Origin of the sequence: Kitasatospora sp. NPDC059795, from assembly GCF_042732175.1 — a bacterium.
Taxonomy (GTDB): domain Bacteria; phylum Actinomycetota; class Actinomycetes; order Streptomycetales; family Streptomycetaceae; genus Kitasatospora.
This window is the reverse complement of record NZ_JBHWID010000011.1, coordinates 176,319-231,575: the sequence shown is the minus strand read 5'-3', so window position 1 is coordinate 231,575 and position 55,257 is coordinate 176,319. Positions and strand designations below refer to the sequence as shown.

The following is a 55,257-nucleotide window of genomic DNA, read 5'->3' as shown; positions in this document are numbered from 1 at the left end:
GCCACCGCCGAGATCTCCTGGGTGGTGGGCACCTCCTGGCAGCGCCGCGGCATCGCCACCGAGGCGGCCCGCGGCCTCGTCGACTGGCTCCGGCAGCTCCCGGTGCACGCGGTCGTCGCCCACATCGACCCCGACCACCGGGCGTCCGCAGCCGTCGCCACCGCCGCCGGCCTCACCGCCACCGACCAGTGGCACGACGGGGAGATCCGGTGGCACCTGACCACCGGCTGACCCTGCCCCTCGACGACGACCGCTTCGTCCGTGCCCACTGCCGCGACTTCCTCCACGCGCTCACCACGAGTCGGCGCAGCGAGGTACTTCAGGCCGTCGACATCCGCGTCCGGGAACGGCTGCCGGCACCCGAGCGGGAGCTCCTCGGGTACGACGCCGCGCGCTGAAGGCCAGTCAACTCCGACCCGATCGAACGCAGTTGCGGCAGACCCCCCGTGACGGTGATGTCGGAAAGCTGCCAGCCCCCGTCCACCGGTCCTGCTGAACTGGCCGGACTTCACCAAGCCCGGCACAGGACGGACTTCATGACCTCGACCACCACCGCCTCGCACCCCGGCGCGGCCGACCGCCGCCCGGCCCGATCTCCCGCGCGGCAGTGGCTGCCGGTGTGGGCGGTCATGCTGGGGATCTTCTCGATCGTCACGACCGAGATCCTGCCGATCGGCCTGCTCACCACGATCGGCGCCGACTTCGCCGTCTCCGACGGGATGGCGGGGCTGATGATGACGATGCCCGGGATCCTCGCGGCGGTCTCGGCGCCGCTGGTCACCCCGGCCACCGCGCGCTTCGACCGCCGGGCGATGCTGTGCGCGTTCATGGCGCTGCTGGCGCTGGCGAACGGCCTGGCGGCGGTGGCGCCGGTCTTCTGGCTGGTACTGGTGTCGCGCGCGATGGTGGGTGTGACGATCGGCGGCTTCTGGTCGATCGGGGCCGGTCTCGCCGGGCGGCTGGTGCCTGCGCACGCGGTCGGACGGGCCGTCTCGGTGATCTTCTCCGCCGTCCCGCTGGGGTCCGTGCTCGGGGTTCCCGTCGGAACGTTCATCGGCAGTGCGGCGGGTTGGCGGACGGCGTTCGCCGTCATGGGCGCGCTGGCGCTCGGCGTGTTCGTCCTCCTCCTGCTGGCCGTGCCGCCGCTGCCGCCGACCGAGGTCACCCGGCTGAGCGTGCTGGGCGGACTGTGCGGCCGGCTGAACGTCCGCTTCGCCCTGCTGCTGACCTTCCTCGTCGTACTGGCCCACTTCGGGGCCTACACCTACGTGACCCCGTTCCTCGAACAGGTGACGCGGGTGGGCCCGAGGGCGATCACCGCGTTCCTGCTGCTCTACGGAGTGGCGGGCGTCCTCGGCAACTTCCTCGGCAGCGCGCTGATCGCCCGCCGCCCGCGGGCCGGTTTCGGTGCGGCGGCCGCCCTGCTCGGCGCTGCCGCGCTCCTCCTGCCGGTCCTGGGCCACTCGCCGGCCGGGGCGCTGGCGCTGCTGTTCGTCTGGGGCGTCGCCTACGGCGCCGTCCCGGTCTCTTCCCAGACCTGGTTCGCCAAGGCGGCGCCGGACGCGCCCGAGGCGGCGTCGGTGCTGTTCACGGCCTCGTTCCAGGCGACGATCTCGCTCGGCGCGCTGGTCGGCGGAGGCGTCGTGGACCTCACCTCGCCCGCCGCGGTCATGACCTTCGGCGGCGTCACGGCCGGACTCGCCGTCCTGGCCGTGTGCGCCCACTTCGTCCGCGGTCTCAGCTGGCCGCCCGCGCCCTGAGGGCGGGTCAGCGGTCCCAGGAGCGCGGCCGCTCCATGGCCTCCCACTCCGGGCGGAGCAGGGAGAGCACCGCGAGGTCGAGCCGTCGCCCCCGGTGGATGCACGCGGAGCGCTTGACGCCCTCGTGCGTGAAGCCGGCCCCGGCGAGCGCGGCGAGCGCCGGGGCGTTGGTGGTGTGCGGTTCCGCGTCCAGGCGGTACAGCGGGAGTTCGCCGAACGCGAAGTCGACCGCGGCGTCGACGGCGGCCCGCGCGTAGCCGCGGCCGCGGTGCTCGGGGTCCACGAGGAACCGGATGCGGGCGGTGCCGTCGGCCATGCTCTGATCGCCCAGGAACACCGCACCCACCGGGGTGCCGTCCTCCCGCAGGACGAGGAAGTTGTCCTGGTTGGTGTCCTCGATGTCGCGCTCGATCCGCTCGCGCATCGCCGACAGCGGCGTCGGCCAGTTCCCCCACTCGTAGGCCACCGACGGCTCGTTCCACCAGGCGTGCAGCAACTCGGCGTCGTCCACGTCGATCGGCGCGAGGGTGATGGCGGGCAGGGCATTCGTCCTGGTCATGCGCAGATGGTAGGCCACCCCCTCCCGTTGATCACCCGGTTTTCCGCCCGCCGTCACGGCAGCACGAAGCGCCACATGTCGCGCGGTTCGCCGGCGACCTCCTGGTACGCGGGCACCAGCGTCTCGCGCCGGTAGCCGGCCTTCTCGGCGGTGCGCAGCGAGCCGGCGTTCCACGGCTCCACGAACAACTCGACGCGCGGAAGCGCCAGTTCGCCGAGCGCCCACGCCGTGACGGCGTTCAGCCCGGCGAGCGCGACGCCCCGGCCCCGCGCGCCGGCCGCCACCCAGTAGCCGGCGGTGGCGAAGCCGCGCAGCGGCAGTTCGCCGACCCACAGCCCGACGTTGCCGACGGCCCGCCCGTCGGGCGCCTCGATGACGAACGGGTAGCCCGTCCCGATCTCGGTGCGCATCCACTGCCGCCGCACGAACGCGTCCGCCTCCGCGTCCGAGTAGGGCGCGGGCACGGTGGTGATCAGCGGGATGTACGGGTCGACGGAGGCCTCCCGCAGCAGTTCCCGGTCCGTCAACTCCCAGCGGCGCAGCCGGAATCCGTTCTCCGCCGTGATCTCCGGCATCACCCTGGGCAGCATCTCCACCGGCCCATCCTGTCCCACCCGCCGCACCGGCAGCCAATCGGTTTCGCGACCGTCCGACGGCCCGGAGGCTCCGGGCGTGTCGCTACGGTCGGGCGGACAGGTCCGGGTACGGCCGGAACTGGAGCTGGAGCGGCGGAGCCATGTCGCCGAACGACTCGAAGAACGCGCTCGGCCGTCGCACCTCTCCCGCCGCGCAGGCCCGAACGCCCGAGTGCGACGCGGTGAGCCAGGGGCGCGTGTCCCCGCCGAGGTCGCCGATGGCGCGCGCCGCCGAGGCCCTCGCCCTCGTCCCGGACGTGCCGACCCAGCGGGCGGAGTACCGACGCCGCTGGGGCCGCTGACCCACACCCGCCGAACCGACCTGTCAGCTTTTCGCATGACAGATCGTCAGATCGGCGTAGGGTGCGAAGGAACCACCACGCACCACGCCTCAGGGGGCATCACCATGACCGATTCGCCGCTGCTCGACGTCCTGGCCCGCTTCCGCCGGGCCATGCTCGCCATGGACGCCGACGCGCTCGCCGATCTCTACGCGCCGGACGCCGTCCATGAGTTCCCGTTCCGCTCCCCGAGCTTTCCGGCGCGCTACGAGGGGCAGGACGCGATCCGGGCGGGTTACGGGGCCGCGTGGTCGGCGACTCCCGCCCGGCCGACGGAGATCGAGGAGACCGGCCTGCACCACTCGACCGACCCGGAGGTGCTCGTCGTCGAGCAGACCGTGCGCGGCGAAATCGCGGGCAGGGACGGCGAGTTCGCCATCCCGGGGCTGCTGGTGCTCCGGGTCCGCGACGGCCTGATCGTCCACGCCCGCGACTACATGGACGCCCTCGCCGTGTCCGGCGGGCTCCACGACCGCACCGAGTGAGCCCTGCGGGCGGCCGCGACGCATGAGCACGCCCGGGCCCGCAGCGCACGGGCACGCCCGGGCCCGCGGCGCAGCGACGTCGCCGGCCCGGCTCTCCGCGCAGCGGTCAGCGCAGCGCGGCGGACCCCGAACCCGTGCGAACGGCCCGCAAGGCCCGTTCGACCGTCTCCTCCTGCTCCCCGACGGGGGCCACGTACCCGACGACGCCCCGCGCGGCGTCCTCGCCCAGCGCCCGGGTGATGACCCAGGTGGCGAGGTACTGGGAGGCCAGGCAGCCGCCCGCCGTGGCGATGTTCCCCTCGGCGTGGAAGGGCGCGTCCAGCACGGTCACGCCGCGCGCCTCGACGAAGGGCCGGCTGGTGAGGTCGGTGCAGGCGGGCATGGAGTCGAGCAGCCCGAGCCGGGCGAGGACCAGCGAGCCCGAGCACTGTGCGCCGATCAACTGCCGTGCGGGGTCGAGCGGCAGCCGCGAGATCAGCCGGTCGTCGGCGACGACGTCCCGCGTCTTCACCCCGCTGCCGATCAGTACGACGTCCGCCTCGGTGACGAACTCCATCGGGCGCTGCCCGGTCACCTCCACGCCGTTCATGGAGGTGACCATCGGCGTCGGCGTGGTGAGGAACGCCTCCAGGCCGTCCTTGCGGCAGCGGTTGATCATCGCGGACGCGATGAAGCTGTCGAGTTCGTTGAACCCGTCGAAGGTGACCACGGCTACCTGCATCACAGACTCCTCCAGAGGACGCGCGAGGCCCCAGTCTCCCCGAAGGTCTCTCCGAAGCGCCGCCCAGGGAGGAGCGTCAGCCGACCGGCAGCCTGCGCAGGTTGCGGTCGAAGACGGTGAGCAGCAGGAACACTGCGGCGGCGGCCAGCATCACCAGCGCCAGCCGGTGCATCCCGGCCGTGCCGGCGTGCGTGCCGTACGCGGCGGCGGTCGCGGCGGCGGCGACCATCGAGCCGAGGTAGGCGAAGGTGCGCAGCAGTCCGGCGGAGGAGCCGGTGCGGGCGGGGTCGGCCTGCTGGAAGACGGCGTTCTGCAGGGCGAGTCCGTTGGCGCCCTGCGGGATGCCGAAGACGACGGCGAGCAGCAGCAGCGCCCACAGCGGGCTGTGCACGCCGAGGAGCAGCATCAGCGCGCAGGCGGCGACCTGGCCGATGCCGCCGATCAGCAGGGTGGCGCGGATGCCGCCGCGGCGGCCGGCGAGGACGGAGACCCCGATGCCGACCAGGAAGGTGGGGGCCTGGACGAGTCCGGCCTGCAGGGGTGTCAGGCCGAAGCCTTCCTCGGTCCACTGGGCGAAGCCGTACAGGAAGGCGTACGCGCCGATGTACGCGGCGAGCGCGCGGGCGTAGGTGAGCAGCAGCGGGGCGTTGCCGCCGAGCACCTTGAGGTCGATGAACGGTTCGGCGGCGCGGCGTTCCCGGACGGTGAAGGCGGCCGCGGCGGCGACGGCGGTCACCGGCAGGTACCAGCGGCCGGGGTGCGGGTTCATCAGGAACAGCAGCAGCGTCAGCAGCAGGACGGCGAACAGTGCCATGCCGGGCAGGTCGATGCGCTGCACCAGTGCGCCGCGGCGTCGCGCGGGGTCGGCGGGTTCCGTGCGGGGCAGGCGGAGCGCGCCGAGGACGACGGCGAGGACGGACAGCGGGACGTTCAGGGCGAAGGTGGCGCGCCAGCCGCCGAGGCTGGTGAGCAGGCCGCCGAGCAGTGGGCCGATCACGGCGACGGTCTGGTTGGCGACGGCGAGCAGGGTGAGGATGCCGGCGGGGCTGTCCTGTCCGGTGCGGCGGGACTCGGCGCGCAGCAGGGCCATCGCGGCGGGGTAGCCGGCGCAGGTGCCGAAGCCGAGGACGACCCGGGAGGCGATCAGTACCCCGAGGTTGGGGGCGAGGGCGCCGACGACGCCGGCCACGCCGACCAGGGTGGTCGCGGACAGGAACAGCCGGCGCGGCCCGAACAGGTCGATCAGTCGGCCGACCACGGGCTGTCCGAGCGCGGTGGCCAGGTACAGCGCGGACACCAGCCAGGCGGTCTGCGCGGGCGAGGCCCCGAGCGCGGCGCCGATCGGGACGAGCGCGACGGCGATGATCGTGGAGTTGATCGGGTTGAGGACGGATCCCAGCACCATCGGCGGGACGAGTCGCCGGTCGAGGGCCGGCGCCTGGACGGCGGCTTCGCCCCGCTCGGCGGTGCTGCGGCTGGTCATGGGCGGTCCCCCGGGGGTCGGTTCGGGCGTGCGCGTGCGGCGGCTTCCGCCGAAATCAGCACCCTCGGGCCCGGAGGAATCGGCACCCTCGGGTCCGGAAGAGCCTGCGTCGGGTCCGGAAGAGCCTGCGCCCTCAGTCGTGCCCGAGCCGCTCCAGGACGGCCATCGCCGCGATCACGGTCTGCCGTTCCGCCTCGGTGCACTTGGCCTGGAGTTCGGCGGCCAGCCATTCGCCGCGCGCCCGCCGCCCGTCCTCGGCGCGGCGGCGGCCCTCGTCGGTGAGGACGATCAGCATCCGGCGGCCGTCGTCGGGGTCGCGGCGGCGTTCGACCAGGCCCTGTGCGGTGAGGGCGGCGATGGTGGTGGCCATCGACTGGTGGCGCATGCCTTCGGCGACGGCGAGGTCGCTGGTGGTCAGGCCCTGGCCGTCGCTGTCCAGCAGCCGTCCCATCGCGGACGCCTGGGTGAGCGTCAGGTCGCCCGTTCCGGCGGCGGCCCGGATGCGACGGCGCAGTCGGCCGATCACCGATCGCACCTGCTGCGAGGCCTGCACGGCGGACGGCGTGGCCTCCCGGTCTTCACTCATGGGGTCAGCCTAGGTTCCCGGCGCCCGAATGTACAGTTTGCCTGTACATTCGGGCGCCGGGAACACCGGATTCCGTTTCACGCCCGCCGGGGACTCACGGGGCACACTTCGGCGCCCGGAAGCCGCCCATCTCCGCTTCGAGCAGCTCGGCCAGCCGCAGCGGGGTGCGGTCCTCGAACATCGGGCCGATCAACTGCACGCCCACCGGCAGGCCCTCGGGCGACGGCCCGGTCGGCACGGCGGTGGCGGGCAGGCCGGGCATGGTCGCCAGGCCGGCCCAGACCAGCTGGTCGAAGTACGGGTACCCGGTGCCGTCGATGTCGAGCACCCGCCGCAGCGGGTCGGGGTGGTGGTCGTGCGGGAACGCGGGCGTCGGTGTGATCGGGCACACCACGACGTCGTAGTCGGCGAACAGCTGCCGCCAGCCCTGCCGGTGGAGTTCGCGACGGGCGTTCACCGCCATCCAGTCGCCGTGGCCGATCACCATGCCGCGCAGCCGCGCCGCGTCCAGGCTCCGGTCGTCCGGGCTCAGCCGGGCGGCGCGGGCCCGCAGCTGTTCGAGCGGCGTCTCGATCGGGAAGTGCGCGGTGGAGCCGGAGAACAGCAGCTGCAGGTAGATCCCCGCGGCGTCGGCGAGGTCGGGCAGCAGCGGACTGTGCCGGTCGACCCGGGCGCCTGCGCGGTCGAGGGTGTCGGCCACCCGGTTCAGGCCCGCGCGGACGGCGGTGCCGGTCGGGATGAACGGGTGGTCCTCGACGACCAGGACCCGGAAGTCGGCCGTTCGCTCGTGGCGGGCGGGCGGCAGCGTCACCCGGTACGCCACGCCCCGGGTCAGCGGGTCCGGTTCGGCCATGATGTCGAGCAGCAGCGACAGGTCGCGGGCGGTGCGCGCCATCGGGCCGACGACGGCGAGGTCGTGCTCGGTCGGCAGGGCCGGCCCGGGCGGCGGGACCATGCCGCGGCTCGGCGTCAGTCCGAGGCTCGGCTTGTGCGCGTAGATCCCGCAGAAGTGCGCGGGGGTGCGCAGCGAGCCGCCGAGGTCGGAGCCGATGGACAGCGCGCCGAAGCCGGTCGCCAGCGCCGCCGCCGAGCCGCCGGAGGACCCGCCGGAGGTGCGGCCGCGGTCCCACGGGTTGTTGGTGGTGCCGTGGATCTCGTTGAAGGTCTGGATGTCCTGCAGCCCCAGGGGCACGTTGGTCTTGCCGAGCACCACCGCGCCCGCGCCCTTGAGCCGCGCCACCTGGAGCGCGTCCTCGGCCGGCCGGAAGTCCCGGTACGGGGGCATGCCCCAGCTCGTCGGCAGCCCGGCGACGTCGAAGCACTCCTTGACCGTCACCGGGACGCCGAGCAGCGGCCGGTCCTCGCCGCGGGCGCGGGCCTCGTCGGCGCTGCGTGCGGCGGCCCGCGCCCGGTCGAAGTCCGGCAGGCAGATCGCGTTGATCGGCTTGTCGTCCCGCTCGATGGCGGCGATCGCCGCGTCGGTCAGTTCCGCCGACGTCACCTCACCCGCACGCAGAGCGGCGAGGAGCTGTTCGGCCGATTGAAAGTTCCACTCCATGAATCCGACCGTACTGACCCCTCGACGAGGGCACGAAAAACTGATTCGCACAACGAGGAAAGAGCCCGAGTATCCGCCAATTCGGCACCCGGAGGCGGAAGTTCACTCCGCCCCGGGGTGCCTTCAGGCCAGTTCCAGTCCGTAGTCCGCCAGCCAGCCGCGCACCTGGGAGCGTTCGGCGTGGGCCAGCGAGCCGCCGGTGAAGCGCGGGTCGTCGGTGACCTCGGCCAGGCAGCCCGCCGGGGGCACGAAGGTTTCTGCGTCCTCCGTGGTCTCGAACTCGGCCTCCGCCAGCACCAGTCCGAGCAGCCGGCCGTCGAAGACGTCGATGCCCAGCGGCGGGACGCTCAACCGGGTCTTGGTCAACTCCCGCCCGGGCAGCGCGTCCAGCAGCAGCGAGTACTCCTCGCCGGACAGGTACATGTTGGTGATCAGGCCCTGCACGGCGCCGGTGGTGCCGGGCGGCGCCGGGGTCTTCTGGGTCAGTTTGTGGGCGCACTCCCCGGTGTCGATCCGTTCGACGTGGCGCAGCCGCAGCCGGGTGCCGTCCACGTACCGGTCGGTGATCAGCCGGGCGCAGGTGACCGCGCCGGGCGCAGGGACCCGGGCGAGCAGGAAACGCCGCTCCCGCTCGACCCGCGCGTACCTGCTCCCGCCTGCCGAGCCCGCCCCCGAGCCCGCCCCCGAGCCCGCTCCCGTACCGGGCGCCGTGGCGTGCGATGCGCCGCCGTGCCGCCCGTCGATGTCCTGCGCCCCCATGCCGTGTCTCCCCGTTGCGCGTCGTGCCGCCGCGCCCGCGTCGCCGGTGGCGGCACGATGCGCGGTCTCCCCGTCGGCCGCCCGGTCCCGGGCCCCCGTCCCGCCGGGGGCGGCCGGGCCCAGCGTAATGCGCGAACCGTCCCGGGGCGGGCAGATGTTCCCCATCTACGCCGCTCGGACTACTGGTTGAGGGTCGGGAACAGGTCCAGGAACGGCTGCGTGGTGACCGACATGCCGCGCCCGAACGGGTCGTCGAAGTCCCAGATCAGGAACAGCAGGAAGCCGATCAGCGCGCTGAACGTGCCGGCCAGCACCAACTCCCGCCCGGAGCGCCGGATCTGGAGCGCGAACAGCATCCCGATGGTGACCACCGCGCCGATGATCAGCCCGAACCAGACCACCCCGGGCATGGTCGGACCGGTGTTGCCGCCACGGGAGTTGCGGGCCTCGTCGGCGGTGGCGATCCGGTCCATCATCGCCTGGTACGCCTGCGCCTCGATGTCGTTCTGCGGCGTGCGGGCCGCGACGTCGGTGCGCAGCTTGGCGAGCAGATCGGTGCCCTCGGGGGAGAGTTCCCCGTGGGTGCGCATGTGGTGCCATTCGGTGTCCACCACGAACGAGACGTAGGTGTCGACGTCCTTGGCCACCGTCGCCCGGTAGTCGGCGGGGAACACCTCGGCGCGGGCACTGACCTCGTGCAGGGCCTGCGCCTCGCGCTGCACGTCGTCCTGCGCGGACGACCGGGACTCCCAGACGCCGGCGATCGCCAGGCCCAGCACGATCGCGTACACGACGCCGATCATCATGGTGATGTACTCGATGACGTCGGGCGTCTCCGAGGTGTCCTCGTGGAGATCGGCCTTGCGGTGCCTCAGCAGCACGACCGCGACGACGACCAGGCACGCCCCGGCCATCACGATGGCGAGCGCCACCCATTCGGACATGACAGGTCCTCTCCTGTTGTTCGGATCAACAACTCGGCTGAATGAAACGAGACTTGACGATGCGTCAGGACCGGCCGCGCCGCCCGGCGGCGGCCCGGGACTTCCCGCTCGGACGCAGCGCGGCCGCGGCGATGACGGCGGGGACGGTGACCACCAGCATCCGGGTGGTGGTCGAACTGCCGTGGCGCTTGGGCGCCGTGGCGTGCAGCAGCGGGGGCGGCAGGTGGACGGACGCCTGCGGCGCGGGCCGACTCGGTGCGGGGCTCGGTGCGGGCGTCGGCGGCGCGGGGGTGGGCGGCGCGGGCGCGATCGGCGCGGCGCTGCGGGTGGGTGCGGGCTGCGGCTTCGGCGTGGGTGCCGGAGCGGGGGTCGGCGTCGGACTCGGGGTCGGCGTCGACTCGACTGTCGGGCTCGGCTTGGGAGTTGGCGAGGGCTTGGGGGTGGGCTTCGGAGTCGGGGTCGGCGTCGGACTCGGGTGGCAGTGGTGCCCGTCACCGTGCCCGCCGTGATCGCCGTGCCCGTCATGGTCGCCGTGGTCATCGCCCCCGCTGTGGCCGCCCCCGTGGCCCCCCTTGTCCCCCTGCGGTGCGAGCGCCCCCGGCCCTATCGACTGCGGGCGCAGCGGGAGTTGGACCTCCGCCCCGGCCTCGGCGTCCACCTCCACGTGGGCCCCGGCGGCGTCGACGGAGGTGTGCACGTGGACGCAGATCTCCAGCCACCGCCCGTCCTCCCCCTCCCCCGCCGTGGTGTCCGTCCGGGCGGTGGTCTGGGCGGCCCCGGTGAGCACCGCGCACACCACGACGACCCCGGCGAGTGCCCCGGCCGCCCGGACGGCGCGGCCTCGGCCGCGAGCAGGGCTGCGGGTGGGGCTGTGGGCTGGGCTTCGGGCTGGGCTTCGGGCTGGGCTTCGGGCTGGGCTTCGGGTGGGTAAGGTCTCCGCCGCATTCCCGCTGTTCGCGGGCGGCCGGTCGTTCCGCTGCATGGGCGTGGTCCAACCTTCCTGTGGCTGTGGACTGTGGCTGTGGACGAGCGAACTGGCTCCGCGTCGTGCCGGAGCGCAGTCGAGGGTGCATCGGAGGACCGGTGCCGTTCCGCCGCAGAAACGGAACAGCATGATCAATCCGACGCACCCTCAACTCGGTGGACCGCCGTTTGGTTACGGCCTCCGGCGGTCCACCGTGATCTTCTTCGTAACAGCTCCCGGCCCCTGGCCTCAGCGGACGGCGATCTCCACGTTCTCGAGCACGCCGAGCGCGTCCGGCACCATGATGGCCGCGGAGTAGTACGCGGTGACCAGGTAGTTGATGACGGCCTTCTCGTCGATGCCCATGAAGCGCACCGACAGGCTGGGCTGGAACTCGTCGGGGATGCCGGTCTGGTGGAGGCCGACGACACCCTGGTTGTCCTCGCCGGTGCGCAGGACCAGGATCGAGCTGGTGTTCTCCGGGGTGATCGGGATCTTGTTGCAGGGCAGGATCGGGACGCCGCGCCAGGCCGGCACCTTGTGGCCCTGGATGTCGACCGTGTCGGGGTACAGGCCGCGCGAGTTGAACTCGCGGCCGAGCGCGGCGATGGTCTTGGGGTGGGCGAGGAAGAACTCGGAGTCGCGGCGGCGGCTGAGCAGCTCGTCCAGGTCGTCGGGGGTGGCGGGGCCGGAGTGGGTCTGGATCCGCTGGTTGAAGGCGCAGTTGGAGAGCAGGCCGAACTCGCGGTTGTTGATCAGCTCGTGCTCCTGGCGCTCGCGGAGCGCCTCGACGGTGAGCTTGAGCTGCTGCTCGATCTGGTTCATCGGGTGGTTGTACAGGTCCGCCACCCGGGAGTGGACGCGCAGCACGGTCTGTGCGATGGACAGCTCGTACTCGCGCGGCTTGAGCTCGTAGTCGACGAACGCGGTGGGCAGCTGGAACTCGCCCTCGTGGCCCGCGGACATCGCGATCTCGGCCTCGCCGAGCTCGTTCTGGCGCTGCAGCGGCAGGCTGGCGAAGTCCCGGATGTGGGCCTGGAGGCTCTCGGACTGGGCGAGCACCGCCTGGAAGTCGGCCCGGCTGAGGGTGAGCAGGGTGCCGGCGGTCTTGGCGGTGGCGGTGTAGTCCCAGCTGGCGTCGGCGTCCAGCAGGGCGTTCTCCCCGAAGCGGTCGCCGTCGCCGAGGACGCCGATCACCGCGTCGTCGCCGTACTTGCCGCTGGAGATCTGGTTGATCTTGCCGTGCGCGATCAGGTGGATCTTGTCGGACGGGGTGCCGCGCTCGGCCAGGGTCTCCCCGGCCCGGAACTCGCGCTGCACGCACCGGTCGGCGATCGCGGACAGCACGTCGTCGTCCTCGAAGCCGCGCAGCAGGGCGAGTTCACCGAGCTCCCGGGGGATGACGCGGACGTCGCCGCCGGTCTGGATGAACTCGATCCGGCCGTCGCCGACCGTGTAGGTCAGGCGCCGGTTGACCCGGTAGGTACCGCCGGAGGTCTGCACCCAGGGCAGCATCCGCAGCAGCCAGCGGGAGGTGATCTCCTGCATCTGCGGCGCGGACTTGGTGGTGGTCGCCAGGTTGCGTGCGGCGGCGGTGGTGAGGCTGGTCTGCTGGCGCTGCGCCTGCTGAGTCTCCGGGCTGCTGTCCACGGACATTGGGCCGGGCTCTCCTTCGTCTCGCCACGGACCTGACGTCTCGTCAGATCCATGGGTGTATTGGGGTCTTGGAAAAGAGTCAAGGGGGATGGCCGAGGGGATCGGAGGGACTTCGGGTCACCGGCGTCACCGTGCCGCCCACCGCCTCCCGAACAGTAGATCTTCGCCACTCCCCGCACCGCCCCCGCAGCCCACGGTGCACCCGATCAGGTGAACATTGCCCCCAGAAGGATTGGGATCGACTCCGCCCTGTTTGCCATCCGACTGACCTCGCGGCAACTCAGGTTGACCGCGAACCACCCGCCCCTCACGTCACATCCGCCACCCGGCGGCCGGATTGACGCTCCGTCAACCCATCTCGGACTGCGCCCGCAGCAGGACCTCGCCCGCCTCGGTGCGGAAGTACAGCACCGACCGTCCGGTGCGGCGGCGCTGCACCAGCCGGGCGTCGAACAGCACCTTCAGGTGCCGGCCCACCGAGCCCAGGCCCTGCCCGGTCAGCGCCACCAGCTGGGTGGTGGTCTTCGGGGCGCCGAGCAGCGCCAGCACGTCCGCCCGGGCCGGGCCGAGCAGCCGGCCCAGCGCCTCGGGGGCGCGCGCCCGGCCGGCCTCGGCCAGCACGCCGGAGCACGGGTACACCACCGCGTACCGGCCGGCCCGGACGGCCGAGGTGTCCCAGCAGACCCAGCTCTGCCGGGGCGTCACGGGGACGAACATCAGCTGCGCACCGGCGAGTTGCCTCGGCGGGTGGTCGTGCGCGGTGATCTGCAGGCGACTCCCGCCCAGCCAGCGCATCCCGGGCCGCAGGTCGGCCAGCGCCGCGGCCCACCCGCCCCGGCCCAGCTGCGCCGTGCGGGCGACGATGTCGGCCTCGACGGTGCGCCGGCGCTGCGGCCAGGACGGGAGCACCGCCGTCGTCCAGGTCCACTCCAGCAGGTCGGCCGTCCGGGCGGGCAGGTCGTCGCGGCGCAGCACGTCCGGCAGCGGCCCGCCGCGGGCCTCCGCCAGGTCCTCCCGCGCCGTCCGGGCCGGCGTGCCGCGGACCTGCGCCAGCTCCTCGGCGAACTCGGCCTCCGCGACCGGTGCGGCCGGCGCGGACCTGGGCGTGGGCGTGGGTGTGACGAAGGTGGCGTTCCACGACCCGCCGATCGCGGTGCGCACCAGTGGGGCGGTCACCGGGTCCGCCGCCAACTGCCACCGGTACGCGGGCAGATGGACGTCGAGCCAGCGGCGTTCGGCCGGGTTCCCGCCGACGCCCCGGTGCAGCAGTTTCAGTGCGGCAAGGGTCTCCGCCAGCGGGGAGACGACGAACCGGCTGCCGACGAGCGTGTCGGCGCCGACCTGCCACCCACGCCTTCGGGTTGCACGGCTCCGGCATGCTCGCCATGCAGGGCGTCGGCGCCGCCCTCGGCGGCGCCCTGGCCGAACGGACCTCCCCCGCGACCGCGATCGCCGCGCTGGCCGCCGCCTCCCTCGCCGTTACGCTGCTCCTCGCCCCCGGGCTGCGCGCCCGAGGCGAAGCACCGGCCTGAAACCTCTGCTCTCCCTGCAATTCATGTGCCTTCCGGCCCCTAATTCCTCGCTCTTCCGTCCCGCCCGGGCTGACGGGCCGTCAATTTCGCCGACCCGGGCCGACGGAAAACCCTTCGGCGAGTGCCGGGAAATCCTCGCCCTTCACGCCCGAACTGCCCTCCGGGGTCCGCCTGCCTGCGTCGGCCCTATTGACCGGCCGGATGGTCCGCCGCATACTCCCCCTGTCGCCGGAGGCCGGTGGAACGGATTATCGCTACCTGGAGGATCGGAATTGGCTGGGCCGTGGGAGGGACTTCCGCGCGAATTGTCGGCCGAACTCGGGGCGGAGCAGCAATCCTTGGCCGCCGAGATCATCCGCGAGATCAGATGCTCCCTCCCGGAATTCGCCCGCCCCATCTCCGGCCAATTCGGCACCGGAATCCAGCAGGGCCTGGAGACCGCGCTCGCCGAGTTCGTCGACCGGCTCGCCGGCCTGCCCGCACCCACCCCGCGACAGCTGCGGAACTACCGGGCGCTCGGCCGCGCCGAGTTCGCCGAGGGCCGCAGCCTGGACGCCCTGCAGGCGGCGTTCCGACTCGGTGCCCGGATCATCTGGCGCCGCTACGCCCGGGTGGCCCGCCGCCTCGGCCTCGGCCCCGAACGGCTGGTCACGCTCGCCGAGGCGGTGTTCACGCACATCGACGAGGTCACGGCCGCCGCCGTCCGCGGCTACCTCGACGCCCGCACCGACCGGGCGGGCACCCTCGCCCGGGCCCGGCACCGGCTGCTCGCCCTCCTGCTGTCGGACGCACCGCACACCGGACCGACTGCCCCCGGACCGGCCGGCACTGGGCCGACCCGCACCGGATCGACTGCCCCCGGACCGGCCGGCACCGGACCGGACGCCGCCGACCTCACCGACGCCGCGCAGGCCGCCGAGTGGCCGCTGCCCGCCCTGCTCGCCGCCGTCTCGCTCGACCCGCGCACGCCCGCACCCCTGCCGACGGCCCGTCAACCACTGGCCCGCATCGCCTCGTTCGGCTCCCGCCCACCGGGCGACGGCCGACTGCCCGACCACGTCCTGGCCGACCTGGAGAGCCCACAGCCCCACCTCCTGCTGCCCAATCCGGCAGCCACGCTCACCGACCCGCGGGTCGCCGCCGCCCTCCAGGGGCGCGGCGCGGTGATCGGCCCGGCCGTCCCGCCGGCGCTCGCCGCGCAGTCGCTGCGCTGGGCACGCCTGCTCCGCGCCTCCCTCCCGAATGCCCCGGACCAGCCGGTCGACTGCCGCGACCACCTCACCGATCTGCTGCTGCTCACCGATCCGGCCCTGGTCCGGCTGATCGCCGAACGTCGCCTCGCCCCGCTCGCGCCGCTCACCCCCAAACAGCGCGACCGCCTGGCCGCCACCCTCCTCGCCTGGCTCCAGACCGGTCGCGGCACCGCGCCCCAGGTCGCCGCTCGCCTGGGCATCCACCCCCAGACCGCCCGCCAGCGCCTGCACCGCGTCCACCGCCTCTTCGGCCCGTCGCTGGCCTCCCCCAACACCCGCCTGGAACTGGAAGTGGCCCTCCGCGCCACCACCTCGCCCTGACGGCCGGCCGCTCTCCGGGTGTCTGTCGGCCGGTCGTCCGTTCTCATGCCCACCACCGCAGTTCCGTGGATCACTCCGAACACCCCGATCTGGCAAGGCCGTTCGCAGGCGGATACCATCCGTCCCGGAACGGATCTTGCTGCACGGGGGAGGCATGAGCATGCTGGACGGACTGGACGAGTTCTGCGAGCGGGCGCTGACGGAGCACGCGTGCCCGTCGCTGAGCGTGGCCGTGGTGCAGGGCGACGAGGTGGTGTTCGCGCGGGCCTACGGGCTGGCCGACGTCGCGGAGAACCGCGCTGCGACCCCGGAGACCGTCTACGGTCTCGCCTCGATCACCAAGGCGTTCACCGCGACGGCCGTCTGCCTCGCGGCCGACCGCAAGCTGCTCGACCTGGACGCGCCCGTACCCGGCGGCGACCCGTGGCCGCCCACGCCGCGTCAGCTGATGCAGCACCGGGGCGGGTTCCCGTCGTACTACGACTTCCAGTACGACGCCGATTCCTCGATCGACTTCTCCGCCTACCGCCGCCAACTCCAGGCTCCTGGCGGCGAGTTCGAGTACTCGAACCACGGCTACCGGGAACTCGGACTGCTCCTCGAACAGGCCACCGGGCAGCCGCTGCGCACCTTCCTGCACGAGCAGGTCGCCCGGCCGCTCGGCCTGACCTCCTTCGACCTCGGCCCGACCTACGCCGGCCCCGCGCCCGCCGCGAGCCGCTACACCCCGGACGGCCGCGTCTACCCGACCTGCTACGACAGCCACCCGTCCGCCGGGGCGGGTTGGGCCAGCGCAACGGACATCGCGCTGTTCGCGCGCCGCTCGGCGGGCCTGCTGCACCCGGCCACGGCGGCGGCCGTCCTCGACGGCCCGGCCATCAACGACCGTCTCGGGTACGGCTTCGGCCGGGTCGTCCAGCGCGGCGACGGCTCGTCGATCGTCAGCCACGGCGGCGGCATGGGCGGCGTCGGCACCATGATGATCGACCTGCCCGAGCGCGAACTCTCCCTCGCCGTCCTCGCCAACTGCACCGACAAGTCGGCCCGCAACGCCGTGGTCCTCCACCTGATGGACACCCTGGCCCCCGAGTTCGACCCCGGCCACCTCGCGCCGGACAGCGACCCGACCCGCGCGTTCGCCCTCGCCCCCGGCAGCTGGGCGGGCCTGATCGAGTCCCCGGACGGCGGGATCCCGCTCCGCCTGGACGTCCTCGCCGACCGTCGGGTCGTCGTCCACCTCGCCGATCTCCCGCCGGCCACCGTCCCGGCGACCGCCTCCCGCCGCTGGGACGTCCGCCTCGCCGCCGACCTCCAACTCCCCACCGCCGACGCCCGGTTGAACAGCCCCTCGTTCGGCCTGGAGCTCCACGCCGACGGGGACGCGCTGACCGGCCGGGCCGGCGCCTTCAAGGACGGCGACCGCGAGGGCCTGCTCGGCCCGTACCTCCTCCACCCCTGCCGGCTGCTCCGCGGCTAAGGTCTCGATCATGGCCGTCACCGCTGTCGTCTTCGACTTCTTCGGAACTCTCACCCCGAGTACGCCGGCCGGTGTCTGGGACGACCACGCCGCGCGGAGCGCCGCCCCGCTCGGCCTGCCGACCGGCGTCTGGCGCGCGGCCCTGGACTCCTCGTTCCCGGAGCGGGCGACCGGCAGCCTGGGCGACCTGGCGGCCACCTTCCGCACGCTCGCCCGCCGCAACGGCCTCGACCCCGGTGACGAGGCCCTCACGGCGGCCTGCGCCGCACGGCTGGCGGCGCAGCGCGAACTGTTCGCGCTGCGTGCCGACGCCGTCCCGACCCTGACCGAGCTGCGCGCCCGCGGACTGCGCCTGGGGGTGCTCAGCGACTGCACCGCCGAGCTCGCCGAGAGCTGGTCGCAGCTTCCGCTGGCCGAGCTGGTCGACGCCCGGGTGCTCTCCTGTGAGGAAGGCCGGCGCAAGCCCGATCCGGAGCTCTTCCAGCTGATCGCCCGTCGCCTCGGCGTCGCCCCGCAGGACTGCCTCTACGTCGGCGACGGCGGCGGCCACGAACTCACCGGCGCCACCGCCTGCGGCATGCGGGCCTTCATGCTCAGGGCCGCCGACTGGGCCGACAACGACGCCCACTCCCGCGAGGACGACTGGTCCGGCCCGTCCCTCCCGTCGCTGTCCGACGTCCTGTCCCTGCTCGCCCGACTCCCCTGATCGCGACGGCTCCCCTGATCACCGCGACGGCCACACCACCGCCTGCGCCACGATGACCCGCTCGCCGTTGAACGTGACGGCGGGCCCCTCGTGCAGCTCGTATCCCAGCGCGAGCGCCTCGCTGACCCGGTGGCAGAAGCTCGCGTCGTCGGGCCCGGTCAGGACGCGGTAGCGGGGCAGTCCGTCCGGCGGCGTATTCGAAAGTGTGCTCATTCCCTCAGCATCTCAGGCAGGTGGACGAAGTCTCAGGCAGGTGGACGAAGCCGAGGGGCGCTCCGCCGCGTCCGTGCACTCCGCCCGTGCACCGTCCGCCGCTGCCGCGGGCCGGGGGCCCGCCGCTAGCGTGGAGGCAGGTCCAAGGCCCCATCCCCCACGGAGGGTCCGCGCGCATGAAGCTCCGTCTCGCGGCCGCGCTCGGTACGGCGGCGGCACTCCTCTCGTTGGTCGCCGGGTCCGGCACGGCCGGCGCCTCGGTGACCATGGACGACATCGTCATCGGCAGCAGCAGGTTCATCGACCACCGCCTCACCAGCATCTACGGCAGCTACGAGCTGAGTTCGACCACGCTCGGCGCCAACACGTCCAACACCCACTGGCGGATCGCCTCCGCCGCCCCGACACCGGCTGGGCGATGACGCAGGGCGCGATCGGCACCCAGTTCTTCAACTTCGCCGTCCGCTCCTGCCTGGACGACGGCAACAACAGCCCGTACCTGTTCCACGAGGAGGGCTGCAATCGAACCAACCCGCATCAGAGCTGGTTCCTCGTTCGGTAGCGCCCGCGCGGCGCGGCCCTGCAAGAAGCGGCCTACCCGGCCGCCGCGTCCTCGCCGTGGACGACCGCGTCCTCGCCGTTGAAGAAGGCGGCCTCGCCATTGAAGAAGGCGGCCACGCCTCGCGCTCCGGCGGGCGAGTGCATCAGCGTCATCACCCGGTCGGACTCGGCGGCGACCTCGGCGGTGCGGGCGAACATCTCGGTCTCGTAGGCGCGCAACGCCCGCTCGTGGTCGGCGGGTTCGGCGGTCAGCGCGTCGGCGAGTTCGAGGGCGTCCCGCATCGCCGCGTTGGCGCCGCTGCCGACGGGCGGCATCAGGTGGGCGGCGTCGCCGAGCAGGGTGAGGCCGGGGCGGTGCGGCCAGCGCAGGCCGACGGGCAGGGCGGTGAGCGCGCGGGGCATCAACTCGCCTTCGCAGGCGGCGATCAGCGCACGGCAGGTGGGAGTCCAGTCGGCGAAGAGTTCCAGCAGCGCGGCGCGGGCCTCGGCGGGGCGGTCGAACGGGATGCCGCAGGTGGTCGGCCAGTCGGCGGGGCCGTGGAAGGAGAGGCCGACCAGGACCCGGCCGTCGGAGCAGCGCTGTGCGGCGACCGAGCGGTCGTCGCCGATCGCCCAGTAGCTGCCCCGGCCGACGGCGGCGGCCAGGTCGGGGTGGGTGCGGTCGATGGCGGGGATGTCGCCCTGGACGGTGTTGACGCCGAGGTGGCGCGGTTCGGCGGGGGTGAGCAGCGGGCGCAGCCGGGAGCGGGCGCCGTCCGCGCCGATCAGGATGCGGTGGTGGGCGGTGCTGCCGTCGGTGAAGTGCAGCTGCCAGCCGCCGCCGGGGGCGGGGGTGGCGGTGCGCAGGGTGTGCGCCCAGCGGACGGTGCCGGGCGGCAGGGAGCCGAGCAGCAGGTCGCGCAGGTGGGCGCGGTCGATCTCGGGTCGGGGCGGCGGGGCGTCGCCGGGCGCCGGGTCGGGGGTGTATTCGCGGTGGTGGACGGTGCCGGCCGCGTCGAGCAGGATCATGTCCTGGCCCTCGGGGCGGGCGTGCCGGTCGAAGGCTTCGTCCAACCTGGCGGCGCGCAGGGCGCGTTGGCCGGTGTCGAGGTGCAGGTCGAGGGTGCCGCCCTGGGTCCTGGCGTCCGGCCCGTTGTCGCGCTCGTAGACCGTGGCGTGGATGCCCCGCAGAGTGAGCAGCCTGGCCAGGGTCAGGCCGCCCGGGCCGCCTCCAACGATGCCGACGCCGCTGCCGCTCGTTGTGGACATGCGTGTCCCCCCGTCTGGTTGATACACCGTATCGATCGATACACTGTATCGACCGCCGCACACGCCCACCACCCGGCAGGAGACCTCACCATGACGAACCGTCAGCCCAAGGCCGAGGCCGAGCCCGCCGCCACCCTGATCTGGGCCCGCCCGGAACCCCCGGCCCGGCGGGCCCCGCAGCCGCAGCCGCTGAGCCGCGCGCTGATCGTCGGCGCGGCCCTCGAACTCGCGGATGCGGACGGCCTGGAGGGCGTCTCGATCCGCCGGGTGGCGGCGGTGCTGGAGGTCGGCCCGATGCGGCTGTACGGGTACGTGGACACCAAGGACGAGCTGCTCGACCTGATGGCGGACGCGGTCTACGCCGAGATCACCCCACCCGCCCCACCCGCCGACCACCTGCCGCAGGACTGGCGGGCGGGCCTGCGCCTGATCGCCGGGCTGACCAGGCGGGCCGCGCTGCGCCACGAGTGGTTCCCCGAACTCCTGGGCGGCCGCCCGCACTTGGGGCCGCACGCACTGGCCGCGCTGGAGGCCAGGCTGTCGGTGCTGAACTCCGCCCCGGGCCTCGCCGGGCGCCCCGCCGCACTGCGCCAGGCCGCCGCCGCCTTCCACGCCTACCTGGTGGGGGCGCTGCGCACGGAGCTGGCGCAGCGCCAGGCCGACCGGACGGAGGGCCGCTCGGAAGAGCAGTGGCGCGACGCGGTCTCCCCGTACCTGCGCCGGGTCCTGGAGTCGGGCCGCCACCCGCTGCTGGCGGAGGTGATCGGAAAGGCCGAACACCCCACGCCTGGCGAGGAGTTCGAGGCCGGCCTGGAGATCGTGCTGAACGGCATCGCCGCACAGGTGTCCTGATCGGCCGCCCGCGTCGCGCACCCGGCCGAACATCTCCGGCCAGGCCGACGGTCCCCCGGCCATTCCGGAGCCGTTCCCCCGAACCGGCTTGCCGGGCCACCGCCGTCACCGCGACGCTGATGACTGCTGCCCCGCCGACCCGCCCCGCCGACCCTCGCCGGCCGGGGCGGGCACGGCGTCCCTGCGAACGCACCACGCCGACAGGGCCCGGCGCGACCGACCACCCGACGCTCGCCGACCCGCCATAAGACAGTCCGCAACCGTCTCAGCCCTCGGCCGTCTCAGTCCTCGAAGGCCACCAGCCGCTCCAGCACCGGCAGCGCCTCCAGCAGCACGGCGCGCTCGTGTGCGTCGAGTTCGGCGGTGCGGCGGGCCAGCACCTCGGAGCGGCGTTGGCGGATCTCGGCGAGCAACTCGATGCCCTCGGGCGAGAGTTCGACCAGCGCGGAGCGGCGGTCGTCCGGATCGGGGAGGCGGGTGAGGAGTCCGGAGGCGACCAGCGGGGCGACGGTGCGGGTCATCGACGGGGCGGCGACCCGTTCGCGGGCGGCGAGTTCGCCGAGCCGGATCGGACCGTGCGCCTCGATCCGGGCCAGCGCGGAGAGCTGCGCGAAGGTGAAGTCCTGCCGGCCGGACGCCTGGGCGAGCTGCCGGTGCAGCCGGGCGACGACGAGTCGCAGCCGCACCACCTCGGCCGGTTCGAGCCCACCCCCCACCGCCGAAGCGCCACCCCCCACCGCCGAAGCGCTGTGCTCCCCCGAAGCGCCGTACTCCGCCGAACTGTTCATGCCGCCTCCCGCGCCGCCGCCGTGTCCTCGGCGACCGTACCCTCCTCCTCGGGCCGCCCGCCCCGGCCGCGCAGCAGCGAGGCGACGGCGGCGACCAGCGACATCGCGATGGCCAGCGCGAACACCACCATCAGCCCGTCGTGGAAGGGTCCGGAGATCAGGTGCGGGAAGAACTCCCGTCCGGTCAGGGTCTGCGCGTTGGACGCGGGCAGCGTGGACAGTACGTGCGGGCCGAGCAGTTCGTGGATCGGGTTGTAGCCGAGGAACGCCGCGAACAGCGTACCGACGGGCGGAAGTCCGGCGACCGCGTCGGCGTCCGCCGGGGAGACCCCCTGCGCGGTGAGTCCGCTGCTGAGCGTGCCGGGCAGGGAGCCGGCCAGCCCGGCCACCATCAGCGAGAAGAACACGCCGATGGACAGCACCATGCCGGCGTTCTGGAAGGTGGCCCGCATGCCGGAGGCGGCGCCCCGGTCGGCGGCGGGGACGCTGGACATCACCAGCGCGGTGTTGGGCGCGGCGAACAGGCCGCCGCCGAGGCCGTTCAGGAACACCAGCAGCGCGAACCAGAGGTACCCGAAGTCGGTGGGCAGGAGCAGCAGTCCGGCGAACGAGGCGGCCATCACCACCAGCCCGCCGGCCGCGAACAGCCGGGCCCCGAACCGGTCGGAGAGGTACCCGGCGATCGGTCCGGCGGCGAGGAAGCCGACGGTCAGCGGGACGAGGTAGATGCCGGCCCACAGCGGGGTGTCGGCGTAGTCGTAGCCGTGCAGCGGCAGCCAGATGCCCTGCAGCCAGACGATCAGCATGAACTGCAGGCCGCCCCGGGCGATCGAGCCGAGCAGGGTGGCCAGGTTGCCGCCCGCGAACACCGGGTCACGGAACAGCCGCAGCGGGAACATCGGTTCGGCGACCCTGGTCTCGATCACGCAGAACAGGATCAGCACGGCGGAGCCGCCGATCAGCCCGCTCAGCACCCAGGGGTTGGTCCAGCCCATGGTGTGGCCGCCGTAGGGCTGGATGCCGTAGGTGATGGCGGCGAGCAGCGCGGTGAGGCCGACGGCGAAGGTGATGTTGCCCCACCAGTCGATCCGGCCGGGCCGGCGGACGCCGGTCTCGTGCAGCGAGCGGTAGGCCCAGACGGTGCCGATGATGCCGATCGGGACGTTGACCCAGAAGATCGAGCGCCAGTTCCACTCGGCGAGCAGGCCGCCGAGCACCAGTCCGACGAACGAACCGGCGATCGCCGCCACCATGTTGACGCCGAGTGCCATGCCGCGCTGCCGGGCGGGGAACGCGTCGGTGATGATCGCCGCCGAGTTGGCCATCAGCATCGCGCCGCCGACGGCCTGGACCACCCGCCAGCCGATCAGCCAGAGCGCTCCGCCGCCGCCGGCCATCGGGTCGAGCGAGAGGATCACCGAGGTGACGGTGAAGATCAGGAAGCCCGCGTTGTAGATCCGCACCCGACCCCAGATGTCGCCGAGCCGCCCGAGCGTCACCACCAGGACGGCGGTGACCAGCATGTAGCCCATCAGCATCCACAGCAGGTAGCTGACGTTTCCGGGTTGCAGCGGGTTCAGGTGGATGCCGTTGAAGATCGCGGGCAGTGAGATCAGCACGATCGACGAGTTGATGGTGGCGATCAGCATGCCGAGCGTGGTGTTCGACAGTGCGACCCACTTGTAGCGCGGATGCTCCACCCCGATCCGCCCCGGCCCGCCCGTTCCCTTGCTCACGTCGGCCATCTCCCGCCCCACCCCGTAGGAAGCCGTGATGATAGTTAGCTGATGTGAACTAAATTACTCCGGACGAACGCCACCGGCCACCGTTTCCCGACAACCGGCCCCGACAGCCGGACAACCGCTCCCGACAAGCCCGACAAGCGGCCCCGACAGACGAACTCCCGGCACGGGCCCGTGCCGGGAGTCGGAGCACAGCCGACCGAGGGCCGCTACTGCCGCTCGTCGTCCTGCTGGTCGTCCGCGTTCTGCTCGCCCTGCTGCTGGTCGCCGGCCTTCTGCTGGTCGTCGCCCTGTTGGAGCTTCTGGCCCAGGCGCTGCTTGGCCTGCTCCTCGGCCTGCTGCGCCTTGTCCCGGAACTTGTCGCCCATACCCATGACTACTCCCTGTGTTCGGGTGGCTTCGGGTTGGTGCCAGCGTGTCACGGACTCCCCTCCCCCGCAGGTCGGCGACGGGCGGGCTCAGCCGTGCAGTCGGACGGGCAGTGCGGCCGGACCGTCGGAGATGAACGACTCCACCCGGGGCAGTTCCTCGGCGGGCGCCGTGAGGGTGAGTCGCGGGAAGCGGTCGAAGAGCGCGGCCAGCGCGATCCGGGCTTCCAGGCGGGCGAGTTCGGCGCCGAGGCAGAAGTGCGTGCCGTACCCGAAGGAGAGGTGTTCGCGGCGGCTGTCCCGGGTGTGCTCCCAGCGGTCGGCGTCGGCGCCGTGCAGGGCCTCCTCGCGGCCGGTGGCGGTGAAGTTGACGACCAGCAGGTCGCCGCGCGCGAAGGTGATGCCGCTGGCCTCGTCGTGCAGGTCCTCGACGGCGAAGCGCGGCAGGATGTTGGCGACCGGCGGCCGCAGGCGCAGCGTCTCCTCGACGGCGTCCGCCCAGCGTGCGGGGTCCTTGCGGAGGGCTTCGAGCTGTTCGGGGTGGGTGGTCAGCGCGATGATCGCACTGCCCAGCAGGTTGACCGTGGTCTCGTGGCCCGCGCCGATCAACAGCAGGAGGCTGTCGAGGAGTTCGCGCTCGGTGAGGCCGGTGCCGGTCTCCTCGTCGTGGGCCTGGATGAGCGCGGTGGTGACGTCCTCGCCGGGGGCCTGCCGCTTGGTCTCGACCAGGCGGGCGAGGTGGGCGTAGACGGCCTCGGCGTTGCGGACGGACTGCTCGGGGCTGACGCCGGTCTCGAAGAGGTGACCGATGGTGGCGCGGAACGCGTCGTGCAGGTCCTCGGGCACGCCGAGCAGGGTGTTGACCACCATCAGCGGCAGCACCCAGGTGAACTCGGTGCGCAGGTCGACGACTTCGTCCTGCGGGTGGGCGGCGAGCCGGTCGAGCAGTTCGCCGGTGATCCGCTCGATCTCGGGGGCCAGCGCCCGGATGCGGCGCGCGGTGAAGCCGGGGCTGATCAGGCGGCGCAGCCGGCCGTGCTCGGACCCGTAGGCGGTGAAGGCGTTGCGGGGGTCGACCCACATCCGCAGCGGCCAGTCCTCGGCTATCTCGCCGGCGAGGTAGGCGGTCCAGTGCTGGTGGGCGTCCTTGGAGACGCGGGGGTCGGTGAGCAGGCGCTTGATCAGGGCGGGGTCGGTGACGGACCAGGCGGGGACGCCGCCGGGCAGTTCGACGGGGGTTGCGGGCCCGAGGGCGCGCAGCGCAGCGGCTTCGCCGGGCAGGTCACTTCCGGCGGTGTCGAGACGGAACGGGCAGCGCTGAGTGTCCATCAGAAGATGTCTCCGGAGGGTCGGTTGCGGTGTCCTGGATCGGTCGCGCGATCTGCTCGGACTGTACCTGCCATCTTTCTTTCCCGGCCCGGTTTCGGGTCACCCGTGCGACTGCCCGTCAGTTCACTTGGGCACGCGAGGAGTTGTCAGTCCGTCCCGCTAGGGTGTCCGACGTGTCGATGATCATGGATCGTGATGGGGTCGCGGAGCAGCTGGAGCCGTTCCGGCGGGAGTTGACGGCGTACTGCTACCGCATGCTGGGCTCGGCCTTCGAGGCGGAGGACGCGGTGCAGGAGACGATGGTCCGCGCCTGGTCGAAGTTCGACGGCTTCGAGGGGCGCGCGGCGCTGCGGACGTGGCTGTACCGGATCGCCACCAACGTGTGCCTGGACATGGGCCCGGCGGCGCAGCGGCGGGCCCGGCCGATGGATCTGACGTCCCCGTGTTCGGCGGGGTCGCCGGATCTGACGCAGCTGGAGGAGAACATCTGGGTCGGGCCGGTGCCGGACGAGCGGGTGCTGTCGGGCGATCCGGCGGAGGTGGCGGTGGGGCGGGAGTCGATCCGGCTGGCGTTCGTCTCCGCGTTGCAGAAGCTGCCGGCCCGGCAGCGGGCGGTGCTGATCCTGCGCGAGGTGCTGGCCTGGTCGGCGGCGGAGACGGCGGAGTTGCTGGGGACGTCGGTGGCGTCGGTGAACAGCGCGCTGCAGCGGGCCCGGGCGACGCTGGCGGACGGCGCCGCGCCCTCGGGTGACGCCTTCAAGCCGCTGGACGAGGCGCAGCGCACGCTGCTGGCCCGCTACGTGCAGGCCTTCGAGGCGTTCGACATCGAGGGCCTGAAGCGGCTGCTGCACGAGGACGCGGTGCTGAACATGCCGCCGTTCCGGATGTGGCTGCGGGGCCTCGCCGAGCTGGAGACGTGGTGGCTGGGCCCGGGCCGGGGGTGCGTCAACTCGCGGCTGCTGCCGGTGGAGGCGAGCGGTTCGCCGGCCTTCGCGCAGTACCGCGCGGCGGAGGACGGCAACGGCTGGACGCCGTGGGGCATCACGGTGCTGGAGGTGGTGGACGGCCGGATCGCCACGATGACCAACCACATGGACGTGGAGCGGCTGTTCCCGCTGTGGGGTCTGCCGGCCCGGCTGACGGAGGATCCCCGGCTCTGACATCGCGTCAGCCCTCGGGGAGGGCGTCGGTCAGCCCGGTGAGGTCGAGCAGCAGCCTCAGCCGGGGGCCGGCCCCGCGCAGTACCACCCGGTGGCCCGTCCGCCGTGCGAGCGCCGCCAGCCTGCCGAGGCGGTGGAGGTCGCCGGGGGCGGGCCGCAGCACGTTCCCGACCAGCAGGACGATGGTGGCGGGCGGGTGGTGGGCGGTCAGCAGTGCGGTGAAGTGCGCCTCCAGGGACGGGCGGGCGGCGTGCTGCGGCGGGACGTCGAACTCGACGGTGTCATCGGTGTGCATGCCGGTGATGACCGTCCGGCGGCCGCGGACTCATCGGCCGGAGCCCGATCGGTCCCGGAGAAAAGTTTTTCAGATCTCTTCGCCGGGACCGATGAGTTCGGCGCGGGGGCTCCGTCTGACCGGTTGTGAGCGAGCGACGCTCACTGGAGAACCGAGCTAGGAGCACCACCCATGAGGAAGATCACCGCCGGTCTGTTCATCTCCGCCGACGGCGTCGTCGAGTCCCCGGAGCAGTGGCATTTCCCGTACTTCGACCAGGAGTTGGGCGCGGCGGTCGGCACGCTGCTGGGCGCGTCGGACACGGTGCTGATGGGCCGCACCACCTACGACGTGTTCGCGGGCTCCTGGCCGGCGGTCGAGCTGGCGGGCGGCGAGGAGGCCGGGATGGCGAAGGCCATCGGCGACACCCGCAAGATCGTGGTCTCGCACCAGGACCTCTCCTTCACCTGGCGCAACTCCGAGCAGCTGAAGGGCGACCTGGTCGAGGGCGTCCGGGCGCTGAAGCAGGAGGAGGGCGGCCCGATCGGCATGTCCGGTTCGGTCTCGGTGGTGCGTCAGCTGCTGGCGGCGGGCCTGCTGGACGAGCTCAACCTGTTCGTCCACCCGGTGGCCCGCGGCCGCGGCATGCGCCTGTTCGACGAGACCGCCGACCCGATCGAGCTCACGCTGCTCTCCTGCCGGCCCTTCGCCGGCGGCACCGTCCACCTGGTGTACGGCCCGGCCGCGGTGTAGCGGAGCGCGGGCGGCTCCCGCTCCCCCGGGCTCGTGAGGTCGGACTGGTCGGCCTCGCGAGCCCGGTCAACACTTCGTCAACTGTCGGCAATTGCCATGCAATTTCGCCATCCATGGTCAAATTCCGGCCGAGCGCATCATTTCCTCCGCGAATCACGCCGCAGCCCTTCGAACGTGTGGCAGGTTAAGCCATGGCGCATGTGAAATATCACATGTCGCACCTCGCTATCACGTGCCTCAGCTGGGCACCACCACATGGAGGAGAACACCCGATGAACCACCGTTCGGTGAAGAGCCTGACCCTGCTCGCCGCGGGCATGGCCACCGTCGGCGCCCTGACAGTCGCTCCCGCCCAGGCCGCCACTGCCACTGCCACCACCACCACCTCGACCACGGAGACCTGCAGCCCGTGGTCGCTGCAGTCCGGGCTGTCGACCCAGGTCTGCGCCTCGATCACCGGTGACAGCGTCCAGTTCCTCGGCCGTGTCGGCCTGGCCGGCCCGCCCTCCCCGGACTTCCCGCCGCAGCCCCAGACGCTCGCCACCACGCTCTCCGGCCAGGTCGTCGGCGGCGCCTCGCTCGGCTCCTCCTCGCAGTACGTGAACTTCCTCGCGAGCACCGTCACCGTCAACGGCCCGTCCGCCACCGTCGCGTGCGGTTCGACCGTCAGCGGCACCTTCGCCGTCACCAAGTTCGGCTGGGGCCCGACCCCGGTCACCGTCACCGCCACGGTCCCCTGCTGACCCGAACGCGTGAACCGGGCCCGGGAGTCGCCACTCCCGGGCCCGGCCCGCGTTCTGCTCCGGAGATCCGGAGATCCGGTGCTCCGGCGCTCCGTCAGACCCGTTCGACCGGGCCGGCCTCGACCGTCGGCCGGGTCTCGGCCGCGGGCAGGCTCGCGCCCTCCAGGTCGACGTCCGGGACGATCCGGTCGAGCCGGCGCGGCAGCCACCAGGCACGCCGGCCGAGCAGCGCCATCACGGCGGGCACCAGGGTCATCCGCACCACGAAGGCGTCGATGAACACGCCGACGGCGAGCGCGAATCCGATCGACTTGATGATCGGGTCGTGGTTGAACACGAAGCCGCCGAACACCGCGACCATGATCAGCGCGGCGGCGGTGACGACCCGTCCGCTGCGCGCGACGCCGTGCGTGACGGCCCCGGCGGCGTCGCCGGTGTGCTGGTGGTGCTCGCGCATCCGGCTGACCAGGAACACCTCGTAGTCCATCGCGAGGCCGAACAGCACGCCGATCAGCAGCACCGGCAGGAAGCTGGTGACCGGCCCGGCGGACGGGATGTCGAGCAGACCGTTCAGGTGGCCGTCCTGGAACACCCACACAGTGATGCCGAGCGCGGCGGCCACCGACAGCAGGAACCCGAGCACCGCCTTGAGCGGCACCAGCACCGAGCGGAACGCGACGGTCAGCAGAGCGAGCGCCAGCACCACGATCAGGGCCACGAACACCGGCAGCGCGTCGGCGAGTTTGCCGGACACGTCGATCGCGGCGGCGGTCGCCCCGGCGATGTACAGCGTGCCGCCCTCGGCGGTGACATCCCCCTTGTGGGTGCGCAGCCGGTCGACCAGGTCGCTGGTGGCCTTGTCGTCCGGCCCGGTACGGGGGACGACGGGCACGGCGACGGTGCTGCCGTCCGCGTTCGCCACCGGGCGGCCGACGGCGGCGACGCCCGGGTCGGCGGAGAGCGTGGCGTGCAGCTCGGCGAGCGCGGGCTCGCGGCGCTCGGCCGGGATGCCGGTGGCGTCGACCACGGCGACCAGGGTGGCGTTGAAGCCGGGGCCGAAGCCCTCGCTGAGCAGGTCGTAGCTCTTGTGCAGGGTACTGGCGGCGGGCTGCGAGGCGTTGCCGGGCAGGCCGAGCCGCAGGTCGCGGGCGGGCAGCGCGAGGGCGAGCAGCCCGACCACGCCGGCCAGCAGCACCAGCAGCGGCTTGCGCGTGACGGCCCGCGCCCAGGCCGCCGACCACGACGGCTTCCCGCCGGTCGCGGCCTTCGCGGCTTCCCCTGCCTTCCCGGCCTTCCCTGCCTTCCCGGCCTTCCCGGCCTTCGCGACCCTCGGCCGGGGCCGCAGGCGTTCGCCGAGCACCCCGAGCAGCGCGGGCACCAGGGTGACGGCGACCAGGACGGCGAGCAGCACGGTGGCGGCGGCGGCCAGGCCCATCACGGTCAGGAACGGGATGCCGGTGACGGCGAGCGCGGCCAGCGCGATGATCACGGTGGCGCCGGCGAACACCACGGCGCTGCCCGCGGTGGCGGTGGCGCGGGCCGCCGACTCCTCGACCTCGCTGCCGGGTTCGGCGAGTTGCTCGCGGTGCCGGGCGATGATGAACAGCGCGTAGTCGATGCCGACGGCGAGCCCGATCATCAGCGCCAGCACGGTCGCGGTGCCGGTCATCTCGACGACGTTGGCGAGCAGTTGGGCGCCCAGCACCCCGATGCCGACGCCGACCAGCGCGGTCAGCAGCGGCAGTCCGGCGGCGACCAGCGAGCCCAGCGCGACGGCCAGCACGACGAACGCGACGACCACGCCGATCGCCTCGGCAGGGCCGCCGACCTCGATGTCCGGCGCCATCACGGTGCCGCCGAACTCGGCCTGTAGGCCCGCCTCGCGCAGCGGCGCGGCCACGCCGTCCAGCGCGTCCTTGGCGCTCTGCGGGACGTCCTGCGCGGGCCGGTCGAACTGCACGTCGGTGAAGGCGATCCGCAGGTCCGGCGAGACCGTCCGGCTCTCGAACGGGTCGGCGACGTGCGCCACGCCGGGTATCGCGGCGGCCCGGTGCAGGCTCTCCTGCACGGCCGCCCGGGCTTCCGCGGTGTCCAGGCTCTGCCCGGCGGGCGCCGCGACCACCAGGCGCGCGGTACCGGCGGCGGACTCCGGCAGTTGACGCTCCAGCAGGTCCTGGGCCTGCTGGGACTCGATGCCGGGGACGGTGAACTCGTTGCTGGTGGGCCCGGCCAGGGTGATGCCGAGCGCGCCGATCGTCGCCAGCAGCAGCAGCCACAGCCCGATCACCCGGCCCCGGCGGCGCACCGCCCATCGTCCCCATCCGTACAGGACCGACGCCATCGCGCCCCCTCGTGCTCGAAACCAGTGGATTTTTGCACTCTAAGGCAACTTTGCAGTCAGCTGCAAAATTACCGCCACTGGTAAGAACTGCTAGGATGCGCCGCATGACCGAGGGTGCGAGGGAACGCGGCAAGGCCCGCCGCCGGGAGGCGATCCTGCGAGCGGCGTACCAGCTGTTCGCGGAGCGCGGCTTCGAGGCGACCACCATCGCCGACATCGCCGACCGGGCCGAGGTGTCCGCCCGGACCGTCACCCTCTACTTCCCGACCAAGCTCGACCTGGCGACCTCCCATCTCGCCGAGTTCACCGACCGCCTCTCCCAGGCCCTGAACGACCGGGCGCCGGGCACCAGCACCCTGGAGGCGCTGGAGCGCTGGCTGCGCGCCGACCTGGCGGAGACCACCTGCCCGAGCGAGCTCGACACGCTCTGGGAGGCGATGCTCGACCGCAACCCGCAGCTGCGCGCCGTCGCCAACAGCCGCCTGGCGGAAGCGATCCAGGAGGGCGCCCGGATCTTCGCGGCCGAACGCGGCGACGCCCCCGACGACTTCGCGCCCCGGATGGTCGCCGCCGCGGCCGCCGCCGTGGTCAGCGAGCTCTACCTGCGCCCCACCGAGACCCACCTGGAGGCCGCCATGGCCTTCCTGGCCGCCGGCATCACCACCCTGCCCCCCGGCCAGCGCCCCTGACCCACTCCCCGGTCGGCGCCCCTGCCCGCGGCCCGGAGCACGCCCGGTGAGATCGGCCCGGCCGTCCTGGCCGGGGCATCGAGTCCACGTCCCGACCGAACGGGCCTGCGGCCCACCTGCACGCCTGGCTCCTCCCAGCCAGGCACCAAGCGATCCGCCCCCCACGCCCATCGGACCGACCGGCTCCCCGCCGGCCGCCCGCCCCCGCTCAGGCGAAGAGCCCGCCGTCCACAGCCGGCATGCTGCCCGTGATGAACGCGGCGGCCCGCATCGCCACCCTGCCCCCGGCCAGCGCCCCTGCCCACGGCCCCGGCCCGGAGCGCGCCCAGCGAGATCGGCCCGATCACCGCGCCGCGCCCGCGAACGCCCGACCGAACGGGCCGGCGGCACACCCTCGCGCCGGGCTCCTCCCAGCCGGCACGAGACGATCCGCCGACCGCCGGCTCCCCGCTCAGGCGAAGAAGCCGCCGTCCACGGCCAGCACGCTGCCCGTGATGAACGCCGCGGCCGGCGTCGCCAGGAACACCACGGTGGCCGCGAGTTCCTCGGGACGGCCGTAGCGGCCGAGCGCGTTCAGCGCGCGCTGGGCGTCGGCGTTCGGCCCGTCCTCCGGGTTCATCTCGGTGTTCACCGACCCGGACTGCACCACGTTGACGGTGATCGCGCGCGGCGCGAGCTCCAGCGCGGCGGCCCGGCTGAACGCGGCGACGGCCGCCTTGCCGGCCGCGTAGTCGGCGATGCCGGGCCGGGTCGGGCGGACGGCCAGGTAGGACCCGATGGTGACGATCCGTCCGCCGTCGGCCAGCACCGTCGCCGCGGCCCGGATGCCCGCCGTCACCCCGCCCACGTTGACGGCGTACTGCCGGGCCAGCGCCTCCGTGTCGGCCGCTTCGCCGATCGGCCCGGTGGCGATCACGCCCGCGTTGTTGACCAGGATGTCCAGCCGCCCGAAGTCCGCCGCGACGGCGGAGACCAGCTCGGCGACCTGCGCCGGGTCGGCCTGGTCGGCCTTGTACGCGACGGCCCGCCGCCCGAGCGCCTCGATCTCCCGGACCACGGCCTCCGCGCGCGGCGCCGAGCCGCTGAAGCTGATCGCCACGTCCGCGCCGGCCCCGGCCAGCGCCAGCGCGGTGGCCGCGCCGATGCCGCGCGAGCCGCCGGTGACCAGCGCGGTGCGGCCGGCCAGCACGTCGGGCGCGAAGGTGGCAGTGGTGAGCGTCATGATGGTTCCCCTCCGATATCTGTACCGCTCGGTACACACGCCGGGGACGCTACCATATCGATCGGTACAGAACCCTGACCGAATCCACCGAAGGCGAGGCGACATGACGGGCCGTCCGCGCACGTTCGACATCGAGGACCGTCTCGAACTCGCCATGCGGGTGTTCTGGCGGCACGGCTACGAGGGCACCGCGCTGTCCGACCTGACGGCCGCCATGGGCATCAACCGGCCCAGCCTGTACGCCGCGTACGGCAACAAGGAGGCGCTGTTCCGCCAGTGCCTGGACCACTACCACCGCGGGCCGGCCCGGCACGTCCGGGAGGCGCTGGACGAGCCCACCGGCCGGACCGTCGCCGAGCACCTGCTGCGCGGCACCGTCGCGGTGGTGACCCGCGAGGAGGGCCCGGGCTGCCTGCTGGTGAACGGCGCGCTGGCCACCGGAGAGGGCTCCGCCGCAGTCCGCGCCGACGCCGCCGCCCGCCGCACCGAGGCCCGCGCCGCCCTCCGAGCCCGCCTCCGACTCGCCGCCGAGGCAGGCGAGTTCACGCCCGGCACCGACCCGGCCGTACTCGCCGACTACCTGACCACCCTCACCCACGGCCTGGCCGTCCGCGCCGCCGACGGCACCCCGGCCGAAGAACTGCACCGCACGGTCGACTTCGCCCTCGCCACCTGGCCCGCCACCTGACTCGACGCCTGACCCGACGCCAACCCGGCCCCGCCCGACGTCGGCCCGCCGCCAACAGCAGCTCACGGAGCCAGACCCCCCGAAACGCCGAACCGCCCGGGGCCGCAGCAACTGCGGCTCCCGGGCGGTTCGTTCGTGACGCGGACCGTCAGGCGGTCTTCGCCTCCACCGAGGCGGCGGGCTTCGGCGCGGAGCCGGTGGCCTTCGGCTTGCGGAAGAAGAAGTACAGCGTCGGCACCAGGTACATCAGCCAGATCACGACCTGGACCACCGTCGGGTTCGGCTGGAAGTTGAACACGCCCTTCAGCAGGGTGCCGTACCAGCTGTCGACCGGAATGGTGGACGAGATGTCGAACGCCAGCTCGTTCAGACCGGGGATCCAGCCGGCCTCCTGGAGGTCGTGCACGCCGTAGGCGAGCACGCCCGCGGCGACCACGACCAGCATGCCGCCGGTCCAGGTGAAGAACTTCGCCAGGTTGATCTTGAGCGCGCCGCGGTAGAACAGCCAGCCCAGCACGGCCGAGGTGACCAGGCCGAGGATCGCGCCGACCAGCGGGTTCCAGCCGTCGCCGGTGGCCTGCACGGCCGTCCAGATGAACAGCGCGGTCTCCAGGCCCTCCCGGCCGACGGCCAGGAAGGAGGTGACGACCAGGGCGACGGTGCCCATCGCCAGCGCGGCGTCCAGCTTGCCGTGCAGTTCGCTCTTCAGGTGCCGGGCGGTGCGCTTCATCCAGAACACCATCCAGGTGACCAGACCGACCGCGAGGATCGACAGGCTGCCGCCGAGCGCCTCCTGCGCCTCGAAGGACAGCCGGTTGGAGCCGAATTGCAGCACGGCGCCGAAGGCCATGGACACCGCGACGGCACTGCCGACGCCGATCCACACCGGGCCGAGCCGGTCCTTGCGGCCGGTCTTGACCAGGTAGGCGATCAGAATGCAGACCACCAGGCTGGCTTCGAGGCCTTCTCGAAGGCCGATCAGGTAGTTGGCGAACACGGCGGTTCTCCTCGGTGGGGGCGTGAGGGTGATAGGGGCGGGGGTCAGCCGAACAGGGTCTGGCCCCACCACTCGCCGGACTTACGGACCCCGGGCGGGCAGGCGAAGTGGGCGGATCCGACGTGCGTGATGTACTCGTTCAGCTTGTCGTTGGCCGCGAGCTTGGTCTGCAGCGGCACGAACGCCTTGCGGGTGTCGCGCTGGTACGCCAGGAAGAACAGGCCGGCGTCCAGGCGGCCGAGGCCGTCGGTGCCGTCGGTGAACGAGTAGCCGCGACGCAGGATCATCAGCCCGTCGTTGCTGTCCGGGTGGGCGAGGCGCACGTGCGAGGTGACGGGCATCGCGGACAGGTCGGGCGCGTCGCGTTCCTTCTGCTTGCCGTAGGGGGCACCTTCGATCTTGGTGCGGCCGAAGGTGTCCTCCTGGTCCTGCAGCGAGGCGCGGTCCCAGGTCTCGATGGTCATCCGGATCCGCCGGGCCACCAGGTACGAGCCGCCGGTCATCCAGTCCTGGCCGTCGCCGGGCGCCACCCACACGTGCTTGCCGAGCGCGTCCGCGTCCGTCCCGGCGACGTTGTGGGTGCCGTCCTTGAAGCCCATCAGGTTGCGCGGGGTCTGGCTGTCGGGCGTGGTCGAGGAGGTCTTTCCGAAGCCCAGCTGCGACCAGCGGACGTTCACCACGCCCATGCCTATCCGGGCCAGGTTGCGGATCGCGTGCACCGCGACCTGCGGGTCGTCCGCGCAGGCCTGCACGCAGATGTCGCCGCCGCTGCGGTTGGCCTCCAGCCGGTCGCCCTTGAACTTCGGCAGGTCCACCAGCGCCTCGGGCCGCTTCGCCTTCAGGCCGAACCGGTCCTGGCCGTCCTTCTCGAACAGCGTCGGACCGAACCCGATGGTCAGCGTCAGCCGCGACGCCGGCAGGCCGAGCGCCTCGCCGGTGTCGTCCGGCGGCGACTGCGGGACCACGCCGACCGCCCCGCCGCCGACCTCGCGGCCGCCGGTGATCGAGGCGGCCGCCTTGGTCCACTCCTTGAGCATCGCGACCAGCTTGTCCCGGTCGTCGGTGATCACGTCGAACGCCGCGAAGTGCAGCCGGTCCTGAACGGGCGTCGAGATGCCCGACTGGTGCTCGCCCCAGAACGGCACGTCCTGGCTCTGCGGCGCGGCCGCCGGGCTGTCGCTGTCCATGGTCGCCGCGGCCACCGTGCCCACGCCGGCCGCGCCGATCGCCACACCGGCGCCGGCCCACCCGATGACGGCCCGTCGGCTGAGCCCGACCCGCTGCTGCGCCTCGGCGGGAGCCGTCTGCTGCTCGTTCTCGGCGTCCATGTTGCGTTCCCTCTCGGACGTGACCCTGCGCGGACCTGCACGGATCCGCGCGGACCGGACCTGCTGACAGTGGCTTAGCTTACGCTGCCCTTACTTCACCACGACGGCCGCGGCCAGCTTCGACAGCGGCTCGCTCAGCGCGTTCACCGCGTCGGAGAAGGTCTTGCGCTCGTCCTCGGTCACCTTGTCGTACGAGGTGTAGCTGCCGTCGGCCTGGCGGTACTTGCCCAGCAGGCCGGTGATCTTCTCGAACTCGGCGTCCAGGGCCTTCGACAGGGTCGGGTCGTTCTCGGAGGCGACCGGCTTCAGCAGCTCGTAGGCCTGGCGGGCGCCCTCCACGTTGGCGGCGAAGTCCGACAGGTCGGTGTGGCTGTAGCGGTCCTCCTCGCCGGTGATCTTGTTCTTGGAGACCTCGTCCAGCAGCTCCTTGGCGCCGTTGGCCATGCCGGTCGGGGTGATCTCCGCCTCGGGGACGCGCTTCTGCCAGTCCTTCAGGTCGGTGACCAGCTGGGCGGCGAGGGCCTTCTCCTCGTCGCCGATCTTGCCGTCCGCCCACAGCGCCTTCTCCAGGCGGTGCCAGCCGGTCCACTTCTGACCGTCCTCCAGCGCGTCCTCGCGGGCGTCGGTCTTCGGGTCGATGTCACCGAAGCTCTCCGCCACCGGCTCGGTCCGCTCCCAGCCCAGCCGGGACGTCGCGAACAGCGACTTCGCCTTCTCCACGTCGCCCGCGGTGATCGCCGCCGCGAACTGCTCCACCACGGGGATGGTCGCGTCCGCCTGCTCCTGCGCGTACTTGCGGTAGTCCGCGACCGCCTGCGTCAGCCGGTCGTCCGTCTTCGCCGGCGCACCCGAGGCCGCCGTCACCGTGATCTTCTGCCGGATGCCGTCACCGGTCATGCCCGGCTTGCACGCCACCTCGTAGGTGCCGGCCTTGATCTCGGCGTTAATGCTGACCTTGGTGCCCGGGCCGATGTTCTCCCGCTCGGTGACGATCTTGTCGCCCTCGGCGTACACGTACACCTCGGTCGTCTTGTTGCCCTTGTTCGCCACCGCCAGCTCGACGTGCCCGGCCGGGAACGAGGTCTTCGACAGCTCGCACTTGCTGTCGGTGGCCGTCACCTGCACCGGCCCGCTGCCGTCCGCCGACGCCTTCCCGTCGTCCTTCTTCGAACACCCCACCAACGCGGCACCCGCCACAGCGAGAACGAGGAAGGTCGCGGCAGTCGTACGGCGGGCGGGCATGCTCACTCCAGGGACGAGGGTAGGCGGACTCCACGGCCACCGGGGGCTGATCCCCGGTGCCGCTCAGTAAGCTAAGGCATACCTTAGATCCCCCGTCATCCGGGGTCGATACCGGCCTCGACACCCACACCCCGCCGACCAGCAACTTTCAGCCAACTATCCTCCCCGCCGCGGCAGTTCACTCCACCCCACCACTCCCGGTGTGACCGGCGCCACGCCCCGACCCCCGGTCAACTCCGCCCGCACCACGACAAGGACCGCCCCCGGGGTCCGTAGACCCCGGGGGCGGTCCGCCTCACCGAACGAACGGCGAGCCTGCGGGCACTACCCCACGAACCGGTCCGCCTCCCCCCTGCGCCGCGCCCGGTACAGCAGCACACCGCCCACCGTCAGCAGCCCGCCACCGGCCAGACCCGCCACCGCGAGAACCGCCGGCGAACCGGTGTCCGGCAGATGCCCCGACCCGCCCTTGCCGTGCGGCGGCTCCGACGGACCACCCGGACGAGGCACCTTCACACACTCCTCCTTCTCCGGGCACTGCGACACCGTGACGCACACCTCGACCGGCAGGCTCTCCACCAACTCCCCCTGCGGGTCGCGGGCCGAAGCCGTCGCCGTGTTCGTCACATGGCCGACCTTCGCGTCCTCCTCCGTCACCACGTACGTGCCGCGGCACGTCGTGCTCGCGCCCGGCTCCAGCGTCGTCGCCTCGCAGACGACCCGCGTGACCCGGTCATCCGAGACCTCGACGTCCGTCAGCACCGTCGAGCCGGTGTTCGTCACCGTGTACGTGTACGTCACCGTGTCACCCGCACGCGCAGAGCCCTGCACATCGGCCTGCTTCACGACCGACAGCGACGACGCACTCGGCACCGTCTCCACCGTCACCTCACCGGAAGGACTCACCACCGGCCGACCCTCGGGATCAGTGCCGCCGGCCTGAGCGGTGTTGGTCACGTGACCGGCAGCCACATCGGCCGCGGTGACCACGTAACTGCCGTGGCAGAGCGTGCTCCGACCCGGGTTCAACGTGGTCGAGTCGCACCTCACCGACGCGACCCGGTCGTCCGTCACCGCCACATTGGCGACCGCGGCGGTTCCGGTGTTCGTGACGGTGTAGGTGTAGTCGACGGTGTCGCCCGCACGGAACGGGCCGGCACTGTCCGCCTTCTTCACCAGCGACAACTGGGCCTCGCCCACCACCGGGACGTCCACCTCGCCCGGAGGACTCACCACCGACCCGCCCTGCGGGTCCGTGCCCTCCGCGTGAGCGGTGTTCATCACGTGACCCGCCTCGGCATCGGCGGCAGTGACCACGTACGTGCCGTGGCACACGGTGCTCCGACCGGGATCCAGCACCGTCACGTCACAGGTGATCGACGCGACGTGATCGTCCACCACAGCAACACCGTGGACCGCCACCGTGCCCGTGTTCGTCACCGTGTAGGTGTAGTCGACCGTGTCACCGGCATGGAACGGACCAGCGGCACCGGCCTTCTTCACCATCGACAACTCGGCCTCACCCACGACCGGGACAGTCGCCTCGACCGGCGGACTCACCACCGACCCGCCCTGCGGATCGGTGCCGCTCGCGTGAGCGGTGTTGGTCACGTGACCCGCCTGCACATCCGCCGCCGTGACGACGTAACTGCCGTGGCAGAGCGTGCTCCGACCCGGGTTCAACGTGGTCGCATCGCACGTCACCGACGCGACATGGTCGTCGCTCACCGTGAGGTTGCCGACCGTCGCCGTCCCCGTGTTCGTGACGGTGTAGGTGTAGGTGACGGTGTCGCCCACGTGGAACGGGCCGGCGCTGTCCGCCACCTTCTCGATGGTCAGCAGAGCCTCACCGGCCACCGGGACAGTCGCCTCGGCCGGCGGACTCGTCACCGTCCGACCCTGCGGGTCCGTACCCTCCGCGTGAGCGGTGTTCGTCACGTGACCCGCTGTCACATCCGCCGCCGTGACGACGTAACTGCCGTGGCACAGCGTGCTCGCACCCGGGTTCAACGTCGTCGCAGCGCACGTCACGGACACAACGTGATCGTCGGCGACGCTGAGGGCGTTCACCACGGCCGTGCCCGTGTTGGTCACCGTGTACGTGTAACTCACGGTGTCGCCCACGTGGAACGGTCCGGCGCTGTCTGCCACCTTCTCGATGGTCAGCTCCGCGATGCCCGCGACGGGGACAGTCGCCTCACCAGGCGGGCTCGTCACGCCCTGGCCCTGCGGATCGATGCCCTCCGCGTGAGCCGTGTTCGTCACATGACCGGCCGACACGTCAGCCGCCGTGATCACGTAACTACCGTGACACAGCGTGCTCGCACCCGGGTTCAAGGTGGTCGAGTCGCACGTCACCGAGGCAACGTGGTCGTCGGCCACCACCAGGTTGGTCACCGCAGCCGTGCCCGTGTTGGTCACCGTGTACGTGTAACTCACGGTGTCGCCCACGTGGAACGGGCCGGTGCCGTCCGCCGTCTTCTGAATGGTCAGCAGCGCCTCGCCCACCACCGGAACGGTCGCCTCGACCGGCGGGCTGGTCACCGTCTGACCCTGCGGATCCGTGCCCTCCGCGTGAGCCGTGTTGGTCACATGGCCGGCCGTCACATCGGCAGCCGTGACGACGTACGAACCGTGACAGGTCGTGCTCTCCCCCGGGTTCAACGTCGTCGCAGCACACGTCACCGAGACAACGTGATCGTCCGCGACACTGAGGGCGTTCACCGCTGCCGTACCGGTGTTGGTCACCGTGTACGTGTAACTCACGCTGTCACCCACGTGGAACGGACCGGCACTGTCCGCCACCTTCTCGATGGTCAACTCCGCGATGCCAGCGACGGGAACAGTCGCCTCACCAGGAGGACTCGTCACACCCTGACCCTGCGGATCCGTACCCTCCGCGTGAGCCATGTTCGTCACATGACCCGCCGACACGTCAGCCGCCGTGATCACGTAGTTGCCGTGGCACAGCGTGCTCGCGCCGGGGTTCAACGTCGTCGCAGCACACGTCACCGAAGCAACGTGGTCGTCGACCACCACCAGGTTGTTCACAACAGCCGTACCGGTGTTGGTCACCGTGTACGTGTAGGTCACGGTGTCACCCACATGGAACGGGCCGGCACTGTCGGCCGCCTTCTCAATGGTCAGCAGCGCCTCGCCCACCACCGGGACAGTCGCCTCGACCGGCGGACTCACCACCGTCTGACCCTGCGGATCCGTGCCCTCCGCGTGAGCCGTGTTCGTCACATGACCAACCGTCACATCGGCCGCCGTGACGACGTAACTGCCGTGGCACAGCGTGCTCGCACCCGGGTTCAACGTCGTCGCAGCGCACGTCACGGACACAACGTGATCGTCGGCGACGCTTAGGGCGTTCACCACGGCCGTGCCCATGTTGGTCACCGTGTACGTGTAACTCACGGTGTCGCCCACGTGGAACGGACCAGCGGCATCCGCCACCTTCTCGATGGTCAGCTCCGCAATGCCCGCGACGGGAACAGTCGCCTCACCAGGAGGACTCGTCACGCCCTGACCCTGCGGATCCGTACCCTCCGCGTGAGCGGTATTGGTGACATGACCAGCCGTCACATCGGCCGCCGTCACCACATACGTGCCGTGGCACAGCGTGCTCGCACCCGGGTTCAACGTGGTCGAGTCACACGTCACCGAGGCAACGTGGTCGTCGACCACCACCAGGTTGGTCACCGCAGCCGTGCCCGTGTTGGTCACCGTGTACGTGTAACTCACGGTGTCACCCACATGGAACGGGCCGGTGCCGTCCGCTGCCTTCTCAATGGTCAGCAGTGCCTCGCCCACCACCGGAACGGTAGCCTCGACCGGCGGGCTGGTCACCGTCTGACCTTGCGGATCCGTACCCTCCGCGTGAGCCGTGTTCGTCACATGGCCGGCCGTCACATCCGCAGCCGTCACGACGTACGAACCGTGACAGGTCGTGCTCTCCCCCGGGTTCAGCGAAGTCGCGGCACACGTCACCACGACGACATGATCGTCGCTCACCGTGAGGTTGCTGACCGTCGCCGTACCCGTGTTGGTCACCGTGTACGTGTAACTCACGCTGTCACCCACGTGGAACGGGCCGGCACTGTCCGCCGTCTTCTGAATGGTCAGCTCCGCGATCCCGACCACCGGGACGGTGGCCTCGGCCGGCGGGCTCGTCACCGTCTGACCCTGCGGGTCGGTGCCCTCCGCGTGAGCGGTGTTCGTCACATGACCGGCCGTCACATCGGCAGCCGTCACCACATACGTGCCGTGGCACAGCGTGCTCTGGCCGGGGTTCAAGGTGGTCGTGTCGCACGTCACCGAGGCAACGTGGTCGTCGACCACCACCAGGCCGTTCACCGCCGCGGTGCCGGCGTTGGTCACCGTGTACGTGTACGAGACCGTGTCACCGAGGTGGAACGGACCGGTGCCGTTCGCCACCTTCTCGATGGTCAGCTGGGCGTCGCCCGCGATCTCGATGGTGGCCTGGCCGGGGGGACTCACCACCGACTGCCCCTGCGGGTCCGTGCCGTTCGCGTGGGCCGTGTTGGTCACCTTCCCGGCCGTCACATCGGCGGCCGTGATGACGTACGTACCGTGGCAGAACGTGCTCTGCCCCGGGTTCAGCGTGGTGGTGTCGCAGGTCACGGACGTGATGTGGTCGTCCGTCACCGTCAGGTTGGTCACCGTGGCCGTGCCCGTGTTCGTCACGGTGTACGTGTAGGGGACGATGTCGCCCACGTGGAACGGACCGGCGCTGTCGGCCGCCTTCTCCAGCGACAGCACAGCCTCGCCCACCACCGGGACAGTAGCCTCGGCCGGCGGGCTCACCACCGTCTGACCCTGCGGGTCCGTGCCCTCCGCGTGAGCGGTGTTGGTCACGTGACCAGCCGTCACATCCGCAGACGTGACGACGTACGTGCCGTGACAGGTCGTGCTCTCGCCCGGGTTCAGCGAAGTCGCGACGCACGTCACCACAGCGACATGGTCGTCGCTCACCTTGAGGTTGTTCACCGCAGCAGTACCGGTGTTGGTCACCGTGTAGGTGTACGAAACCGTGTCACCGAGGTGGAACGGGCCCGCACTGTCCGCCGTCTTCTCCAGCGACAGCACAGCCTCGCCCACCACCGGAACGGTGGCTTCGACCGGAGGACTCGTCACGCCTTCGCCCTGCGGATCCGTACCCGTCGCGTGGGCCGTGTTGGTCACCTTCCCGGCCGTCACATCGGCCGCCGTGATGACGTACGTGCCGTGGCAGAGGGTGCTCTTACCCGGGTCCAACACCGTCGTGTCGCACGTCACCGGCGCCACGTGGTCGTCTACCACCGCCAGGTCGTGCACGGTCGCGGTACCCGGGTTGGTGACGGTGTACGTGTACGAGACCGTCTCGCCGAGATGGAACGGGCCCGCACCGTCCGCCGTCTTCTCGATGGTCAGCAGCCCCTCGCCCACCACCGGAACGGTCACCTGGACCGGCGGACTCGTCACCGTCTGACCCTGCGGATCCGTGCCCTCCACGTGAGCGGTGTTCGTCACGTGACCGGCCGTCACATCCGCCGCCGTGACGACGTACGAACCGTGGCACAGCGTGCTCTCACCCGGATTCAGCGTCGTGGTGTCGCACGTCACCGCCGCGACATGGTCGTCACTCACCACCAGGTTGTTCACCGCAGCGGTACCCGTGTTGGTCACCGTGTACGTGTACGAGACCGTCTCGCCAAGATGGAACGGGCCGGGGTTGTCCGCCACCTTCTCCAGCGACAGCACCGCCTCGCCCACCACCGGGACGGTCGCCTCGGCCGGCGGGCTCTTCACGCCCTGACCCTGCGGGTCGGTGCCCTCCGCGTGAGCGACGTTGGTCACGTGACCCACCGCCGCATCGGCAGCCGTCACGATGTACACGCCATGGCACAGCGTGCTCTCGCCGGGGTTCAGCACCGTCGTGTCGCACGTCACCGGCGCCACGTGGTCGTCGACCACCGCCAGGTCGTGCACGGTCGCCGTGCCCGTGTTGGTGACGGTGTACGTGTAGGACACGGCCTCGCCCGCGCGGAACGGACCCGCGCTGTCCGGGGTCTTCTCCAGCGACAGGATGGCCTCGCCGACCACCGGGACGGTCGCCTCGGCCGGCGGGCTCACCACCGTCTGGCCTTCCGGATCCGTGCCCGTCGCATGGGCGGTATTCGTCACATGACCCGCCGTCACGTCTTCCGGCGCCACGACGTAGACGCCGTGGCACAGGGTGCTCTGCCCCGGGTCCAGCGTCGTCGTGTCGCACGTCACCGACGCCACGTGGTCGTCTTCCACGATCAGGTCGTGCACGGTCGCGGTGCCGGTGTTGGTCACCGTGTAGGTGTACGGGACCGTCTCGCCGGCGTGGAACGGGCCGGGGTTGTCCGGTGTCTTCTGAATGGCCAGTTCGGCGATGCCGATCACCGGGACAGTGGCCTCGACCGGAGGACTCGTCACGCCTTCGCCCTGCGGATCCGTACCCGTCGCGTGGGCCGTGTTGGTCACCTTCCCGGCCGTCACATCGGCCGCCGTGATGACGTAGGTGCCGTGGCAGAGGGTGCTCTTGCCCGGGTCCAACACCGTCGTGTCGCACGTCACCGGCGCCACGTGGTCGTCTACCACCGCCAGGTCGTGCACGGTCGCGGTGCCCGGGTTGGTGACGGTGTACGTGTACGAGACCGTCTCGCCGAGGTGGAACGGGCCCGCACCGTCCGCCGTCTTCTCGATGGTCAGCAGCGCCTCGCCCACCACCGGAACGGTCACCTGGACCGGCGGACTCGTCACCGTCTGACCCTGCGGATCCGTGCCCTCCACGTGAGCGGTGTTCGTCACGTGACCGGCCGTCACATCCGCCGCCGTGACGACGTACGAACCGTGGCACAGCGTGCTCTCACCCGGATTCAGCGTCGTGGTGTCGCACGTCACCGACGCGACATGGTCGTCGCTCACCTTGAGGTTGCTGACCGCCGCCGTGCCCGAGTTCGTCACGGTGTACGTGTAGCTGATGGTGTCCCCGAGGCGGAACGGCCCGGCGCTGTCCGCTGCCTTCTCCAGCGACAGCACCGCCTCGCCGACCACCGGGACGACCACCTTGGTCGGCGGGCTCACCACCGGCTGGCCTTCCGGGTCCGTGCCGGTCGCGTGAGCGGTGTTGGTCACCTGACCTGCCGTCACGTCGTCCGCCGTCACGACGTACGTGCCGTGGCACAGGGTGCTCTGCCCCGGGTCCAGCGTCGTGGTGTCGCACGTCACCGACGCCACGCGGTCGTCGGTCACGGTCACGTTGTGCACGGTCGCGGTGCCGGTGTTGGTGACGGTGTAGGTGTAGGACACCGCGTCGCCCAACCGGAACGGACCGGGGGAATCCGGCGTCTTCTGGATGGTCAGCGCCCCGACACCGGCCACGACAACGGTGGCCTCGGCGGGCGGCGTGGTGACCGTGGTGCCGTCCGGGCCGGTGAAGCTGGCCGTGACGACGTTGGTGGTGGTCTGCGTGACACCGGGAAGGTCGCAGAAGACCTGGTGGGCGTCACCGGGAGCCAGGCTGAACGAGCCTGCGATCGCTGCGCAGACAGGGGTGACGGGGTCGTTGAGGGTGATGCCGTCGATGGCGACCGGGCCGGTGTTGGTGACGGTGATGCGCCAGTGGGCGGTCGACCCCGGGGAGAGGGTGGTGGTGGGGACCCATGGGCCCGGACCGCCCGATCCGCAGTCGGCCGCGTCGGCGGAGGCGCAGACCTCCTTCACGATGTGCAGGGCCGGGGCGCACTCGGGGCCGGCGAGCACCTGGAGGGTGACGGTGTTGGAGGCGACGGGCGCCTGACCGTTGGTGACGGCGGTGGCCTGGTCGGAGACGGCGGTGACGGAGCAGTCGGCGGCCACCGTCGTCTCGAAGCAGATCTGCGGGGCGTCGCCGACGAAGGTGACCTGCATCCGCGGGTCGCTGCCGGGCGGGAACGAGGCGCCCCCGACCAGGGTGAGGTTGGCGACGACCTGGATCGGCGAGTCGGCGATCGGGACGGACGAGATGTCCGCCGTCTCGGTCGCGGGGTCGAACGGGAACGTGCCGACGGTGCTGCCGTCGGCCGCCAGCACCGTCACCGAGGACTGGGTGAAGTCCACGGTGGTCGGATCGATGCCGAGCAGGCTGACCTCCCCGTAGGACCTGACGTGCCCGGTGGCCCCGTCGCAGTAGAACGCGGCGGGGTTGAGGGAGGCCTGCGCCCTGGTCTTCTGACAGGGCGAGGCGCCGGTGACGGGGTCGAGCGAGAACAGGTATCCGGTGTCGCCGAGGCTGTACTTGCACTGGCCGTCGTAGGCGTAGCCGTACGGGCTGGTGTTGCCGCCGTTGACGTTCAGCGGGCCGTTGACGATGCCGCCCGTGCCGTACTGGGCGCAGGGGCCCTGGATCGTCCAGTCGTAGCAGTACGAGGTGCTGTTCAGGGTCGGGGTGACGCCCCGGTAGATCCAGAGCGGGAACTCGGTCTCCAGGTGGCCGTTGGGGGCGGTGATGGTCAGCGGCACCTGGAAGTTGGCCTCGCCGGGTGCGACGTTGGTGCTGACCAGGGTGGTGAGGCCGGGGGGTGCGGCGATCGGGTTGCCGGCCAGGTCGAAGCAGACGACGGTGCCGACCGGCGGGGTGACCTCCTGGTAGAAGCCACCGACGATCGTGCAGACTCCGGTGACGGCGCCGGCCGGGTCGTACATCTCGAAGACGTTGTCGGCCCGGGCGGGTTCGTCGGCGGTGGTCGGGGTGACCACGGTCTTGGGCGTGGCCCAGCCGGTGCACGCGGCGTTCGTGGACGGGTCGAAGCAGGACATCACCGTGGGCGCCGGGGCCAGTGTGTTGTCCGTGACGTAGATCTTTCCTTCGATGGTCCGCATGATGCCGGCGTAGTCGCCGCTGAACGCGACCTGGCCCTCGTTGGGCGGCAGGCCGATGTCGAAGGTGCCGCAGGGGGCGTTGGCCGCGGCGTCGTAGCAGAGGATCTCGCCGGTGCCGGAGACCGCGTAGAGGTGCTGGTTCGGCGCCTGGACCACGCCGCCCACGACCAGCCCGGTGCCGTTCTGGAGCGCGGTGAAGCCGCAACTGGCCTGGGCCTGGAGGTCGATGCAGCCGACGCCGATCACGGCGGACTCGACCCGGCTGATCGCGGCGTAGTACAGCTTGGAGCCGATCTGCACGTAGGTCGGGGTGCGGGTGCTGCCGAGGTCGCCGGTGGTCGCTCCGGGCACCGAGGAGTTCAGCGCCTGGGGCCAGGTGGCGGGCGATCCGTCCGGGGCGGGACAGGGCCCGTTGGTGAGCAGGTCGGTGCAGACCACGCTGGCCTCGTTGGCGAAGCCGTGGTGGTAGATGTTCCAGATCTCGGGAGTGGACACGCCGTTGATCGTGGCGGTGTACAGGATGGGCGTGAAGCCGTCGCCGCCGGTCGCCGTGCTGACCGGGGTGAACGGCGGCGGGATCTGGACCACCAGGCCGGTCGAGGGCGACGCGAGCTCCGGGTTGTGGGCCTGGACGACGTTGGTGGCGACGCCCTGGTCGGTGCCGGTGAAGCTCGCGCCGCCGTCGGTGGACCACTGCTTGGTGAAGCCGGGCGGCGCTTGGAGCGAGCCGGGCACGTAGGTCTGGCTCTGCGGGGTGCTGCCCGGTCCGCCCTGGATCACGTCGGTGATCGTGGCATCGACCGGGGCGCCGTCCGGGTTGGTCGCGGAGACCACCCAGCGGACGGTGTCCCCGTGCGCGGTCTGGGTGGTGCTCCCGGTGGCGAGGTCGGTACCGGTCTTGGCCAGGGTCACGGGCAGCTGGCGGTCACCCGCAGCCGCCGGCGGGTGCGCGGCGGCGGCCCCGGCGAAGGAGGCCGAAACCGTGCCGAACGCGACAACCAGCGGCACTAACGCCCGGACGAGACGGCTGCGGATCGCCGCCGGCCCATGGCGCCGGCGCGCGCGTTCGCAGGGGGGGCGACGGCGTCTCATGGCGGGTTCCTCTCGATCGATCTGACGGCGAGTCTGCGCACGCTGTGCATGCGCGTGGCTACTCACCGCGACCATACAATCGAGCATCTAGTATGAAAATCCGTCAAATACCCTCACTGACCCACACGCTGGACGCGTTCACTCCGGCGGCTCCGAAAGGCCCGCCAGGCCGGCGAGCCGGCGGGCACGAAAACAGGGGCGCGGGGAACTGCGCGAAGCGGAAGTCGCCCGACCGCACGATCGCGACGCAGGACAATGACCCTGCGTCGCGACCTTGCGGACGTGTGCTTCTTGCTCGCGCAGTTCCCCGCGCCCCTGCTGGTGCTCTCCCTGGCTGTGGACTTCCTGGTGGCGCGTCCGTCCGTCCGCCGGCTACGGCAGGTTGCGGGCCATCACGATGCGCTGGACCTGGTTCGTGCCCTCGTAGATCTGCGTGATCTTCGCGTCCCGCATCATCCGCTCCACCGGGTAGTCCCGCGTGTACCCGTACCCGCCCAGCAACTGCACCGCGTCCGTCGTGACCTCCATCGCCACGTCCGACGCGAAGCACTTCGCCGCCGCCCCGAAGAACGTCAGATCACCGTCCGCCCGCTGCGACTTCGCCGCCGCCGCATACGTCAACTGCCGCGCCGCCTCCAGCTTCATCGCCATGTCCGCCAGCATGAACTGCACACCCTGGAACTCCGCGATCGCCTTCCCGAACTGCCGGCGTTCCTTCACATACCCCTTCGCGTAGTCCAACGCCCCCTGCGCGATCCCGATCGCCTGCGCGGCGATCGTCACCCGGGTGTGGTCCAGCGTCCGCATCGCCGTCGCGAACCCCGTGCCCTCCGCACCGATCATCCGGTCCGCCGGGATCCGCACGTTGTCGAAGTACACCTCACGCGTCGGCGAACCCTTGATCCCCAGCTTCTTCTCCGGCGCACCGAACGACACCCCCTCGTCGCCCTTCTCCACCACGAACGCCGAGATCCCCTTCGACCGCAGCGAAGGGTCGGTGACCGCCATGACGGTGTAGAACTCCGAGACGCCCGCGTTGGTGATCCACCGCTTCACGCCGTTCAGCACCCAGAAGTCGCCGTCGCGCACCGCGCGGGTCTTCATCCCCGCCGCGTCCGAACCCGCCTCCGGCTCCGACAGGCAGTACGAGAACATCCCCTCCCCGCGCGCCAGCGCCCCCAGGTACTTCGCCTTCAACTCCTCCGAACCCGACAACTGCACCGGCAACGAACCCAGCTTGTTGACCGCCGGGATCAACGACGAGGACGCGCACACCCGCGCCACCTCCTCGATCACGATCACCGTCGCCAACGCGTCCGCCCCCGCACCCCCGAACTCCTCCGGCACGTGCACCGCATGCAGATCGGCGCCCCGCAACGCCTCCAGAGCCTCCACGGGGAACCGCCCCTCCTCGTCCACCTCCGCCGCGAACGGGGCGATCTTCGCCTCCGCCAGCGAACGCACCGACTCACGGAGCATCTCGTGCTCCTCGCCCAGCCGGTAGAGGTCGAAGTCCTGGGTCATGGCAGTCTCCTCGGTGATGGCACTCAGTACCCCCGATTATGCACACTCAGTGCAGCCTCGCCCAGCCTTCGGGCCCGGGTCGGTGCTACCGTCCGAGGTATGAGCGAGGTGCATGAGCAGGGCGGAACCACGGCGACCCGGCCGACGATGCGGGACGCCCTGGTGGAGGCGGCGTTCGGGCTGTTCTCGGAGCGGGGCTTCGAACAGACCACGATCGACGACATCGTCTCGCTCGCGGGGGTCGGCCGGCGGTCGTTCTTCCGGTACTTCCCGTCGAAGGAGGCGGTGGTCTTCCCGGACCACGACGGCTGCCTGGCGGACATGACGGCGTTCCTGGAGCAGGCCGACCCGGCGGGCGACCCGGTGGAGCAGGTCTGCGACGCGGCCCGGCTGGTGCTGCGGATGTACGCGGGGAACCCGGCGTTCTCCGTCGGCCGGTACCAACTGACCAAGAAGGTACCGAACTTGCGCACCCACGAGCTGTCGGTGGTGTGGCGCTACGAACGCACCCTGGCGGGCCACCTGCGCACCCGCTACGCGGCCCGCGCGGACGGCGCGCTGCGCGCGGACGTGATCGCGGCGGCGGTGGTCGCGGCGCACAACTACGCGCTGCGGGCCTGGCTGCGCTCGGGCGGCGAGGGCGATGTGGGCGCCGCGGTGGACGAGGCGCTGCAACTGGTGGTCGACACCTGGGGCGACGGCGCGGCCGAGGGCCGGTCGGAGTCGCAGGACGAGGAGGTGGTGGTGATGGTGGCCCGCCGCGGCACGCCGATGTGGCGGGTGGTGCAGGGCGTCGAGGCGGCCCTGGACCAGTGAGCCGCCGCTCCCCCGCGCCGCCGGACGGACCTCGTTCGCCGCGCCGATGATCCGATGTACCGACTGGCACTCGGTACCTTTACACGGGGCACTGAGTGCCATACCTTCCTACTGGCAATGGCAGACCGCCCCGACCGCACGCCCGCCCGGCGGCGGTACGACGGCGCACCCGGCTCAGTAAGGAGACGGCCATGACCCCCACCCTCGCCCCGGCCGCACCGACGACGGCCCCGACGACCATCGGCGACCCCCACCTGCTCGACTCCCCGTTCGGATTCCGTCGGCAGCCCGAACTCCCGGCCGCCGAGACGGAGTTGCGCTACCGCCGGTGCCACTGGTGCCACTCGGCCAGTGCGACGACCTGCCTGCTGTGCCCGGTGTGCGGGTCGGCGGACCTGGAGCCGGCGGTGGCGGCCGGGCAGGGCACGGTGCAGCGGCTGCTGCGTCCGACCCGCCGGGGCGCGCTGATGGAACGCCCGTACCTGATCGTGCTGGACGAGGGCTTCACCGTGCAGGCGTCGGTGCTCGGCGGGCTGCCGGGCGCGGTGCCGATCGGGGCCCGGGTGCAGCTGGTGACCAGCGAGGAGGGCGGCCGGGTGCTCACCTTCCGCCTGGTGCCCCGCTCCTGACACACCACATCCTCCGCTCCGTGGCACCGGGTGCCACGGAGCGGAGGCGTGTGCGGGCCGCACTCTCTCCTCCGACGGTCCGCATCTCCTCCACACTTCCGCCATCCTGCGGCACGAAAGCGCAGGCCTGGCGTGATCCCGTGCACGGAGCGCCACCACGCGGGTAGGGTCGGTGACGTTTGCTGTTCCGGGGGAGGTACTCACGTGCTCGATCTGAGCGCCCATCAGCCGGCCGCCGTTTGGCGACCGTTGTCCGATCCGCCACCGGGCCGGGAGTGGCTCGCCGGTCTGGCGGCCAACCCGGCGGCCCCGCCCGAGGTGCTGAGAAGGCTGCTGGACGACACGGCCGAGGGCGACGGCGCGGGCTGGCTGGCGAGCCGTCCGGAGCTGCCCGACGGCGTGCTGGAGGCGGCGCTCGGACACCCGGACTGGCGGGTGCGGGCGGCGCTGGCGGAGCGGCCGGGGCTGGAGCCCGAAGCGCTGGCGGCACTGGCCGCGGACCGCGAGCGCCGGGTGCGCCGGGCCGCCGCGTCGGCCGCGCACCGAGTGCCACTTCCGGAGTCCGTGTTGGCGGCGCTGGCGGCCGATCGCGATCCGGACACCCGCCGCCGGGTGCCCGGGGCCCCGGGTCTGCCGGTGGAACTGCTGGTGCGTCTCGCGCAGGACGGCTCTCCGCCGGTGCGGGCGGCGGCGGTGGCGGCGAACAGCTGGTGCCGGTTGCCGCCCCGGGTGCGCACGGCGCTGCGCGCGGACCGCGATCCGGCGGTGCGGGCGGCGGTGCAGCGCGCGCTGCGGGTGGAGCGTCCGCTGCCGGTGACGCTGGCGGGGTACATCGCGGAGAGCGACCCGGTGCGCCGGGAGCGGACGGCGGCGGGTGCCGCCCTGGAGCGCGCGCTCGGCCAGTGGCTGGTGCTGGACGACGACCCGCGGATCCGGCGGGCGGCGGCGGGCAATCCGCGGCTGCCGACGGATCTGGCGCTGGCCCTGGCCACCGACCCGGACGCGGCGGTGCGGCTGGCGGTGTCGTTGCGGCCGGACCTGACGGAGGAGCAGCGCTCGGCCGTGGACCACGGCGCGTCGGAGGTGCCGGCGGAGTTGCCGTGGGTGGCCGAACGGGCGGGCGATCCGGCCGAGTTGGTGCGTCTGGCGCGCTCGGGCCATCCGCTGGTGCGGCGCGCGGTGGCGGCGTTGCGGCATCTGCCGGGCGAGGCGGTGGCGCTGCTGGCGGAGGATCCGGAGCCGGCGGTGCGGCTGGCGCTGGCGGTGCACTGTGCGGACGCGCCGGGCGAGTTGCTGCGGTCGGTGTACGCGAAGTTGCTGGGCCCGTCCTCGCTGCCCGCGCTGGAGCGGTTCGCCGCGCCGGGCCTGGCCCGGTGGGCGGAGCGGCCGGAGCCTGCGCTGCGGCTGGCGGCGTTGCGCGATCCGGAGTTGGCGCCGGAGGTGTTGGCGCGGTTGGCGGAGGATCCGGACGAGTCGGTGGCGCGGGCGGCGGCGGGTGATCCGCGGCTGCCGTTGGAGGTGCTGCTGGGCCTGCTGGAGTCGGGTGCCCGGCCGGGTGCGGCGGCGGCGAATCCGGCGCTGCCGGTGGGGTTCATGCTGCGGCTGCTGGACCTCGCGGCGGGCGCCTGAGGGCCTCCGTTCGGGGCGTGGAATAGAACCCGGTAGGTGAAGGTTCAACCACCTGCCGGGCCGCGGAGGCCCGACCCGGGGTCCGAGGACGGACCCGGACACGGGAAGGAGCAAGGCATGACCACCGACTTCCACCCGCAGACCACGGGCCTGCCGACCGCGCAGGCGAACCTCCACGCGGGGTCGGTCGCCGAGCGCTGGGCCCGCGCCCAGCTGTTCTTCGACTCCAAGGCGTACGCGGACGCCGCGCGGATCCTCGTCGAGCTGGTCGAGGAGGCCCCGGAGCAGGTCGGACCGCGGCTGCTGCTGGCCCGGTCCTACTACCACTCCGCCCAGCTGCGCCGCGCCGAGGAGCAGCTGCGCGCGGTGATCGAGCGCGACCCGGTGGAGCACTACGCGCACCTCGTCCTCGGCCGCGTCCTGGAGCGCCAGGGCCGGCACGCCGAGGCGGTGCCGTACCTGCGCCTGGCGGCCGCGTTCGAGGGCACGTTCCCGCAGGACTGATCGGCTGCCCGTTCCGCACCGCCCCCGACGGCGTCCCGTCCGTCGGGGGCGGTGTGCTGTCCGCGCTGGCAGGCTGGAGGGAGGAGCGTCGGGGATGCGTCGAGGATGCGGAGGTGCGCGCGATGCGGACCCTGGAGGAGCAGATCGAGGTGACCGCCCCGGTGGGGACGGCGTGGTCGCAGTTGCACCGGGTGGCGGAGTATCCGGACTTCGTCGGCGGGGTGGTGCACGCCACGGCGCGGGGCCGGCGGCACGCGGATCTGGAGGTGGAGTTCGGCGGGGAGCGGCACCGGGTGGACGCGGAGCTGACCGATCACGGCCGGGGCCGGGTGATGAGCTGGGAGACGGTGGACGGGCCGCCGCTGCGCGGCACGTTCGCGCTGCGTCCGCTGGACGCCGCGCACACCCAGGTGCAGGTGCGGCTGGAGTACGACCCGGAGGAGCTGAAGGAGGCGCTGGGCGGTCCGCGCGGGTTCGCGCAGAGCCGGGCGGTGGAGGAGGCGGTGCGGACGGACCTGGAGCTGTTCAAGCAGCTGTGCGAGGAGTGACCGACTCGCCTGCGCCGATCGGCAGTTCGGCCCAGATGACCTTGCCGCTGGCGGGGTAGCGGGTGCCCCAGCGCTCCGCCAGCTGGGCGACCAGGAACAGGCCGCGTCCGCCCTCGTCGGTGTCGGTGGCGTGCCGCAGGTGGGGGGAGGTCGCGGAGCCGTCCCAGACCTCGCAGATCAGTGCGCGGTCGCGCAGCAGCCGGACCCGGATCGGTCCGCTGGCGTACCGGATCGCGTTGGTGATCAGTTCGCTGAGGACGAGTTCGGCGGCGAACGCCTGCTCGGTCAGGCCCCAGTCGTCGAGTCGGCGGGTGACGGCGGCGCGCACCCGGGCGACGGCGGCGGGGTCGGCGGGGACGTCCCAGTCGGCGACGTGGTCGGCGGGCAGGGCGCGGGTCCGGGCGACGAGCAGGGCGATGTCGTCGGCGGGGTTGGCGGGCAGCAGTGCGTCGAGCAGGTCGTCGCAGGTCTCCCGGGGGCTGCGGCCGGGGTGGGCGAGGGCGGCGCGCAGCAGTTTCATGCCGTGGTCGAGGTCGTGCGAGCGGGACTCCACCAGCCCGTCCGTGTACAGCACCAGCCGGCTGCCCTCGGGAAGCTCCAATTCGGCGGTCTCGTACGGTAGTTGGCCGATCCCGAGGGGCGGTCCGCCGGGCAGGTCGGGGATCTCGACGTGTCCGTCGGGGCGCACCACGGCGGGCGGCGGGTGGCCGGCCCGGGCGAAGCTGCAGCGTCGGGTGACGGGGTCGTAGACGGCGTACAGGCAGGTCGCGCCGGTGATCGGGCGTTCGGCGCCGTCCGGGCGGGGGTTCTCCTGGTCGAGGCGGTTGACCAGGGCGTCGAGGTGGCCGAGCAGTTCCTCGGGGGCCAGGTCGAGCGAGGAGAAGGTGTGCACGGCGGTGCGCAGCCGTCCCATGGTGGCGGCGGCGTGCACGCCGTGGCCGACCACGTCGCCGACGACCAGGGCGACCCGGGCGCCGGACAGCGGGATCACGTCGAACCAGTCGCCGCCGACGCCGGCCTGTGCGGGCAGGTAGCGGGAGGCGACCTCCAGGGCCTGCTGTTCGGGCAGCCCGGCGGGCAGCAGGCTGTGCTGGAGGGCGACCGCCATGGTGTGTTCGCGGGTGAAGCGGCGGGCGTTGTCGACCAGGACGGCGGCGCGGGCGGTGAGTTCCTCGGCGAGGGCGCCGTCCTCCTCGTCGAACGCGGGCCGGGGCCGGGACCGCCAGAACGTGGCGAGGCCGAGCATGGTGTCGCCGACGGTGAGCGGCGCGGCGATCAGGGTGTGCACCTGCTCGCCGCGCATGGCGTCGACGGCGCCCGGCCGGACGTCGTCCCAGACGTCGAGCGCCGTGGAGAGGTCGGGTTCGACCACCGCGCGGGCGGTGTCGACGGCCCGGGCGCGCGGGGTGCCGGGGACGACCGGCACGGACGAGCCCGGGGGGAGCAGCGGCGGCTGCGCGGTGATCCCGGTGAGTGCGGCGCGGTGCATCGTCCCGTGCCGGGCGGGTCGGGGTTCGCCGCCGTCGAGGACGCCTTCGCAGAGGTCGACGCAGGCGTAGTCGGCGAATGCCGGGACGAGCGCGGCGGCGAGTTCCTGGCAGGTGCGGGTGATGTCGAGGGTGGTGCCGATGGAGCCGCCGGCCCGGTAGAGCAGTTCCAGGCGGCGGCGGGCGGTGTCCGGGTCGGCGAGGACGGCCGTGTCGCGCAGTGTGGCGACCCGGTGGGCGGGGCCGCCGGCCCGGTCGGTGTGGCGCAGGTCGAGGCCGAGGGTGCGGCCGTGCACGGTGATCGGCGCGTCGGTGAGGTCGCGTCCGCCGTCCAGCAGCGCGAGCAGGCCGGCCGGCAGTCCGAGCGCCTCGACCGGCCGGTTCTCGCAGTCGGCGGGCAGTTCCAGCAGTCGTCGGGCCTCGTCGTTGGCGTACAGCAGCCGCCGGTCGGCGTCGACCAGCAGCAGGCCTTCCCGGACGACGGTCGGTTCGGCGTGTGCGCCGTGCGTCTCTCCGGTCATCCGCGCCGCCCGGGCCCGGTGGGCACGGCTGCCGACGGGAGTGCCGGGCGGGGGCCCATGGGCGTCCGGCGCGGGAAGGTGTGGCCCGCCGCGCTGGGTGGTCCGCCGGGTGCTGCCCGAAACCGGGTCATACGCCCATTCCTACACTCCCCGCTCCGGGCGGGCCAATGGCCGCGCCCGGATTTCCCGCGCTGATGTGCCGCTTTTAGGGCCTGTCCGGTCAGACAGGCCCTGAGCGCCTTTATTCTCCTGGCGTCTTGTGGACGGGCCCCGGGTGGTGGGGCGCCGCGTCCGCCGTGTGGGACCCCGGGCGCGGGCCCGGAAGCGGGCGGGGTTTAGATGGCAGGTGTAGAAGCCAAGCATCTGCGCGAAGAAGGTCCCCGCCATGCCCCACATCACCGTCGACTACTCGCCTCAGCTGGCCGACTCCTTCGACCGCCCCGGATTCGTCCGCGAACTGCACCCGCTGGTGCGCGAGTGGGTGGCCTCCCGAGGGGTGTGCAAGACCTTCTTCCGGCAGGCCGCGGAGACCTGGGTGGACGACGCCGACGGCCAGTTGACCGCCTTCGTGCACATCGCGATCGGCCTGCTGCCGGGACGGCCGGAGGGCTTGAAGGCCCGCCTGTCGGAGGAGGTGCTGCGCCTGCTCGACAAGCACCTGCGGCCCGTCCTCGGCCGCGAGGTCGTCCGCTCCGCCGAGGTCCGCGACCTCACCTCGTCGTACCGCCTGCGCACCGGCTGGTAGCACTACCTGCGCAGGAACCGGACCAGCTCCGCGTTCAGCTCCGCCGCCCGGGTGTACGGCAGGGCATGGTGGGAGACGCCGTCCAGAGTGCGGAGCTCGGCCTGAGGGAGCAGCCGGGCGGCGTTCGCGGCGAGGGTGCGCGGGCGGTGGGAGCGGCTGTCGCCCGCGACCAGCAGCAGGCAGCGGGCGCGCAGGGCGGCGAGGGCCTCCGCGGTGGGGCGGGGGCCGGTGATCGGGCGGGCGGCGGGGAAGGTCGCGGCGAGGCCGTACAGGCGCGTCCAGTCCGGGTCGAGCGGGACGCCGCCGGTCTCCCAGGCGAGGAACCTGCGGGCGCGGGCCTCGCTCGGGCGGGCCAGCATCGGCGCAGCGTGCAGCAGGTAGCGGGGTGAGTAGCCGGTGAAGCACCCGGTGGGGTCGAGCAGCGCGAGGCGGTCGATCCGGTCCGGGCGGCGCAGCGCGTGGCTCAGCGCGATCCAGCCGCCGTAGGAGTGCCCGCACAGGTCGGTGCGCTCCAGGCCGAGGCCGTCCAGGACGGCGTCCAGCCAGCCGTGCAGGTCCTCGACGTCCCGCAGTGGCCGCTGCCCGCTGC

At 72.3% G+C, this 55,257-nt stretch carries 50 protein-coding genes (2 of these 50 running past the window's edge); 23 read left to right on the top strand and 27 right to left on the bottom strand.

The window, feature by feature from the left end; translation table 11 throughout:
• The 3 genes from ACFV4P_RS23420 to ACFV4P_RS23410 all read left to right on the top strand — a co-directional run.
• Positions 1–231 carry the 3' end of a GNAT family N-acetyltransferase gene (locus tag ACFV4P_RS23420; protein ID WP_380474022.1) on the top strand. 285 nt of this gene lie to the left of the window's left edge, so 231 of the gene's 516 nt are visible here — the last part of the coding sequence; its start codon lies beyond the left edge, outside the window; the stop codon is at positions 229–231.
• Positions 210–398, top strand: coding sequence for a hypothetical protein (locus ACFV4P_RS23415; RefSeq protein ID WP_380474019.1), 189 nt, complete (start codon positions 210–212; stop codon positions 396–398). Before ACFV4P_RS23420 ends, ACFV4P_RS23415 begins: the two co-directional genes overlap by 22 nt.
• A 138-nt stretch (positions 399–536) precedes the next feature.
• On the top strand, positions 537–1,760 hold the full coding sequence (locus tag ACFV4P_RS23410) for an MFS transporter (RefSeq protein WP_380474017.1): 1,224 nt from the start codon (positions 537–539) through the stop codon (positions 1,758–1,760).
• A gap of 7 nt (positions 1,761–1,767) precedes the next feature.
• Here ACFV4P_RS23410 and ACFV4P_RS23405 read toward each other — a convergent pair whose 3' ends face one another.
• Positions 1,768–2,319, bottom strand: coding sequence for a GNAT family N-acetyltransferase (locus ACFV4P_RS23405; RefSeq protein WP_380474014.1), 552 nt, complete (start codon positions 2,317–2,319; stop codon positions 1,768–1,770).
• A gap of 53 nt (positions 2,320–2,372) precedes the next feature.
• On the bottom strand, positions 2,373–2,909 hold the full coding sequence (locus ACFV4P_RS23400; RefSeq protein ID WP_380474093.1) for a GNAT family N-acetyltransferase: 537 nt from the start codon (positions 2,907–2,909) through the stop codon (positions 2,373–2,375).
• Between the two features lie 146 nt (positions 2,910–3,055).
• On the opposite strand from ACFV4P_RS23400, the gene ACFV4P_RS23395 reads away from it, so the two are divergent.
• A complete protein-coding gene (locus ACFV4P_RS23395; RefSeq protein ID WP_380474011.1) occupies positions 3,056–3,256 on the top strand; it encodes a hypothetical protein in 201 nt (66 codons plus the stop codon).
• Between the two features lie 104 nt (positions 3,257–3,360).
• Positions 3,361–3,780 carry a nuclear transport factor 2 family protein gene (locus tag ACFV4P_RS23390; RefSeq protein WP_380474008.1) on the top strand — a complete coding sequence of 140 codons (420 nt, stop codon included), beginning with the start codon at positions 3,361–3,363 and terminating at the stop codon, positions 3,778–3,780.
• 106 nt (positions 3,781–3,886) lie between these two features.
• On the opposite strand, the gene ACFV4P_RS23385 is transcribed toward ACFV4P_RS23390, so the two are convergent.
• The 9 genes from ACFV4P_RS23385 to ACFV4P_RS23345 form a co-directional block, all read right to left on the bottom strand.
• Complete coding sequence (locus tag ACFV4P_RS23385) at positions 3,887–4,501, bottom strand: DJ-1/PfpI family protein (protein ID WP_380474006.1); 615 nt, start codon at positions 4,499–4,501, stop codon at positions 3,887–3,889.
• A 76-nt stretch (positions 4,502–4,577) separates the two neighbouring features.
• Positions 4,578–5,984 (bottom strand): MFS transporter, encoded by a 1,407-nt coding sequence (locus ACFV4P_RS23380; protein ID WP_380474003.1) that lies wholly within the window; start codon positions 5,982–5,984, stop codon positions 4,578–4,580.
• Positions 5,985–6,117: 133 nt separating this feature from the next.
• Positions 6,118–6,570: a MarR family transcriptional regulator gene (locus tag ACFV4P_RS23375; RefSeq protein ID WP_073818657.1), complete on the bottom strand. Its 453-nt coding sequence runs from the start codon at positions 6,568–6,570 to the stop codon at positions 6,118–6,120.
• A gap of 94 nt (positions 6,571–6,664) precedes the next feature.
• A complete protein-coding gene (locus ACFV4P_RS23370; RefSeq protein ID WP_380474000.1) occupies positions 6,665–8,128 on the bottom strand; it encodes an amidase in 1,464 nt (487 codons plus the stop codon).
• A gap of 123 nt (positions 8,129–8,251) precedes the next feature.
• Positions 8,252–8,887 carry a hypothetical protein gene (locus tag ACFV4P_RS23365; RefSeq protein WP_380473997.1) on the bottom strand — a complete coding sequence of 212 codons (636 nt, stop codon included), beginning with the start codon at positions 8,885–8,887 and terminating at the stop codon, positions 8,252–8,254.
• A 179-nt stretch (positions 8,888–9,066) separates the two neighbouring features.
• Positions 9,067–9,831: a hypothetical protein gene (locus ACFV4P_RS23360; protein ID WP_380473995.1), complete on the bottom strand. Its 765-nt coding sequence runs from the start codon at positions 9,829–9,831 to the stop codon at positions 9,067–9,069.
• Positions 9,832–9,895: 64 nt separating this feature from the next.
• The gene (locus tag ACFV4P_RS23355; RefSeq protein ID WP_380473992.1) at positions 9,896–10,618 is read right to left on the bottom strand and encodes a hypothetical protein; all 723 of its coding nucleotides are present in this window, start codon (positions 10,616–10,618) and stop codon (positions 9,896–9,898) included.
• A 426-nt stretch (positions 10,619–11,044) separates the two neighbouring features.
• Positions 11,045–12,451, bottom strand: coding sequence for a family 2B encapsulin nanocompartment shell protein (locus tag ACFV4P_RS23350; RefSeq protein ID WP_380473989.1), 1,407 nt, complete (start codon positions 12,449–12,451; stop codon positions 11,045–11,047).
• A gap of 348 nt (positions 12,452–12,799) precedes the next feature.
• Positions 12,800–13,747 carry an ArsR/SmtB family transcription factor gene (locus tag ACFV4P_RS23345; RefSeq protein ID WP_380474091.1) on the bottom strand — a complete coding sequence of 316 codons (948 nt, stop codon included), beginning with the start codon at positions 13,745–13,747 and terminating at the stop codon, positions 12,800–12,802.
• Between the two features lie 80 nt (positions 13,748–13,827).
• On the opposite strand from ACFV4P_RS23345, the gene ACFV4P_RS23340 reads away from it, so the two are divergent.
• The 4 genes from ACFV4P_RS23340 (at position 13,828) to ACFV4P_RS23325 (ending at position 17,740) form a co-directional block, all read left to right on the top strand.
• Entirely contained in the window at positions 13,828–13,983 is a 156-nt protein-coding gene (locus tag ACFV4P_RS23340; protein WP_380473986.1) for a hypothetical protein, read from the top strand.
• 338 nt (positions 13,984–14,321) lie between these two features.
• Positions 14,322–15,557, top strand: coding sequence for a helix-turn-helix domain-containing protein (locus tag ACFV4P_RS23335; RefSeq protein ID WP_380473983.1), 1,236 nt, complete (start codon positions 14,322–14,324; stop codon positions 15,555–15,557).
• Positions 15,558–15,711: 154 nt separating this feature from the next.
• Positions 15,712–17,034: a serine hydrolase domain-containing protein gene (locus tag ACFV4P_RS23330; RefSeq protein WP_380473981.1), complete on the top strand. Its 1,323-nt coding sequence runs from the start codon at positions 15,712–15,714 to the stop codon at positions 17,032–17,034.
• A gap of 10 nt (positions 17,035–17,044) precedes the next feature.
• The gene (locus ACFV4P_RS23325; RefSeq protein WP_380473979.1) at positions 17,045–17,740 is read left to right on the top strand and encodes an HAD family hydrolase; all 696 of its coding nucleotides are present in this window, start codon (positions 17,045–17,047) and stop codon (positions 17,738–17,740) included.
• 18 nt (positions 17,741–17,758) lie between these two features.
• On the opposite strand, the gene ACFV4P_RS23320 is transcribed toward ACFV4P_RS23325, so the two are convergent.
• Positions 17,759–17,953: a DUF1737 domain-containing protein gene (locus ACFV4P_RS23320; protein WP_073818639.1), complete on the bottom strand. Its 195-nt coding sequence runs from the start codon at positions 17,951–17,953 to the stop codon at positions 17,759–17,761.
• A gap of 176 nt (positions 17,954–18,129) precedes the next feature.
• Here ACFV4P_RS23320 and ACFV4P_RS23315 point away from each other — a divergent pair, with 176 nt between their 5' ends.
• Together ACFV4P_RS23315 and ACFV4P_RS23310 are read left to right on the top strand one after the other, a co-directional pair.
• Entirely contained in the window at positions 18,130–18,375 is a 246-nt protein-coding gene (locus ACFV4P_RS23315) for a hypothetical protein (protein ID WP_380473976.1), read from the top strand.
• Complete coding sequence (locus tag ACFV4P_RS23310; protein ID WP_380473974.1) at positions 18,372–18,515, top strand: hypothetical protein; 144 nt, start codon at positions 18,372–18,374, stop codon at positions 18,513–18,515. The genes ACFV4P_RS23315 and ACFV4P_RS23310 overlap by 4 nt, the downstream gene beginning before the upstream one ends.
• Before the next feature lie 32 nt (positions 18,516–18,547).
• Here the strand turns inward: ACFV4P_RS23310 and ACFV4P_RS23305 are convergent, their stop codons facing one another.
• Complete coding sequence (locus tag ACFV4P_RS23305; RefSeq protein ID WP_380473971.1) at positions 18,548–19,762, bottom strand: FAD-dependent oxidoreductase; 1,215 nt, start codon at positions 19,760–19,762, stop codon at positions 18,548–18,550.
• Positions 19,763–19,852: 90 nt separating this feature from the next.
• Between ACFV4P_RS23305 and ACFV4P_RS23300 the strand changes: the two genes are divergently transcribed.
• Positions 19,853–20,614: a TetR/AcrR family transcriptional regulator gene (locus ACFV4P_RS23300; protein WP_380473968.1), complete on the top strand. Its 762-nt coding sequence runs from the start codon at positions 19,853–19,855 to the stop codon at positions 20,612–20,614.
• 281 nt (positions 20,615–20,895) lie between these two features.
• Here the strand turns inward: ACFV4P_RS23300 and ACFV4P_RS23295 are convergent, their stop codons facing one another.
• The 4 genes from ACFV4P_RS23295 to ACFV4P_RS23280 all read right to left on the bottom strand — a co-directional run bounded on the left by ACFV4P_RS23295 (position 20,896) and on the right by ACFV4P_RS23280 (position 24,841).
• Entirely contained in the window at positions 20,896–21,402 is a 507-nt protein-coding gene (locus ACFV4P_RS23295) for a MarR family winged helix-turn-helix transcriptional regulator (RefSeq protein WP_380473966.1), read from the bottom strand.
• Positions 21,399–23,147 carry an MFS transporter gene (locus tag ACFV4P_RS23290; RefSeq protein WP_380473964.1) on the bottom strand — a complete coding sequence of 583 codons (1,749 nt, stop codon included), beginning with the start codon at positions 23,145–23,147 and terminating at the stop codon, positions 21,399–21,401. Before ACFV4P_RS23290 ends, ACFV4P_RS23295 begins: the two co-directional genes overlap by 4 nt.
• A gap of 206 nt (positions 23,148–23,353) precedes the next feature.
• On the bottom strand, positions 23,354–23,518 hold the full coding sequence (locus tag ACFV4P_RS23285; protein WP_380473962.1) for a hypothetical protein: 165 nt from the start codon (positions 23,516–23,518) through the stop codon (positions 23,354–23,356).
• Between the two features lie 84 nt (positions 23,519–23,602).
• On the bottom strand, positions 23,603–24,841 hold the full coding sequence (locus tag ACFV4P_RS23280) for a cytochrome P450 (protein WP_380473960.1): 1,239 nt from the start codon (positions 24,839–24,841) through the stop codon (positions 23,603–23,605).
• 179 nt (positions 24,842–25,020) lie between these two features.
• On the opposite strand from ACFV4P_RS23280, the gene ACFV4P_RS23275 reads away from it, so the two are divergent.
• The gene (locus tag ACFV4P_RS23275) at positions 25,021–26,001 is read left to right on the top strand and encodes a sigma-70 family RNA polymerase sigma factor (RefSeq protein WP_380474088.1); all 981 of its coding nucleotides are present in this window, start codon (positions 25,021–25,023) and stop codon (positions 25,999–26,001) included.
• 7 nt (positions 26,002–26,008) lie between these two features.
• On the opposite strand, the gene ACFV4P_RS23270 is transcribed toward ACFV4P_RS23275, so the two are convergent.
• Positions 26,009–26,296: a hypothetical protein gene (locus ACFV4P_RS23270; protein WP_380473957.1), complete on the bottom strand. Its 288-nt coding sequence runs from the start codon at positions 26,294–26,296 to the stop codon at positions 26,009–26,011.
• Between the two features lie 171 nt (positions 26,297–26,467).
• Between ACFV4P_RS23270 and ACFV4P_RS23265 the strand changes: the two genes are divergently transcribed.
• Complete coding sequence (locus ACFV4P_RS23265) at positions 26,468–27,028, top strand: dihydrofolate reductase family protein (protein ID WP_380473954.1); 561 nt, start codon at positions 26,468–26,470, stop codon at positions 27,026–27,028.
• Between the two features lie 272 nt (positions 27,029–27,300).
• On the top strand, positions 27,301–27,771 hold the full coding sequence (locus ACFV4P_RS23260; RefSeq protein ID WP_380473951.1) for a hypothetical protein: 471 nt from the start codon (positions 27,301–27,303) through the stop codon (positions 27,769–27,771).
• A gap of 94 nt (positions 27,772–27,865) precedes the next feature.
• On the opposite strand, the gene ACFV4P_RS23255 is transcribed toward ACFV4P_RS23260, so the two are convergent.
• Positions 27,866–30,112, bottom strand: a complete 2,247-nt coding sequence (locus tag ACFV4P_RS23255) for an MMPL family transporter (RefSeq protein WP_380473948.1) — start codon at positions 30,110–30,112, stop codon at positions 27,866–27,868.
• Positions 30,113–30,216: 104 nt separating this feature from the next.
• Here ACFV4P_RS23255 and ACFV4P_RS23250 point away from each other — a divergent pair, with 104 nt between their 5' ends.
• Positions 30,217–30,801: a TetR/AcrR family transcriptional regulator gene (locus tag ACFV4P_RS23250; protein WP_380473945.1), complete on the top strand. Its 585-nt coding sequence runs from the start codon at positions 30,217–30,219 to the stop codon at positions 30,799–30,801.
• Positions 30,802–31,252: 451 nt separating this feature from the next.
• Here the strand turns inward: ACFV4P_RS23250 and ACFV4P_RS23245 are convergent, their stop codons facing one another.
• Positions 31,253–32,023 (bottom strand): SDR family NAD(P)-dependent oxidoreductase, encoded by a 771-nt coding sequence (locus ACFV4P_RS23245; RefSeq protein WP_380473942.1) that lies wholly within the window; start codon positions 32,021–32,023, stop codon positions 31,253–31,255.
• Positions 32,024–32,126: 103 nt separating this feature from the next.
• Between ACFV4P_RS23245 and ACFV4P_RS23240 the strand changes: the two genes are divergently transcribed.
• Entirely contained in the window at positions 32,127–32,711 is a 585-nt protein-coding gene (locus tag ACFV4P_RS23240; RefSeq protein WP_380473939.1) for a TetR/AcrR family transcriptional regulator, read from the top strand.
• A gap of 148 nt (positions 32,712–32,859) precedes the next feature.
• On the opposite strand, the gene efeU is transcribed toward ACFV4P_RS23240, so the two are convergent.
• The 5 genes from efeU to ACFV4P_RS23215 form a co-directional block, all read right to left on the bottom strand.
• Entirely contained in the window at positions 32,860–33,708 is an 849-nt protein-coding gene (efeU, locus tag ACFV4P_RS23235; protein WP_380473936.1) for an iron uptake transporter permease EfeU, read from the bottom strand.
• Positions 33,709–33,752: 44 nt separating this feature from the next.
• Entirely contained in the window at positions 33,753–35,036 is a 1,284-nt protein-coding gene (gene efeB, locus ACFV4P_RS23230) for an iron uptake transporter deferrochelatase/peroxidase subunit (RefSeq protein WP_380473934.1), read from the bottom strand.
• A gap of 90 nt (positions 35,037–35,126) precedes the next feature.
• Positions 35,127–36,278 carry an iron uptake system protein EfeO gene (gene efeO / locus ACFV4P_RS23225; RefSeq protein WP_380473931.1) on the bottom strand — a complete coding sequence of 384 codons (1,152 nt, stop codon included), beginning with the start codon at positions 36,276–36,278 and terminating at the stop codon, positions 35,127–35,129.
• Between the two features lie 324 nt (positions 36,279–36,602).
• Positions 36,603–46,265 (bottom strand): hypothetical protein, encoded by a 9,663-nt coding sequence (locus ACFV4P_RS23220; protein WP_380473928.1) that lies wholly within the window; start codon positions 46,263–46,265, stop codon positions 36,603–36,605.
• Between the two features lie 372 nt (positions 46,266–46,637).
• Positions 46,638–47,789 carry an acyl-CoA dehydrogenase family protein gene (locus ACFV4P_RS23215; RefSeq protein ID WP_380473925.1) on the bottom strand — a complete coding sequence of 384 codons (1,152 nt, stop codon included), beginning with the start codon at positions 47,787–47,789 and terminating at the stop codon, positions 46,638–46,640.
• 99 nt (positions 47,790–47,888) lie between these two features.
• Between ACFV4P_RS23215 and ACFV4P_RS23210 the strand changes: the two genes are divergently transcribed.
• From ACFV4P_RS23210 to ACFV4P_RS23190, 5 genes are all read left to right on the top strand, one after another.
• Positions 47,889–48,605: a TetR family transcriptional regulator gene (locus tag ACFV4P_RS23210; RefSeq protein ID WP_380473922.1), complete on the top strand. Its 717-nt coding sequence runs from the start codon at positions 47,889–47,891 to the stop codon at positions 48,603–48,605.
• A gap of 191 nt (positions 48,606–48,796) precedes the next feature.
• A complete protein-coding gene (locus ACFV4P_RS23205) occupies positions 48,797–49,234 on the top strand; it encodes a Zn-ribbon domain-containing OB-fold protein (protein WP_380473919.1) in 438 nt (145 codons plus the stop codon).
• A gap of 249 nt (positions 49,235–49,483) precedes the next feature.
• Positions 49,484–50,863 (top strand): hypothetical protein, encoded by a 1,380-nt coding sequence (locus tag ACFV4P_RS23200; protein WP_380473917.1) that lies wholly within the window; start codon positions 49,484–49,486, stop codon positions 50,861–50,863.
• A gap of 117 nt (positions 50,864–50,980) precedes the next feature.
• Positions 50,981–51,367 (top strand): tetratricopeptide repeat protein, encoded by a 387-nt coding sequence (locus ACFV4P_RS23195; protein WP_380473915.1) that lies wholly within the window; start codon positions 50,981–50,983, stop codon positions 51,365–51,367.
• A gap of 122 nt (positions 51,368–51,489) precedes the next feature.
• The gene (locus tag ACFV4P_RS23190; RefSeq protein WP_380474085.1) at positions 51,490–51,915 is read left to right on the top strand and encodes an SRPBCC family protein; all 426 of its coding nucleotides are present in this window, start codon (positions 51,490–51,492) and stop codon (positions 51,913–51,915) included.
• On the opposite strand, the gene ACFV4P_RS23185 is transcribed toward ACFV4P_RS23190, so the two are convergent.
• A complete protein-coding gene (locus ACFV4P_RS23185) occupies positions 51,893–53,923 on the bottom strand; it encodes a SpoIIE family protein phosphatase (RefSeq protein ID WP_380473912.1) in 2,031 nt (676 codons plus the stop codon). The two genes, ACFV4P_RS23190 and ACFV4P_RS23185, sit on opposite strands and share 23 nt — an antisense overlap.
• Before the next feature lie 385 nt (positions 53,924–54,308).
• Here ACFV4P_RS23185 and ACFV4P_RS23180 point away from each other — a divergent pair, with 385 nt between their 5' ends.
• Entirely contained in the window at positions 54,309–54,668 is a 360-nt protein-coding gene (locus tag ACFV4P_RS23180) for a 5-carboxymethyl-2-hydroxymuconate Delta-isomerase (protein WP_380473909.1), read from the top strand.
• A gap of 2 nt (positions 54,669–54,670) precedes the next feature.
• Here the strand turns inward: ACFV4P_RS23180 and ACFV4P_RS23175 are convergent, their stop codons facing one another.
• Positions 54,671–55,257, bottom strand: partial view of an alpha/beta fold hydrolase gene (locus ACFV4P_RS23175; RefSeq protein ID WP_380473906.1) — the 3' portion only. Its footprint extends 262 nt past the window's final position; the window shows 587 of its 849 coding nt (coding positions 263–849); its start codon lies beyond the right edge, outside the window; it ends in the stop codon at positions 54,671–54,673.

What these genes read in the sequence shown, in the direction of transcription:
- efeO (WP_380473931.1), bottom strand. Translation starts at nt 36,278, where the DNA reads ATGCCCGCCCGCCGTACGACTGCCGCGACCTTCCTCGTTCTCGCTGTG.
- ACFV4P_RS23265 (WP_380473954.1), top strand. Translation starts at nt 26,468, where the DNA reads ATGAGGAAGATCACCGCCGGTCTGTTCATCTCCGCCGACGGCGTCGTC.
- ACFV4P_RS23320 (WP_073818639.1), bottom strand. Translation starts at nt 17,953, where the DNA reads ATGAGCACACTTTCGAATACGCCGCCGGACGGACTGCCCCGCTACCGC.
- ACFV4P_RS23360 (WP_380473995.1), bottom strand. Translation starts at nt 9,831, where the DNA reads ATGTCCGAATGGGTGGCGCTCGCCATCGTGATGGCCGGGGCGTGCCTG.
- efeB (WP_380473934.1), bottom strand. Translation starts at nt 35,036, where the DNA reads ATGGACGCCGAGAACGAGCAGCAGACGGCTCCCGCCGAGGCGCAGCAG.
- ACFV4P_RS23210 (WP_380473922.1), top strand. Translation starts at nt 47,889, where the DNA reads ATGAGCGAGGTGCATGAGCAGGGCGGAACCACGGCGACCCGGCCGACG.
- ACFV4P_RS23315 (WP_380473976.1), top strand. Translation starts at nt 18,130, where the DNA reads ATGAAGCTCCGTCTCGCGGCCGCGCTCGGTACGGCGGCGGCACTCCTC.
- ACFV4P_RS23390 (WP_380474008.1), top strand. Translation starts at nt 3,361, where the DNA reads ATGACCGATTCGCCGCTGCTCGACGTCCTGGCCCGCTTCCGCCGGGCC.
- ACFV4P_RS23255 (WP_380473948.1), bottom strand. Translation starts at nt 30,112, where the DNA reads ATGGCGTCGGTCCTGTACGGATGGGGACGATGGGCGGTGCGCCGCCGG.
- ACFV4P_RS23305 (WP_380473971.1), bottom strand. Translation starts at nt 19,762, where the DNA reads ATGTCCACAACGAGCGGCAGCGGCGTCGGCATCGTTGGAGGCGGCCCG.
- ACFV4P_RS23380 (WP_380474003.1), bottom strand. Translation starts at nt 5,984, where the DNA reads ATGACCAGCCGCAGCACCGCCGAGCGGGGCGAAGCCGCCGTCCAGGCG.
- ACFV4P_RS23180 (WP_380473909.1), top strand. Translation starts at nt 54,309, where the DNA reads ATGCCCCACATCACCGTCGACTACTCGCCTCAGCTGGCCGACTCCTTC.
- ACFV4P_RS23405 (WP_380474014.1), bottom strand. Translation starts at nt 2,319, where the DNA reads ATGACCAGGACGAATGCCCTGCCCGCCATCACCCTCGCGCCGATCGAC.
- ACFV4P_RS23275 (WP_380474088.1), top strand. Translation starts at nt 25,021, where the DNA reads ATGATCATGGATCGTGATGGGGTCGCGGAGCAGCTGGAGCCGTTCCGG.
- ACFV4P_RS23340 (WP_380473986.1), top strand. Translation starts at nt 13,828, where the DNA reads ATGCTCGCCATGCAGGGCGTCGGCGCCGCCCTCGGCGGCGCCCTGGCC.
- ACFV4P_RS23370 (WP_380474000.1), bottom strand. Translation starts at nt 8,128, where the DNA reads ATGGAGTGGAACTTTCAATCGGCCGAACAGCTCCTCGCCGCTCTGCGT.
- ACFV4P_RS23240 (WP_380473939.1), top strand. Translation starts at nt 32,127, where the DNA reads ATGACGGGCCGTCCGCGCACGTTCGACATCGAGGACCGTCTCGAACTC.
- ACFV4P_RS23300 (WP_380473968.1), top strand. Translation starts at nt 19,853, where the DNA reads ATGACGAACCGTCAGCCCAAGGCCGAGGCCGAGCCCGCCGCCACCCTG.
- ACFV4P_RS23215 (WP_380473925.1), bottom strand. Translation starts at nt 47,789, where the DNA reads ATGACCCAGGACTTCGACCTCTACCGGCTGGGCGAGGAGCACGAGATG.
- ACFV4P_RS23395 (WP_380474011.1), top strand. Translation starts at nt 3,056, where the DNA reads ATGTCGCCGAACGACTCGAAGAACGCGCTCGGCCGTCGCACCTCTCCC.
- ACFV4P_RS23190 (WP_380474085.1), top strand. Translation starts at nt 51,490, where the DNA reads ATGCGGACCCTGGAGGAGCAGATCGAGGTGACCGCCCCGGTGGGGACG.
- ACFV4P_RS23400 (WP_380474093.1), bottom strand. Translation starts at nt 2,909, where the DNA reads ATGCTGCCCAGGGTGATGCCGGAGATCACGGCGGAGAACGGATTCCGG.
- ACFV4P_RS23385 (WP_380474006.1), bottom strand. Translation starts at nt 4,501, where the DNA reads ATGCAGGTAGCCGTGGTCACCTTCGACGGGTTCAACGAACTCGACAGC.
- ACFV4P_RS23375 (WP_073818657.1), bottom strand. Translation starts at nt 6,570, where the DNA reads ATGAGTGAAGACCGGGAGGCCACGCCGTCCGCCGTGCAGGCCTCGCAG.
- ACFV4P_RS23270 (WP_380473957.1), bottom strand. Translation starts at nt 26,296, where the DNA reads ATGCACACCGATGACACCGTCGAGTTCGACGTCCCGCCGCAGCACGCC.
- ACFV4P_RS23410 (WP_380474017.1), top strand. Translation starts at nt 537, where the DNA reads ATGACCTCGACCACCACCGCCTCGCACCCCGGCGCGGCCGACCGCCGC.
- ACFV4P_RS23260 (WP_380473951.1), top strand. Translation starts at nt 27,301, where the DNA reads ATGAACCACCGTTCGGTGAAGAGCCTGACCCTGCTCGCCGCGGGCATG.
- ACFV4P_RS23205 (WP_380473919.1), top strand. Translation starts at nt 48,797, where the DNA reads ATGACCCCCACCCTCGCCCCGGCCGCACCGACGACGGCCCCGACGACC.
- ACFV4P_RS23295 (WP_380473966.1), bottom strand. Translation starts at nt 21,402, where the DNA reads ATGAACAGTTCGGCGGAGTACGGCGCTTCGGGGGAGCACAGCGCTTCG.
- ACFV4P_RS23285 (WP_380473962.1), bottom strand. Translation starts at nt 23,518, where the DNA reads ATGGGTATGGGCGACAAGTTCCGGGACAAGGCGCAGCAGGCCGAGGAG.
- ACFV4P_RS23365 (WP_380473997.1), bottom strand. Translation starts at nt 8,887, where the DNA reads ATGGGGGCGCAGGACATCGACGGGCGGCACGGCGGCGCATCGCACGCC.
- ACFV4P_RS23290 (WP_380473964.1), bottom strand. Translation starts at nt 23,147, where the DNA reads ATGGCCGACGTGAGCAAGGGAACGGGCGGGCCGGGGCGGATCGGGGTG.
- ACFV4P_RS23325 (WP_380473979.1), top strand. Translation starts at nt 17,045, where the DNA reads ATGGCCGTCACCGCTGTCGTCTTCGACTTCTTCGGAACTCTCACCCCG.
- ACFV4P_RS23245 (WP_380473942.1), bottom strand. Translation starts at nt 32,023, where the DNA reads ATGACGCTCACCACTGCCACCTTCGCGCCCGACGTGCTGGCCGGCCGC.
- ACFV4P_RS23185 (WP_380473912.1), bottom strand. Translation starts at nt 53,923, where the DNA reads ATGACCGGAGAGACGCACGGCGCACACGCCGAACCGACCGTCGTCCGG.
- ACFV4P_RS23220 (WP_380473928.1), bottom strand. Translation starts at nt 46,265, where the DNA reads ATGAGACGCCGTCGCCCCCCCTGCGAACGCGCGCGCCGGCGCCATGGG.
- ACFV4P_RS23330 (WP_380473981.1), top strand. Translation starts at nt 15,712, where the DNA reads ATGAGCATGCTGGACGGACTGGACGAGTTCTGCGAGCGGGCGCTGACG.
- ACFV4P_RS23250 (WP_380473945.1), top strand. Translation starts at nt 30,217, where the DNA reads ATGACCGAGGGTGCGAGGGAACGCGGCAAGGCCCGCCGCCGGGAGGCG.
- ACFV4P_RS23280 (WP_380473960.1), bottom strand. Translation starts at nt 24,841, where the DNA reads ATGGACACTCAGCGCTGCCCGTTCCGTCTCGACACCGCCGGAAGTGAC.
- ACFV4P_RS23195 (WP_380473915.1), top strand. Translation starts at nt 50,981, where the DNA reads ATGACCACCGACTTCCACCCGCAGACCACGGGCCTGCCGACCGCGCAG.
- ACFV4P_RS23310 (WP_380473974.1), top strand. Translation starts at nt 18,372, where the DNA reads ATGACGCAGGGCGCGATCGGCACCCAGTTCTTCAACTTCGCCGTCCGC.
- ACFV4P_RS23350 (WP_380473989.1), bottom strand. Translation starts at nt 12,451, where the DNA reads ATGTCCGTGGACAGCAGCCCGGAGACTCAGCAGGCGCAGCGCCAGCAG.